Here is a 57,671-nt window from a genome sequence, read left to right on the forward strand (position 1 = left end):
AAGACGTTTGAAGCCGAAGCAGCAGTACACAATATAAGCTTGACCATACATAAAGGTTCCATCTTTGGTCTGCTTGGCTCCAACGGGGCAGGCAAGACGACATTGTTAAAAATGCTGGCGGGTATTTATCGCCCTGATAGCGGTAGCATCACATTAGAGGGACAGCCGGTTTACGAAAATCCGACAAGCAAGCAGCGCATGATCTTTTTGGCGGATCAGCCTTACTTTTTTGCCCAGACGAGCATTACACAGATGGCAACCTTTTACCGCTCCACTTATGCCCATTGGAGTCAGGAGCGTTTTGAACAGCTGGCACCAGCTTTTGCCACTATTCATCGCAAGCGCAAATTGCATCGCATGTCTAAGGGGATGCAGCGTCAAGCGTCCTTATGGCTGGCTCTCAGCTGCAAACCGGATGTGCTTATTCTGGATGAACCGATTGACGGGCTGGACCCGGTCATGCGCCGACAGGTAAAGAATCTGCTGTTTCAAGAGGTCGCCGAACGCGAGCTAACCGTAGTGATCTCATCGCATAATCTGCGCGAGATCGAGGATATGTGCGACCATGTTGGTATCATGCACGAGGGACGATTGTTGCTGGAAAAAGAACTCGATGACCTCAAATCCGATACACACAAAATCCAAGTCGCTTTCCGCGATGAGCGTCACGAGCAGGCGATTGGTGGATTGCTGGACATTGTGCATCGCGAGCAACGGGGAAGTGTAGGCACGTATATTATCAAAGGCACGGTGGAGCGAATTACCGAGGTAGTGCAGGTGTATCAGCCGTATGTATTTGATGTACTGCCGATGACGCTGGAGGAGATATTTATTTATGAAATGGGGGATGCCGGTTATGCATTACAGCCGATACTTCTTTAACCGCGGACTGTGGATTCAGGCATTTCGTCAGGGCGGATGGCTAAGTATTGTGTACCTGATTACGCTTGTCTTTGCTCTGCCCATGCAATTTATTTCCTACAATGAATCTTACCAATATCAGTATGGTATATACGAAATTAGCAATTTTTTTAACGCTGGTCATGCAATACAGCTTCTATCAATGATCGCAATTCCGATTGCAATGGCTGTGTTTTTGATGCGTTATATCCAATCCAAAAAAGCGTCTGAATTTTTTCACGGTCTTCCTGTTCGTCGTCTTCCTTTATTTAGTACGCAATGTTTAGCAGGTTACATGATGATTGTTATTCCGATCCTTATTATTGCTATCGTAATGTGGCTAATGGTTGGGCAGTTGGAGGAAGTACATTATACCAGTATACAAGTATGGCAGTGGGCAGTAACAAGTATAGTATTTACGCTATTCTTCTTTACCTTTTCACTGTTGGTTAGTATATGTATCGGTCAATCCATTTTACAGATGGTGACGACAATTATATTGCTAATGTTGCCAACCGGTTTGGCATATTTATATGTGCGGCATTTTGCTCTTTATTTGTATGGATATAGAACAAGTTATGATAGTGGTTTGTTGGCATCTTGGTCGCCAACCGAACGAGTATATACATTGTCAACATGGGGATTCAGTCCGTTGGAAGGCTGGATTTATGTAATGTGTTCTTGCATTTTTATAGCAGTAAGCTGTTGGTTATATGCTCGACGACCAACCGAACGAGCAAATCAATCTGTCGTTTTTCATTATTTGTATCCTTTATTTCGCATCGGCTTGATGGTATGTGCATCGATGCTTCTTGGTTTGTATATTTTGTATATTGGTCTGAAGTGGAACATATTGATCTATACGATAGGAGCTATTATAGGTAGTATATTGGCAGAAATGATTATACGAAAACGATGGTATATCTTTGATCGCAAATGGATCGTTCAATTAATAGTTGGAGGAGTTGCTACAGTAGCGTTACTCTATTTGCCAGTATCCGCTTTGAATCCATATGAACGACATGTACCGAATGCTGGAGACGTTAAAGCAGTATATGTAGGTAACAATGTATATAATGAATTTTTTATACGAAATATATTTGACCCCAATAAACAAAAAGCGGAAATTAATCCTTACATGATCTCTGCGGATCGGGATTATATTCAAAAAGCTATTGCCCTACATCAAAAAATAGTAGATATGCAGCCTACTTATAAAGTGTTCAAACCAGAGTATACCAACACGGAGTATTACAAACACAATGAAATTGTAGACGTAGGTTATTTGCTAAACGATGGTACAACGTTAACAAGAAGCTATTCCATTCCGAAAATAGACGAATACAAAAATGTATTAAATGCAGTTCATCAAAGTACTCCATATAAAAAATCGTATTATCAGCTCGATAGTTTAGTTGCATCAAATGAGCCGATTACGATTAAAAATCCAGATAAGCCGAAGCATAAAATAACAATCAATAATGAAAAAGAGATTAAAGAACTACAGCAGCTTATCGTACAAGAAAAACTTGAAATGAAAGAGCCAGATGAAACAGCGATACAGGGCAATATTTTGTATATGGATGCTTCTATTGAAGTAAAACCAATAACAACTACATCGTTACGATATATATGGGAGCCTACTTTTAAGCCAATGCAACAGTGGCTAAAACAAAAAGATTATTGGGATCAATTGATTACCAAACCTCAGCAAATAGCTGAAATCGTAATTGTACCTGACGAGCGAACACAACAAGAAAAAGCGTTTACGGATCAGCGCGATGTAGTTGCAAGGTACAAAAATTCACCTCAAAAGATAACCGTGCGTAATTTGAACCAGATCACCGAACTCCTTGATCAAAGTGAAGTTGAAGGAGATACGGAAGGGGAAAGTTATGTGCTTAAATTAAAGTTTAAAGATGGGACAGTAAGTTACCGTGTTCTGGGTAGTAAGCAAGTTACGCCGGATATCTATAGCATGTTACCGAAGTAAATGAAAGATGTAGTTATACCACCATAACGATTCACCCCAAATATCATAACCAGCAACACCAGAGCAATCCAACAAATAGCAATAAAAAAACTAGCAAGAAACCAAGCACCACCCTGTCCCTACCTACCACCGTCCCATCCGAAAAGCCCTGCTAGCTCGCCAATAACGAGCAGCAGGGCTTTTCCCTATGCTCTATTACACGATCCCATACCCACATACCCCACATCTCTCCATACCACCCCATCCATCCCCCTAGTCCCAACTCTCCACCTCCATACTATTTCGCATCTTTATCTAATTTTACAGATCTGTTCATAAAGAGTTCAAAATGCCTATTTATAATCAGAATTGTTAACGGGATGTAAATTCTATGTAAAATGCAATCCCGACTGGACAAGCGGCGACTGCTCATTTCCAAGCAGTTGAAACGGGAAAGGAGAACAACAGGTGTATTATCCCCGAACGGATTTGCAATATCGTCATGAGCTGAAGCATTACGTCAATTATCATCAGTATTTTATGATTCGCCAGCGGCTCAAAGGCATCCTCAAGCAAGATACCAATGCCAATGAAGCCGGAGAATATTTGATTCGCAGCCTTTACTTTGATGATGTAAATAACACAGCACTGCACGAAAAGCAGGGCGGTGTGCGCGACCGTGTCAAATACCGAATTCGCATTTACAACGGTAGCGACCGCATCATCCATTTTGAGAAGAAAATCAAAATGAATGAATACATCGCCAAAGTAAAAGAGTCCATTACCCGCGAAATGTACGACGAGATGCTGAAAGGCAACTACGACGTATTCAATATTCCAGAAAAACCGTTGTTGTATGAAATTTATCATGCGGCGAACAATGTGCTGCTTCGTCCCAAAGTCATCGTCGATTATGTGCGTGAGGCGTACACATCGCCACTGGGCAATGTGCGCATCACCTTTGACAAGTATCTGAAAACTGGGCTGAACAATGTGGATATTTTCGATCCGCAGCTCGCCATGGTGGATGCCATCGACAACAAGCATTTTGTGCTGGAAGTGAAGTACGACGAGTATTTGCCGGATTATATCAAAACGGCATTGCAGCTTGAAGGACTGATCCGGCAATCGAATTCCAAATACGTCATCTGCCGCAAGCTCGGCAAAGAAAACAACTGGGAGGACCAATAAACATGGCAACAACCACAACCGTCGCAGCAGCGGCAGCCAACAACACCGATTCCACCACTGCAACGAACTTTTCCGATATCGTCAAAAACTCGGTGCTGGAGAGCTTCTCCACCGACATTAGTATTACACATATCCTGCTCACGATGGGCATTTCCTTTTTGATCGGGCTGTTCATCTATTTCTTATACAAACGCGTCTTCAGCGGCGTGCTATATTCCAAAAGCTTTAACATTTCTCTTGTCGGTATGGTACTTGTTACGTCGATGGTTATCATCGCGATTAACTCTAACCTCGTGCTCTCGCTCGGTATGGTCGGTGCGCTGAGTATCGTTCGTTTCCGTACGCCGATCAAAGACCCAACGGACCTCATTTTCCTGTTCTGGGCAGCGGCGGCTGGTATCGTAACTGGTGCAGGCTTCTACACGCTGTCGATCATCGGCTCTATTATCGTCGGTATCGTCATGTTCTTATTTATCAAAGGCTCTTCGTTTGAAACGCCGTACCTACTCGTTGTGAATGCACAGGGCGACGAAGCGGAGAAATCCGTGAATAGCAAGCTGGATTCGCTGGTCAAACGCCATAATGTCAGACAAAAAACCATCACTGCCGACAATATTGAGATGACCATCGAGGTTCGCCTGAAAAATAACGAGCCTACATTTGTCAACGAAATTAGCCGTATCAGCGGTGTGAAAAATGCTGTCCTGATCAGCTATAACGGCGACTACGTCTCTTAATCTCCATTTCAATAGTTAGACATAACAGAATCAGCGAAAGGTCATTCGTCGGCACCCTGCTTGACCATGCCTTAGCTTATCTATGAACGGAATGAATGTTGTGAAGATTCCCTGTAGCTATCGTCAATGGATGCAGGGAATCTCGTTTTATACAACGGACATATAGGCGCAATCTGTATCAGTAGTATCAGTAATCTCAATGTGAACAATATAACGGGGATTGCGTGCATTGCCTGCCAAGATAAGGCATCGCCGCAGCGTCCGTTTTCTATGTAGTATCTATCTTGAAACTGGCGGTGATCTAGTGAAGTGGGCATTAAAATTAACGCTTGCACTTAGCCTATGCGTAGCTGCCGTACCGTGGTCATCTTGGCAGCAAGCGAATGCAGCAACGGAAAGTGAACAAGCGGAGCAATCCTCCAACGTATTTGTGGAGGACAAAGTAGTTGATGTGAAGATTACGATCGATTCTGATGATTTTCAGGATATTCTAGACAATGCAGCCGATGAGAAGTATTATGGCGCAACGGTAGATTATAACGGCAAAGTACTTAAAAATGTCGGGATTCGCGCCAAAGGCAATCTGTCTCTGCGTAGCGTGGTGCAGATGGACGATTCCGACCGATACAGCTTCAAGCTGAGCTTTGACCAGTACATTTCTGGGCAAAATCTATATGGTTTGGACAAAATTAATCTGAACAATGGCTATAGCGATGCCAGCTACATGCGCGAGTTTCTCGCCTATGAGCTGTCCGAAATGCTTGGCTTGCCGACACCAAAGCATTCCTTTGTTCGCGTCTATGTGAATGGCGAATACAAAGGGCTGTATCTGGCAGTTGAGCAGGTAGACGAGTCGTTTATCGACAGTCATTATACGGATACAACGGGTACATTGTACAAGGGCGTAATGACTGGCAGTGGTAGCGATCTGCAATGGATCGACGATGATGCTGACTCCTATACAGGCTTGGAAGTGAAAACCGACAAGCAGGATAAGGATGCACTCATCAACATGCTGGATAAGCTCAACAATGATGCGACTGCACCGTATACCGATTATTTGGATGTGGACAGTATTTTGGAATATCTGACCTTGAATGTGGTTACTAACAATACCGATAGCTACATCGGTCAGAACAAGCAGAACTATTATTTGTATGAGCATGGCGGCATCTTCAGCATGATTCCGTGGGATTATAATATGGCATTCGGCGGTCTTGGTGGCGGCATGGGCGGCGGTGGAGGTTTCCCAGGCGGAGATGCAGATGACCGTACAGATAACGGTGCCGACAAAACCAATACCAACGCAGCGAATGGCGATAATGCCAATACAGCGAATGACGACAATGCCGCTGAAGATCAAAATGGCGGTGGTGGTTCCAGCTCGCTCATGATCGACGAGCCAACCAGTGGTGCATTGGCAGAACGTCCGCTGATTGCCAAACTGCTTGCTGTGGATGAGTACAAAGCAAAATATCATGAGATGATCCAGACATCCATCGATCAATTCCTGAACAATGATGCCTTCACAGCTAAGGTAAAACAGATTCAGAATCTGATCGCAGCCGATGTCAAAGCCGATCCAACTTCGTTCTATACCTACGATGAATTTGAATCTGGCGTACAATCCTTGATTGATTACAACAAGACCAATGTGGAAAATCTGCAAGGTCAACTTGACGGCACCATTGCATCTTCTGGTGACGGCTCTGGCAGCGGAGGCGGCATGGGTGGCTTCGGCGGACAAGGTGGCGGTCCAGGTGGACAAGGCGGTGACCGTCCAAATGGTGGAGGCGGTATGCAACCTCCTGATGGTATGGGTGGAGGACCTGGTGGAGGCGGACAAGGTGGCTTTCCGGGTGGCGACATGGGCGGCTTCGGAGGTGGCGATCAACCAACCGTAAACAGCAGCTCGCAGGCGATGTACACAGCGATCAGTATCGGCGTACTCGTACTAGCAATGGGCTTCGTCCTACTCTTCCGACGCAAACGCATTTAATAAGAGAAAGCGGGATTAACGGTTAATGGGCTGTTCCACACATATCGATTCATTCTAAGCGCATCGATCTACATCTATACTCTTATGAAAAGAAGGCGGCATTCGTGCTTGCCTTCTTTTTGATGGAGGTAGCGGTTGTGTGCCTTGAAGGTGTATGCCTACATCGTACGAGAGAAGATGTCTAGGAGGCTGCAATCGTACAACTATGCAGAAAAGTAGCACAACAATACGGAAATAGAACCAAATAGCACTGATTTTTAACCAAACACCACGGTTTTGTGAATAACAGCCTGTCCAGCATCCAGCTATGATGATTTATGTAAGCGCTTCATAATTTGAGAAAAGAAAGGATGATCTTGCGCATGTCCATCTTACAGCTACGCAAAACCCCTCTTTTCCTGATTGGTCTGTTTACACTGATTGGCTTTTTGTTTGGAGGTACAGCGGGTACGACACAGGCATCTTCTGCCCAACTCAACGGTACATCGGCAGTTGTCGGTACACAGCAGGATAGCAATGTCGCGACGAACGACACGGCAGCTGCCGTCACCACTGTCTATTTAGCAGGCGATTCGACCGTACAAACGTATCGCTCGTCGCAGCAACCACAAGCAGGCTGGGGTCAGATGATTGGCAATTATTTCGATGATGGAGTGGTATTCAGCAATCATGCAATCGGCGGACGTAGCTCCCGTTCCTTTATCGAGCAGGGTCGTCTCGATACAATTCTGAATCAGATTCAACCCGGCGATTATTTGATGATCCAGTTTGGACATAATGATGCAGACACCAAGCCAGAGCGCTACACGCCGGTTAACGATTATCGCAACTATCTCAAACAATACATTGACGGTGCTCGTAGCAAAGGTGCCAATCCCATTCTTGTCACCCCCGTGTCCCGTCGCGATTATGATGCCAATGGACAATTCAAAACAAGTTTTCCCACGTATGTACAAGCGATGAAAGAAGTCGCAGTGGAAACAAATACACCGCTGCTTGATCTGAGCGCTCGCAGTGTCGCGCTGTACAATCAGATCGGTATAGAAGGAACGAAGTCCATTTTTCTGTATGCTGCTGCTGGTATCTATCCATATTTTCCAAATGGAGTCGCAGATAATACCCATTTCCAAGAGCTAGGTGCTGTACGTATTGCTGGTCTGGTAGCAGACGGCATTCGTGATCTCCAACTGCCGTTGTCTACGCATGTGCTTCCGCAATAATACCTTGCCTCTTTGTGCAAAATGTATTGTACAATGGGAACTCATTCGCTAATATAAAATCAGGATCAGGGATACTATGTAAACTTCATTGGTTGCGCGTAAGACGGTCTATCGGTGCATCATAACTGTATGTAACGACGGAACGATCTTTCTAGGCAGCAATAGGGAGCATACATAGGATACCCGGAATACGTATTTTACTTGCGAAAGAGGGACTGGATTGAACCGGATATCATATCGCCCTGCGCGACGCTCTATGCTGCTGCTTGTTGTTCTTGTATTGGCTGCCGGATTGTGGATTGCTGTGGAAGCGTCAGCGGATAAGCGAACGCTGCATGCACAGCCTGTTGTTTATATTGCTGGCGATTCAACCGTGCAGACGTATACATCGGATCAACAGCCGCAGGCAGGCTGGGGACAGATGATCGGACATTATTTTGATGATGGTGTCGTGTTTAACAATCATGCTATTAGCGGACGCAGCACGCGTACCTTTATCGAGCAGGGGCGGCTGGACGAGATTATGAATGAGATTCGTCCGGGGGATTATTTGCTCATCCAGTTTGGACATAATGATGCCAATACAGCCAAGCCGGATCGGTATACACCAGTAGATGAGTATGGTCGATTGCTGCATGTCTATGTAGAACAGGCGCTACAGCATGGTGCTACACCAATTCTGATTACGCCAATGGGTACGCGCGATTATGATACACAGGCGGGAGGGTTTACGATCAGCTTCCCACAATATGTGGAGAAAATGAAGCAGGTTGCCGCTGATACCGGAACACCGCTGGTTGATCTGAGTACAAGCAGTGTCGCCTATTACAATAAGATAGGCGAAGCAGGCACGAAGAAGCTGTTTTTGTACGCCGAACCGAGGCAATATCCGGCTTTCCCGAATGGAGCGCAGGACAATATACATTTTCAACAGGAAGGTGCAGAGCAGATGGCACGGCTAGTATCTGAAGGGATACAGCAGTTGAATATTCCGCTCGCCAACCATGTGCAACGATCTCAGAAGTAGATTGTTGGGTGGAATGAATACACGAATACACAACCTTTTCCAATCAAAAAGAACCGTCGATCATCTGGTGGGAAGCACCGGTATCGAAGGTTCTTTTTTGTTCGTTAGCGGTCTCTTTTGCGTATGTATTGAACCTTACATACTTATCCATTCCGCTTCTAATATTCATTTTGTATATTCTATATCTCCAAGTGAGTATCATACGCACAAAGCCGTTTTTAGCAGAATTATATCCAAGTTTCTCCAATTCCAAACTTATCGTTACGGATTCCAATAAAACATAAAAATTAAAGGGTTTTGTACCGATATAGTTACTTATGATTCCTAATATAAAGGATAACGGATCTATGCACGTATCGACATGGTAATCCTCCATGTGGTGTGAGCTGCGATTTTCTGTATCGGGGGAAAAGGAAGTCATTAATCGTTTAGGATCTGGGAGGATGTAGGGTGAAATTGTTTAAAATCAACAACTGGAGTCTGACTGTCAAAATGCTGATTCCTGTCTTTGTCGTCGTACTAGCGCTGATTGTATTTTCCATATTGTCATTGCGCAATCTGGAGACAATGGGCAAGCAGTTGACTAGCTCGCTGTATGATAAAGCATACAAAGTCAGCTATCTTGTACTGAATGCAGACCGTGATTATTATCAGGCGATGGTAGCAGAGACATTGCTCGCCAATTTGCAAAATGAGCAGCAAATCAAGCTGCAAACGGATAATTACAATGATAATGTGAAGCAAGCATATGACCGGATTCAGCAGGCGCGCGCGATCATGGAGCAGGATCATGATACGTTTGCCGCATACAAAGATGCTGATAACGGCAAAAATGTATTTGAATTGTTCGATGGGTTTAATGAGAATTTCAATTCATGGAAACAGGAATTTGATGTGGATCAGCGTCGATTCGTCAATTCTTCCAATTCGGATGTGAAATTTGCTGCGGCGCGTGACAATCTGGAGCGTCTGGAAGCATTAATTGACACGTATAGCCAAGATTCCATCAACAAAGCGGATGAACTTACGACTCATATGACACTGCTGACTTACATTCAGCTTGGCGTTATGCTAATCATCTCGCTGCTGATTATCTACTTCCTGATGCGTAATGTCAGAAAGAGAACCAAAGATACGCTGGAGCTGATCGAGCGCACCAAGCATTTCGATCTGACGTATGCGAATCATTTAACGCCATATTTGTCTCAAAAAGATGAATTTGCTATCATCATCCAAGCATTGGGTGAAGCACGCAAAGAATTCCGCATCATGTTCGGAAAAGTCATTGATGAAAGTGGCAATTTACAAACGATCATTCATACGGTAGAAGAGCGGATGAATCGTTTGGAAGGCAGTATGCACGACATCTCATCCACAACCCAGCAATTGTCCGCAGGGATGGAAGAAACGGCTGCTTCCGCAGAGGAAATGAATGCGACCTCCAATGAGATCGAAACAGCTGTGCATTCTGTAGCCAATAAGGCGCAGGATGGTGCGAGAGCTGCCGAGCAATTGACGACGCGTGCCAATGAGTTGAATCGTCAATTCCGTACGTCGTATGAAAAGAGCTCGGCGACGTATCAAGTGGCTAGCGATAGTCTGGCGCAGGCAGTGGAAGAATCCAAATCCGTGCAGCAGATCAACTCGCTTGTCTCGTCGATTATTGATATTGCATCCCAGACGAATCTGTTGTCGCTCAATGCAAGCATTGAAGCAGCACGTGCTGGCGATGCTGGACGTGGATTTGCCGTCGTTGCTAGCGAGATCAGCAAGCTCGCTGAAGATTCCAAGCTGGCAGCCGATCAGATCAATAGCATTACGGGGACTGTGATTCGCTCCGTTGATAATCTGTCGAAGAACTCTAACCATCTGTTAGAGCTGTTCCATACGGATATTCGCGGCGATTACGAAATGATGCTAAGTTCGGCTGAGCAGTATGCCAGCAGTGCGCAGGAGATTGATGATATCGCTGGTGATCTGAGCGCTACCTCCGAGCAATTGCTGGCATCGGTAGAGAATGTCGTCAAAACCATCCATGAGATCTCTATTGCCGCTAATGAGGGTGCCGAAGGAACCGGTCTCATCGCTGAAAAAGCAGATGATATTGTGCAGCAGGCGACGCATGTGAGTGAGCAAATGCAAGTATCGAAGCAACGTGTAGAAGAACTGTCGAGTTCTGTATCCAAATTCAAACTATAAGAAGCTATCGATTGATTATCTTTCTCAAAAGACTGCCCTCTCATTAGAGAAGGGCAGTCTTTTTTCAATATGTAATTGAGACAATCCTTGCTGGAACAGCGTTTATGGATCAAATGCTAGCGAGAAAGAAAGCAGGTTCTCAATCTTTTCTCAATAAATTTGCAAAAAGCTATTGATAATAATAATCATTGCTGATAGAATATAAAAAGAAAGAAGGAACTCGGCAAAGTCCCTTCTCCCAGTAAAGATATGAGATTTTATACACATTATTTCTTTTCAAACGTTTGGCAATCTGTTTCTTGAACATCAGTTGTTTCTTTTTGAGCGTGACTCACTACAAAGATTGTATCAGCAGTACATTTGTTTTGTTCTGCCCAGTGAGTACAGCTGTTTACTTCACACAGTACGCCTTGTGCCATGATCATACACCTCCGTTTTATAATGGATGTAGCTTTAAGAAGTCCCTTCGGCAAAAGGGGCTATTTTGTGTTGCTGAAGAAAGTTTCATCAGCAACATCAGTATACATCATATATAACCCATTTGGCAAACCATTTCACCACTTTGAGTAAAAGGAATGACAAAAAAATACAGCCCCGTTCCTCCGATATAGGGGGAGCGGGGCTTTTTATTGCTTTTTTTTATGAAAATATAAAAAATCATGTATAAACGATGGATAATCAGCTGCAAAGCTGCTTATTTGCGCAGTAGACTCAGATCGAATTCTGGCACTAAGCCTTCACGAGCAGCACGTCCAAGCAAGGCTTCAATGGCGTTATATCCATCTTCGCCGAGATCACGGGTGAACTCATTTACATATAGATCAATATGCGAATCCGCAACATCTGGGTCCATCTCTTGTGCGTGTTCCATCACATAAGCGCGCGATTGCTGTGGGTGCTCCCATGCGTACTCTACTGACGCACGTGCCCAATCGGCAATTTGCTGGGTATCCAGCGAGCGACGAGCGATAATGGCACCGAGCGGAATCGGCAATCCGGTATCCTCTTCCCACCAGCTGCCCATATCCTGTAACAGCGTCAAGCCGTAGTTCTGATACGTAAATCGAGCCTCGTGGATAACAAGCCCAGCGTCAATTTGACCGTCGCGAACAGCAGGCATAATCTGATCAAATGGCATAACGACCACTTCGCCGATACCGCCGGGTACATTTTGCGCCGCCCACAGACGGAATAACAGGTATGCAGTAGAACGTTCGCTAGGGACAGCGACCTTTTTACCGGACAATGCAGCAGCATCGGTCGCTTGCGGATTGTTAGTCAGCACGAGTGGACCGCAGCCGCGACCTAGTGCGCCGCCGCATGGAATGAGGGCATAATTCTCCAATACCCAAGGTAGGGCAGCATAGGAGATTTTCATGACCTCAGGACCTTCGCCAGCGGCAGCCCAGTTATTCGTAATATCGATATCTGCATACGATACATTCAGTTCCGGTGCGCCCTGCACCAGACCATGCACCCAAGCATGGAAAACAAACGTGTCATTCGGACACGGGGAAAACGCAATATTCATTTATAACACCTCCGCTAAAATACGGCTTGCCTGCGTTAAGGATTGCAGGGCAGCCGGGATGTTCCAGCTGTCGCGATCACGTGGACCGACAGCATTGGAGATGGCGCGCAGCTCCAGTACGGGCAAATGAAATGCCTGTGCCGCGACTGCTACGCCGAAGCCTTCCATACCTTCACAGGCGGCATTGGGTATGCGCTGTAGCAGTGCCGCTGTGCTGGCAGCCGAGCCGGTTGTGGTGGAGACCGTCAGTGCCGGACCCGTATACACCGATAACCCGGAGGATATAAGCGCAGCTTCTAGCCGAGTCGTTAAGGTGGCGTCACTGTTCAGTACCGATTGTCCAAAGCCCAGCTCATCGACAGAGAGAAAGCCTTGTTCTGCCGTCTCCGAGCCGAGGTCGGCGGCGATGATCTGATCTGCTAATACGATGGAGCCGATAGGAGCATGCGGAGCAAAGCCGCCGCCGATCCCCGCACTAATCACTAGATGATACGTCTGAGCGGAAAGTGCTAGCGTTGTCGAAACTGCCGCTGCGGCTGGACCGACGCCAGCTGCTTTCACGGTAATGCGGGAAGCGACTTCCGCAGGAATGCCGCGCCGAATGGCTTCACATTCCGCTTCCACCGCTGCCATGATCAATATATGATGGTTCCTTGGATCATCTGGATGGGAAGTGTTCATGCTTCATTGCCTCCTTGTTCATGCTCGCCTTGCGGCAAGCCCATCCTTTAACGTTACTCCTAAAAAAACACAAAGTAAAGCCTCTACCGCTACAGAATGAATAGTAGCGGTAAGGGCTTGGTTGTATATGGATATGTTGAGAATGTTTGTGTAAGCATGGAAGCGTCAAATGCTCCAAGCGACATATGGATGTGATTACTTGATGTCAACCTATTCAACAAGCAATCATGGGCTGTATAGTTATTCTGCACGCAGCTGCTCAATCACATGCTGCAACCGGTCGGAGGCTTCGTTCAGGGTATGAGCGACAGTCATAGTTTCCTGATTGACGGCATGCTGATGAGTGGCGAGCTTGCGGGCATCCTTACAATTGGTAGTGAATTTGGCTGCAATCTCGGCGATACGCTGAACGGAATGAACCACTTGCGAGGAAGTAGAGGACATGGATTGGCTAGATTGTAAAATATGCTGTACTCCCGCATCCACATCAGTGGCATGACTCCATATGTTTTCGAGAGACTGCTTAGTGGTGCGGGTCGTCTCTATACTGGTATCAAGACGAGTCGTCACCTGATCCATAGAGCTGGCAGACTTTTCAGTGTCAGCAGTCATTTCGGATAGGAAGGATGTAATCTGGGTTGCCGAATCGCTGGATAGATGAGCAAGCTTTTGAATTTCTTGCGCGACAATAGCGAAGCCTTGCCCTGCTTCACCAGCGCGTGCCGATTCGATCGAAGCATTCAAGGCGAGCATCTGCGTTTGGGAGGCGATTTCTTGAATAAAGCTGGTGATGTTAGAGATATTTTGTGAGCGTTCTTCCAGCATACGAATATGTTCACGGGACTGTGCAATTGCTTCGCGCAGTGCGGTCATATCCTGATTCATTTGTTCCAGATTGCGGTTGCTGAGTTCGGCAAAATTGGCGGTTTCGGTGGAACGAGTAGAGACCATGGAGGTGGCTTTAAGAATGCAGTCAATCTGGCTGTTCGTTTGCTTCATTGCAGTGAGCGTTAGTGTGGTCTGATCCGTTTGCAGGGATGCACCGTGACATACACCGTCGATCTGCACATTCATTTGCTCACTATGCTGGGTAGCGACGGTGGAGCTATCTTTTAATTCACCGGAGCTAAGAGCGATACGGTTGGATACATCATCCAGACGCTGAACGATAGAGTCGATGAGGCGGTGACGCTCCTGCTGCTTTTCCAGACGAGTTTTGGTGCGATAGCGCTGGTTGGTTACGATTTGAACGCTGACGGCAATTGAGGTGCAAATGAGGAAAAAGGCGTGTACGGTCAGCATTTCCAGCGAGTAGGTGTCTGTACCGAAGATCAAGCGTGGGAACAAGAAAAATCCGATCAAATGCTGCGTGGCGAAAAGGATCGTTGCAAGAGAGAGCAGCTTGATACTTTCATAAAAGCATAAGATGGCGATCACCATGAAGATAGAAAAATGAAATACTGAGTCGCCTTGCCCACCGGAGATCATGGAGATGCTGCTGAAGACGAGCGAGAGGGTGTTGAGTACAGCAACTTTGAAATCGGAGGGCTTGCGCGCATACATCCAGTAAGCAAGCACGAGTAGTACCGCCGGTACCAGCAGCAGGAAGTTCAACCATTCCGCGCCGCCCTGTACCGGCATACTCCCCGTCATACCGGGCATGTCTGCCATAGAATGCTGCATATCTGCAAAAACTTGAAGCTGTCGGGCGAGAAAATGAACCAGCAGTGAAACGACAAAGACGCTGGCTGAAATATATAGCATAACCTTATTTTTTTGTGTACTCATGTGGCATTCCCCCTGAACATCGATAATCAATACATTGCATATACATTCATCTAGATTCATTTCATTGTATCCCGAGCACCACAATGAACGACGTATGAGCAATGGTGGCTGCGACCTTTATTCCGGCACATGGATCGCAGTCTGCTTTTACCTATATCGGCACGATTGATTGAGATTTATTAGGTTATTCCTTTAAATTTTCATAAAAATACATAATTAGGAATTGAGTTTCTTTATATCGACAAGCATCGACATGATTCTATGCTGAATGGCTCAACAAAGCGCCTTGGCAAGCACAAGGCTGCTAGATTGCTAGGGGGAAGTTCCATCTGTCCGCCTGCACTGTCACCAGCGATACAGTATGCGAGAAAGTGCTAGGAATAAAATGTAAATGATATGTAAAAAGATAAATATGACATGACGCCAGCTAAAATGCTTAATTTTTAAATATACGGGTAATACATGATCAAAAAGCTATTTGTCGTAAGAATGGCATTATGAAGGTGTGCTATCACCATAAGATATGTTTCATCTTGTCTATTCTCGTTAGGATGGATTTCGATTAATCATCCATCTATCTGCAAAGCATCGATCCATCTCTGTAGTCCAACCGTATTCTAACCCTATCTGAGAAAGCTTCCACTGAGGTGAACTTCCAATGAAAATGCAATCCAATGAACCTATCGTTATTCATGTAGACGGACAATCTGTAGTCGCGCAGCCGGGCATGACAATTGTGCAGGCAGTCAATACCGCGCCGGATCTGTACATTCCGCAAATTTGCTACAACGAGCAATTGGGACCGATCAACACATGCGACACCTGTATGGTGGAAGTACAAGGCGAGCTTGTTCGCGCATGTAGCACACAGGTAACACCGGGCATGCGCATTACGACGCAAACCGATCTGGTCAAGGATGCACAGCAGGAGTCCATGTCCCGTATTTTGCGGAATCATGAATTGTATTGTACGGTGTGCGACAACAATAACGGCAACTGTATCGTGCATAATACGACTGAGAAGCTAGGTATTGAACACCAGACGTATCCGTTCCGCAACAAGCCATATGAAGTGGACAATACAAACCCCTTTTACCGATATGACCCGGATCAGTGTATTCTGTGTGGTCGTTGTGTGGAAGCATGTCAGGATTTGCAGGTCAATGAGACGTTATCGATTGATTGGAGTCGTGAGCAGCCGCGCGTTGTCTGGGATGATGATGTACCCGTGGATCAGTCTTCCTGTGTATCGTGCGGACACTGTGTTACGGTTTGCCCATGTAACGCATTGATGGAAACGTCGATGCTGGGTGAAGCGGGCTTTATGACCAATATTGAGAGCAGTCTAATGGAGCCGCTGATCGATCTGACGAAGGCAGTAGAGCCGGGCTATTCTAGTATTTTTCAAATTTCCGAAATGGAAGCAGCCATGCGCCACTCCCGTATCGAAAAGACCAAAACAGTCTGTACCTATTGCGGGGTAGGCTGTAGCTTTGACGTATGGACAAAGGATCGCGAGATTTTGAAAATTGAGCCTTCTGTCGATGCGCCGGTGAATGGCATCTCTACTTGTATCAAGGGCAAATGGGGTTGGGACTTTGTGAATAGTGAGGAACGTCTAACGCAGCCACTGATCCGTCAAGGAGACCGATTCGTAGAAGCGAGCTGGGAAGAAGCACTCTCATTGATCGCAGAGAAGCTGGGCGGCATAAAGGAGCAGCATGGTTCTGACGCACTCGCGTATATCGCGTCCTCCAAATGCTCCAATGAAGAGAATTATATTTTCCAAAAATTCGCCCGTTCTGTGATGGGTACGAACAATGTTGATAACTGCTCACGCTATTGCCAATCCCCAGCAACATCGGGTCTGATGAGAACAGTTGGTATGGGCGGCGACAGCGGTACGATCAAGGATATTCAACAGGCAGAGCTGGTCATGATCGTCGGTGCCAATCCAGCAGAATCGCATCCAGTACTGGCGACACGCGTCAAACGCGCGCACAAGCTGCATGGTCAAAAGCTGATCGTCTCGGACATCCGTAAAAACGAAATGGCAGAACGTGCTGACCTGCATCTGCATCCGAAACCAAGCTCGGATCTCGTTTGGCTGTCGGCAGTGACGAAGTATATTATCGATCAGGGCTGGGAGCATCGTGAGTTTTTGGATCAGCATGTAGAAGGCTTTGACCAGTTCCGCGATTCACTGTCTATGTATACGCTGGACTATGCAGAGGAGCATGCAGGGTTGCCACGCGAAGAGATTATTCGTACTGCTGAGATGATTCATCAAGCAGATTCCGTATGTATTCTGTGGGCGATGGGCGTTACTCAGCATCGCGGCGGAACGGATACATCGACTGCAATCTGTAATCTACTGCTGACCACTGGCAACTTTGCCCGTCCCGGTACAGGTGCATATCCGCTGCGTGGACATAATAATGTACAGGGCGCATGTGATTTCGGTACGATGCCGAACTTCTTCCCCAGTTATGAAAAAGTGTCGGATGATGAGGTTCGTCATCGGTATGAGCAGGCATGGGGCGTGACGCTGCCATCCGAGCCGGGATTGGATAATCACCAGATGGTCGATGGCATCAAGGACGGCAAAATCAAAGGCATGTATCTGTTCGGCGAGGAAATGGCATTTGTCGACTCCAACTCGAACTTTGTGGAAGAGATGTTTGAAAAGCTGGATTTCTTCGTTGTACAGGATATTTTCTTCTCCCATACGGCGCAGTACGCAGATGTTGTGCTGCCAGCTTCGCCAAGCTTGGAAAAAGAAGGAACCTTTACGAACACTGAGCGCCGAATTCAGCGTTTCCATCAAGTGCTAGAGCCGCTGGGCAATTCCCGTCCCGATTGGATCATCATTCAGGACGTAGCGAATGCACTGGGCGCCAACTGGAACTATAGCCATCCGTCCGAGATTATGGCGGAAGCGGCAGGTCTGGCACCGATCTTCGCAGGTGTTAGCTATGAGCGTCTGGAAGGCTGGAACAGTCAGGTATGGCCAGTGAAGCCAGATGGCAGCAGTACAGAGCTGCTGTACACCGACGGCTTTGCCTTCCCGAACGGGAAAGCGCGCTTGTTCCCAGTCGAATGGACGCAGCCATTGGAGACAGAAGCGGAATACGATCTGCATCTAAACAATGGCCGTCTGTTGGAGCATTTCCATGAAGGCAATATGACGTATCAATCGGACAATATCCGGCATAAAGTACCGTCTACTTGGTTGGAGGTATCGCCAGAGCTAGCGGCAGAACGCGGCATCGAAACAGGGGCGAAGGTTCGTCTGTTATCGCCGTATGGACAAGCCAAGCTGTCCGTTGTCGTCACAGATCGAGTGAAGGGCAAAGAGCTATATCTACCGATGAATACGCAAAATGCCAGTGAAGCAGTCAACCGACTGACTAGCAGCCATACCGATAAAATCACGCACACACCAAGCTATAAAGAAATCAGTGTGAAGATGGAAGTGTTAGAGGATCGAGGCGTATCTCCACTGCCATCCGTCAACCATCGGTTTGCTACCCGTCATCCGCAAATAAGTGTACGGGTTGAGGATAAATGGAGCCGTGAGGATTATGAGCCAATAGCCGATACGATTCGGAGGGAGCGTGAGCAGTATGGCCAGAGCCATTAACAAAATCGAACGACATGTACCAACGGAAGCAGAGGTGCAAGCCGAATCGTTAACCCAGATTATCGGTGCAATTGCCGATAATAAGGAAGCGATTCTCAAAACGGTCGACATTGTCAAAGAATTGAACGAAGCTGGTGTGCTAGACATCGCTAGCGCTGCACTTAAAAATCGCACCGAAGTCGGCATTCACGGTGTAAAGCTGATCAATGCGCTCAATATGCCGCCGCTGCTGCGTAATCTGTTCACCCTCACCGAAATGGTTGGTAGTATCGATCCAATCGAGATGAATCGTCTGCTATCGGCACTGGGGAACGGTCTTGAGCATATTAGCGAGATTGATCCGACCAATAAGCAATATGGAGATCATTTTGATAAGGAGCCACCGGGCATGCTCGGTTTGCTCAAAACGATGCGTGATCCTGATGTACGCACCACACTGGCATTTGGTCTGCATTTCCTGAAGGCAATGGGCAGCGAGCTGAACAAGCCGAAACCGGAGGAGGAAGAAGTGATTCCGAATCCAATGGGCAAGGAACATAAGACCAATATGGAAGTGTAGGAAGGGCATAACGGTGCAACCGTGCATAATCTTATACGTGTTATGACCATCGGTATTCGGCTTGTCCGAAACGATTAATGGGCGTGGGATTACATGAAGCTAAAATGATAATGAATTAGAATACGCCACAGAGTATATATGCCAATACAAATAAACTCGCAAATAAAAATGAGAAAGCCGCCGATCTCTTAACGAGACAGGCGGCTTTTTGGTGATCTTGATATATGGGATGGAGCAGCATGATGATTGTATTGCAAAAATTAGTTACTCCGCAGTATGACAGCCACTTAGCAATAGATGTGGTAGTATCTTATGTTTGTTTGTAAGCGACTATTTGCATTTGATGTGGATGAGATGATCTGACGAATTAGTATACTTTCACTGCTGTATATTGTGCGCTATCAGTAGTCAGTGTTGTTTTTTTGCCGCCTTGTTTCATGCTAGCATCAACCGTTGTATCGACAGTCACCCATTTGCCATTCAGGAATACTTCGTTCCATGCGTGGTATTCTTTAACGCGTGTTGTTGTACCCATCACCAGTTTGGCAGGGATACCAACGCTACGCAGCATAGCTGCATTCAGCGAAGCGTAGTCGTAGCAGATGCCTTTACCAGAAGCGAGTGTTTCTTCTGGGCTTGGGATATACACAGCAGGCAGTGCGTTTGCAAAAGCATAATTGTATTTCACGTTAGAAGTGATGTAATCGTAGATCGCTTGTGCTTTTTGTGTATCTGTTGTGGCGTTAGCAGTCAGTTGTTGTGCTTTGGAGATTACAGCAGCGCTGTTTTTCCAGTTCACGTTTTGTGTGGAAGCAAGGTAGACGGAATTTTGATCGTCCATATCCAGTTGCAACGAATCTGTTCCAACTTTCTTATAGTTGTTACCCGAAGTATTTTCCAGTAAGGTTACTTCGTATGTGCCGTTGCCCAGTTGCAGTGGGAACGAGGCAGCGCTAACTGTGTTGAGATCGTAAGTGTAGGTAGTGTCATTTTTGCTGATCATGACTTTGGTACGAGCGGTGTTATCCGGTGTATAGTTGACAGCGATATAACCGCTGTTTACGTTCGAAGTATCGAGCCAGTTGGAATCTGTAGTGGCAGCGAAGGTGGATGCAGGTGCAACAGCCAGTAGAGTAGTGACTGCTGTAAGGACAGTGAGGGCGAATTTTTTCATGGGTAAAACTCCTTTCGGTAGCTGGCTGCCAACCCGTTCTCTGATCGGGTAAGGCCCTTTAGCTTTGCGTCACTATCTTTCGATAGTTTTGCCATTATCGTCTAAGTTTTATAATAATTGGTAATTATAAAATACAAAAAAAGCCATTTCATTCGGTAACTGGCTGCCAACCCCTGTGAACAAATGGGTAAGGCCCTTTAGTTTTGCGTCCCTGCTTTTCAACAGGTTTGCCCTTATCGTGCCAAAGCTTAAAACATACGCGACAAGTTATTTAGTTAGAAAAATGTGTAAACAACTGAGGTATCAGTAAAGTTACTGGATTACCATAATTAGATAATAGCACGCCCTATATTTTTCGCAATGCTAAAACGGTAAAGTACGCGAAATGAATAAATACAGGGCGGGTAAATGTGTCTAACTCTGTAAATCGGTTCGATGAGCGTGGACGATCAGACGGTGAGTCGGGTTGATCAGTGGGTCGCAGGTCACAAGAGTCAGCTCTTGTTCCTTACCGTTACTGTTCAATACCGCTACATCCGTTGGTTCGACAATCTGAATGTTATCGACGGTGTAGTGATACGTCTTGCCTTTCGCTTCGATCTGGATAGTATCGCCGTTCTTCACTTCATTTAAGCGATTGAACAGACGACCATATTTATGCGCACGATGCGCGGCAACGGCGAAATTGCCGATTTCTCCAAGTTGATTCGTTTCTGAAATGTGAACAGCCGCACTGCGCATATTGTCGCGGGTGGCGCCTTCGATAACAGGTAGCTTTACATCGATAACCGGAATCGTGATAATTCCGATAATATCACCCTCTGATGCTACTGGCAGGGGGTCATTACTACTATTATCGGCAGATGACCCTTCATTTAGTAGAGCATTTACATAAGAATATTCTTTTTTTAATTTGCCGTCGTTGGAGCTTGCTGTTTCGCTTTGTTCTGCCGCTGTCAGCAGACGTTCTTGCTGCCAATCGGCATACCATTCACTAGCTTTGGGATAGAGAAGCACGGCAATGCCGAGAAGGATGAGTAGGTAAGACCATTTTTTCATTCGGAGTTCTCCGCCTTTCAAAGTAGCACTTTCGCTTGATTATTAACAAGTAACGGTTAGGTAAGACGTCCTTCTCTACTTATTATTAAAGCCATAGGAACGAAATGATTCAGAATTACTATAAATAATTTGAATTATTTTCCATAAAAAATAGTTTCAAGGAGTGATTGCCTATACAACGGAAATGGTAAACGAATACAACAGATAGCCAGACTAACAATTAGAGTATACCAGATGCCGAAATGGAATAACATCTGTGAAATAGGCCAAATAACCGTATGAAGAAAGAGAAGATTGATGCTATAATGAGTGAAAAAATATAACATTATATTGTTTGTGAGGAATAGCAGGTAAGAAGATGTGACAGCGCAAGCTATGAAGGTACAACAAGAAGGTAGATTCACAATGAAACGGGGGCTGAATGAAGATGTGGAAAGTATGGGCGGACCGTCATTCGTTATTTATTCGTTTGCTTGTGCCTTATTTACTGTTTATGGTGCTTGCCATATTACTAGGTTGGCTGCTGTACAGGCAAACGCTAGAACTCGTATCACGTGAATCTTCTTCCTCTAATATGCAGTTATTGCAGCAGGCTCAGGATACGATTGATCGGCGTCTCACGGAGATCGATACGATGTCCACTCAGATTGCTCGCGAGCCGAAGGTGATGGGATTTCAGCAGATTCGCGATCCATTCGCAGGCGCGAATACGTTTAAAGTAATTGATACGCAGCAGAGTCTATTCAATTATAATGTGTCCAACACTTTCGTATTTGATTATTACTTGTTTTTTCGTCATAGCGAGTTGGCGTTGTCTTCGGAGACGACGTATCAGTTACCACGATTTTATGATCAGCTGCTGAGTTATACGGGGCTTCCGTATGCAGATTGGAAACAGGTGCTATTTACGCAGTACCATATGCATGAATTTATGCCAGCGCGCGATGTGTTGTATCGTGGTAAGCCCACTCGTATGATCACCTATATGCAATCGTTAGGAACACCGGGGCAGATTCAGGGCGCTATCGCGATTATGATCAATGAGCAGCAGCTTGCCAAGCAGCTCGGTAAGCTGGATTTGTCAGATGGCGGGTATGCGGCAATTGTCGATGCCGACGGTCAGGTGATTAGTGCTGTTTCTGCTAAAGGCGCTATGAATACGACGGCTGTCATGCAGCAGGGAATCGCTGATATATGGCAGCAGCATGGAAATGGGGAACGACAAGGGGTGATTCATCCGTCTGCGGATAATGGGGATCGTATGATGACGTATACGGTATCGGCGTATAACGGCTGGACGTATCTGGTTGCTCAGCCGCCGCATATTGTGATGGGCAAAGTACTGTATATCAAAAAAGTAACGATTGCGGTCGTCTTTGCTTTTTTGTTGATCGGTGTATTGCTGGCGTATGTCTTTGCCCATCGTGCTAACCAGCCGCTCAAAAAAATCATTTCCACTATGCCTGTGGAGCAGGAAGGTATACAACAACCTACAGCAACCTATCGGCGAGTGGATGACGTGTATCATTCTGTACAGCATATGATGCTGCATATGGCAGATCGGAATACCGAGCTGCGTCGGGAATTGGAGCGACAGGCGCCCTTTTTGCGGGAGATGTTATTTGAGCGGCTGCTACGCGGTGATTTTCGTTCGCGTCAGGAGATGGACGAATGGCTGGAACGGTATCAGCTGAAGCTGGAAGCAGATCGATATACGGTATGTATTATTCAGTTCGGTCAGCGTGATCTGTCGGATGAACGACGACTGCATGAGCTGGAGCAACAGCGCGAGAGGATGAAGCATAGCTTACAGCAGACATATGGCGAGAATTGCTTTTATAGTGATCTGTCAGAAGATCGACTGGCTGTGCTGCTTACCGGATATATGGAAGCCAATGCTGGCTGGATACTGGAGGAACGATTGCAGCACTGGTACGAGCTGCTGTGTAAGGAGCATCCACAGGTGCATATGCAGGCATGTGCCGTAGGCGACATCTATGATTCGGTAATGGATATGCCGCGGGCGTATGATGAAGCTCGGCAGGTGCTCATGAGCGAACAGTACGGCGGAGTGGGAAATATCAGCTGGTACGGGTCGCAGGATCAGGAGCAGGTATCGTATTTGTTTGCTACGGAAACGGAAAATCGGCTTATTCATGTGACCCGGGCAGGGGAAATGGAAGAATTGCAGCGTATGCTGGAACAATTGGAGCAGGACAATTTCCATCGACGTCGGTTGCCACTCGCCATTCAGCAATTGCTGCTATATGAGCTGGTTGGCTGTCTGGTCAAAGTACAGCCGCAGGCATCGGATACAGAACGTCGAGACATCCAATCGTTGTTTCGTGATATTCATGCCTTAACGCATCCTTCTACCGTGTACCACCGGATTGCGGATCGGCTGCTGGCATTATGCAGCAGTGCCAATGAACGCAAGCGCAGTCGCAATGATATTTTGTTGGATGAAATGATGGAGTATGTACAGCAGCGATATGACGAGCCGGAGCTATGTTTGGATATGATTGCCGATGCTCAAGGCATCTCTAAGGTGTATGTGTCGCAATTTTTTAAGGAGCAAACGGGAATGAACTTCTCGGATTATTTGGAGCAGCAGCGGATGGCGCGCGCTCGACAATTGCTGGGGGAGACAAGCATATCGGTACGCGATATTGCGAAGCAAACGGGCTATCATTCGTCCAATACCTTTTGCCGAGCATTCAAACGGATACATGGATTAAGCGCGACGGCGTACCGCAGCAATCCATTTGCAGTAGATCAGAAGATTACACAGTCTGGCTAAATCGTACCCTGAATGGCGGTAGTGGCTTGATGAAGGGTTAAGATAGAAACGATGATAATACGAATGATGACTATACGAATGGTGAATGGACGATCAGTAGAAGATCAATAAAAGATCAGTATAAGAGATCAGCATAATAGGTCCTTATAAGATGTAGATATAGAACGTAGATATAAGACAAGCAGCCATTCCATCACAAAGCCTTATTTCGTCATGACCGATGAAATAAGGCTTTTGTTTTACTTGGGGCTTGGGGGAACCAATGCATTCACGCTACATCAAACATTACTCTTATACACAAAACAATCAGTCACCTACATAAATGTAATTTCAAAGGCAGCATAGTTAACGTATGAATAACGATATACCGCAGAATATAGCGGCATTCTTAATAGATGCACATAGAAATGGCAAATGTGTATGCGGCTTTCCTAACAGATGCACACGTCATGAGCAGCATACGATAGGCGTCTAGACATGAATCCACTATGCTGTGATCAAAGCTCACCTGCTATCAGGCAGAGAGACGACAGAAGGCTCATTCCAATGATGCAAGCTTCATTTACAGATCATTGGCAATGACTTTCGGAAAGGCGGTGCTACTATGCAATGGCAAAGGAGGGGAATGTATCGATGAATGCTTCGCAGGAATATTCCAACATCTCATCGTCCGCACATTCGCAAACCGAGGTGAAGGTAAGGCGCAAGGAACAGAAATGGCGCAAAGGCTTGCATCGCAGTTGGCAGCTGTATGTGCTGATGGCGTTGCCGCTACTGTATTTGATTATTTTCAAATATATACCGATGTACGGCGCGCAGATTGCCTTTCGCGATTATAACGTAGTCAAAGGCATCTGGGGCAGCGATTGGGTGGGGATGAAGCATTTTAGCCGCTTCTTCGGATCATACGATTTCTGGCGCATTATGAAGAATACGCTGCTGCTTAGCTTTTACAGCTTGCTCGCCAGTTTTCCGTTTCCGATTCTGCTGGCGCTCAGTCTGAACTATATTCGGCAGGGATTGTTTAAAAAGAGCGTGCAGATGGTCACGTATGCACCGCATTTTATCTCGGTTGTCGTTATGGTTGGGATCGTGAAGGAATTGCTTGACCCGCGTACCGGGATTATCAATCAACTGCTCGTCAGTATCGGGCTGCCAGCGATTAACTTTCTCAGCGAACCGTCCATGTTCAAGTCGATCTATGTCTGGTCAGATGTATGGCAGCATGTCGGCTTTAACTGCATTATCTTTATCGCGGCGCTGGCAAGTATCGATCCGGCGCAGCATGAAGCCGCCATTATGGATGGCGCGTCCAAGCTGAAGCGGATGCTGCATATTGATCTGCCGGGCATTATGCCGATTGCCATTATTATGCTAATTCTGAATATGGGGCATGTGCTGGATCTTGGTTTTGAAAAGGTATTATTGCTGCAAAATCCGCTCAATCTAACCGCATCCGAAATTATTGATACGTATGTGTACAAGGTTGGTCTAACATCGCAGGTCGCCAACTACTCCTATTCATCTGCGATCGGTTTGTTCAAATCGATTATTAATCTGATTCTGCTGATTACCGTCAACAAAATCGCCCAGAAAACCCGACAAGCCAGTCTCTGGTAAGCAGACGGATGGGAGAGGGGAATGGGGCAAGGAGGACATCGTATGGATACATTGCGTTACAAGGAATCATGGCAGGATCGCTTGTTTACAATTGCCAACTATACCTTTTTGGTGCTGCTGTTTATCGCGATTCTATATCCGCTTGTTTATGTAGTCAGCTCGTCGTTTAGCGACTCGCAGGCGGTCGTATCAGGCAAAGTATGGCTGTGGCCCGTCAATCCGACACTAGACGGATATATCGCGGTGCTGCAATACAAGCTGGTCGGTAGCGGATTTCTCAATTCGGTGCTGTATACGGTACTAGGTACAGCGATCAATATTGCGTTTACGATACTGGCGGCTTATCCGTTATCACGGCGCGACTTTTTTGGCAAAAATATATTTATGATTCTGTTTATGTTCACCACCATGTTCAGCGGTGGACTGATTCCGACCTATCTGCTTATTCGTGATTTAGGAATGCTCAATTCGATCTGGGCGATGATCTTGCCGGGGGCATTGTCGGTATGGAATGTGATCATTACGCGTACATATTTTCAAATGACCATTCCTGATGAATTGCTGGAAGCGGCACAGATGGACGGTTGTAGCGATTTCCGGTTTGTGTGGAACATGGTACTGCCGCTCTCCGGTCCGATTATCGCGGTCATTACGCTGTATTATGCAGCTGCCAACTGGAATCAGTATTTCAGCGCGCTGATTTATTTAAAGGATCAACAGCTCTATCCGCTGCAACTCGTGCTCAAGGATATTCTGATCAGCAATGAGGTCGATATGTCCAGCATGAGTGGTGATCCGGCAGATGCGGCGCGGCGCGAATCACTGCGCGTGTTACTCAAATATTCGTTGATCGTGATCACGTCGCTTCCGCTACTGGTCGTGTATCCATTTATTCAGAAGTACTTTGTCAAAGGTGTCATGATCGGCTCGCTCAAAGGCTGAATACAATTTTCCATTCAAAGGGGATATGGTGGATGAATGTAAAAAAGTTCTGGATACCGGTCGCATGGATGCTGGTATTGTCGATGGTATTGGGCGCTTGTAGCAGCTCCGGCAGCAGTAACGGACAGTTGGACAATGAAGTACAGGTATCCGCAGCAGGTGAGCTGCCGATCACGCAGGAAAAGACCACCATTCGCATCATGACAACCTCCAACTCGTATGTAGAGGATTTTGCGACCAATGATTTTACTAAATATCTGGAGGATCAGACGAATATTCATATCGAATGGGAGCTGGTTCCGGCGAGCTCAGCAGTGGAAAAGCTGAATGTAGTGCTTGCCAGCGGCGATCTGCCAGATGTCATTATGGGCATGAATGTATCCAATGAGCAGCAGGTGGCATATGGACAGCAGGGGACATTTATACCGCTGAATACGTTGATCGACAAATATGGAGTGAATACGAAGAAGATGTTCGAGGAGCGTCCGCTAATCAAGCAAAGCATCACATCGTCAGATGGCAATATCTACGCGATGCCGTCACCGAATGAATGTTACCAATGCTCCATGCGGCAGAAGATGTGGATCTATCAGCCGTGGCTCGACAAGCTGGGAATGAAAATGCCGACCACGACCGAAGAGTTTTATGAAGTATTGAAGGCGTTCAAAACAAAAGACCCGAACGGCAACGGCAAAGCCGACGAAATTCCGCTGTCTGGCGCACCCATCGCGCAAGGAGCAAACTCCGTCACCAGTGTGGAAAATTTCCTGATGAACGCATTCACCTATGCGCCATATACGCGTATCTATCTCAAGGATGGAAAAGCAGCGGTTCCGTACAATCAGGAAGGCTGGAAGGAAGGGCTGAAATATCTACACAAGCTGTACGAGGAAGGGCTAATCGATCCACAAGCATTGACGCAGGACTCCACGCAGCTACTGAAGCTGGGTGAAAACCCGGATGTGCCGATTCTGGGCGCATCGTCCGCTGCTAATATGAGCGCCATCACCCAATTGAGCGGCTCTAGCGGCAGATGGCTGGAATACAAGGCAGTGCCACCACTCAAAGGACCAGATGGCACGCAAGTCACTCCATTTGACCCGTATCAGGTAGGTGCTGGTGCGTACGTGATTACCAGCGCTAGCAAAAATCCAGATGCCGCCTTCCGTCTCGCCGATCTGCTGTACAGCGAAGAGATGACACTGCGCTCCAACTACGGTGTGAAGGATCGCGATTGGAAATATGTCAAAGATGGCGAATTGGGGCTGAACGGCAAGCCAGCTCTTTTCAAAGAGTTAATCAAATTCGGCGTGACCCAGAATGCACACTGGGCGCAAATGGGTCCAAGTTTCCGCACCAACGATCTGCGTCTTGGCGCTGCTGTGGATAAGGACAATCCGTTGGAGGAAATCCTGTATACGGAAACGAAAGACAAATATGAGCCATATAAACAGGAAACTGCCAGCATCATGCCACCGCTGTTCTTCTCAGCGGATCAAACGTCCGAAATGGCGGATCTGTCTAAAACGCTCTGGGATTATGTGAACGAAATGAATGCCCGCTTCATTACAGGGGATCAGGATGTGGATGCCGGATGGGACACATACGTACAAACACTGGACAGCATGGGATTGCCACGTTATCTGGAGATTTACCAGCAGGTGTACGATGCGCGTGAGCAGAACAACTAATCGCGAAATGGGGACGAGCAGATGACACAGACCACTTCCGCCAGCGGATCGGTCAAACCGGAATGGCAATGGTTTACGGATAGTCGGTATGGGTTGTTTATTCATTTTGGACCGTATGCGCAAATAGGACGCGGCGAGCAGGTGCTGTTCCGCGAGCATCTGGATCAGCAGGAATATGCTGAACTGGCGTGTGCATGGAATCCAGAGCAGTTCGACGCTGTGTTGTGGGCGCGCATAGCTAAGCAGGCGGGCATGAAATACGTCTGTCTGACGACTCGGCATCATGACGGATTTTGTTTGTGGGATTCGCAGTATACAGATTACTCGACCGCTGCGCAACGCTGCGGTCGGGATCTGGTGATGGAGTTTGTGGAGGCATTTCGGGCGGAAGGGCTGCGGGTTGGTCTGTACTATTCATGGATGGACTGGCGCATACCGGCGTTCTTCGACGGACCGGACAAGGACCCGCAGGGCTGGGCAGATATGAAGACATATATGCACAATCAGGTGGAGGAATTGTTGACCCAGTACGGACGGATTGACCACTTTTTCTTCGACGGAGTTTGGCCGCGGACAGCGGAAGAACTAGGTAGTGTGGAGCTGGTAAACAAGATGAAGCAGCTACAGCCGCATATTCTGGTCAACAATCGCCTTGGACCGTCCGAAGGTACGAAAACGTATGCTGACGGTGGAGCAGGCGCGGGCGATTCGGACGTGCTAGGCGACTTTGGTACACCGGAGCATCAGATTGTCGCCGATCCCAATCGGTTGTGGGAATCGAATCAGGTGACAACATGGCGGCTGTGGGGTTATACAAAGGGCGAACGCTGGCGTCCAGCGGATGTGCTGCTGGATCTGCTGTGTGAATGTGCGGAGAAGGGTGGCAATCGCGGCGGGAATCTGCTGCTGAATGTTGGTCCACAGCCGGATGGACAGCTACCGCCGGAGTTTGTAGAGCGGGCGCTGGAGATTGGCAAATGGTTGGGTGTGCATGGGGAAGCGATCTATGGCTCGGACGGCGGCAATGTGACGGAGTTTATTTCACGGGGACGGCAGACGACGAGTGGTGAGAATCTATATCTGATTATTCGCTTCTGGGACGGAGAGCCTGTGCTGCGACTGGCGGATCTGGTGACGCCAGTGAAGCGTGTGACGCTGCTGACGACAGGGCAGGAATTGGAGTTTGAGCAGCAGGAGGATGTGCTGTGGATCAAGGGACTGCCGAAGGAGAGTCCGAGTCGGTTGTTCCCGGTGATTCGGCTGGAATGTGACGGCGTACCGGAAGGGAATGTGTGGGGCAAGCAGCGATTGTGGGAAGGCGATCCGATAAGGATTGCGGATTGGGCAAGGTCGCGCGGGACGTCGGTGTATGTGGATGGGAAAGGGAGAGTTTGAATTAAATTACGTAAATACATCATTTTTATTGGTTGATAATCTAAAAAGTATTCAAAAACAGTTTCTGTTGATGTATACTGTGGTTAGAAATAAACAAGAAGCCGTGCTAGTAACACGACTCCTTGGTACAATCACTGCGTAAAGAGCAGTCGGCTTTTATTTAGGATAGACGAATAGACCGTATCCCTGGACCGGGCGGTCTATTTCTTTTTCATGTAGGTAAGAAGCGCCAGAATGAACATGCCGAATAACAGCATCAAACTGAGAGTGTCTTTGACCTCCATGGGCTTCACCTCCCTTCATGGGGAGATTAGCCGACCGCCCTTGTCGCCGTAAATTGTACTCTGGTAGTATAGCATGAAATGAATAAAAATAGCGCAAAAAAGTTTTGTTGGTATAATTTCAACATGAACATGTTCATGAACAAACGGATCAGATCATTGCCAGTATAGTTGGCAACGGTCTGATCCGTTTTTTTTAAGACATCCGGTTTAGGCTTCATTGCCGCTCAACAATTGATCCACCAATCGACGCAATATATTCAGACTATGTTCCAACTGCTCCATCGTCGCATACGCATACGACAGGCGAATATGATGGGCAGCCTGACGGTCGTAGATATAGCCGGGATTGATCAGAATGCCTTCTTTGAGCGAAAGGTGGAACAAGCGATGCACGGATACATGTGCAGGTAGTTCCAGCCAGATATAAAATCCACCAGATGGCACGCTCCATTGTGCCACATCTCCAAAATAACGATCCAGCAACGACAACAGTTGCGTACGTCGTTTGCGCAACTCACTACGCAACCAATCACAATGCCGCTGATGATGACCGTCGGCAAACCAGCGGGTAGCGACATATTGGGAAAAGCCGCTGGAACCGTAATCGGTTTGCATTTTAATATCTGCGAGCCGCTGAATGACTGGCTCAGCAGCGATGATCCAGCCAACGCGGATGCCGGGGGTCATCATTTTGGACAGGCTGCCGAGGTAGAGAATATTGCCATCGGTGTCTTTTGCCTTGAGCGGTGGGGGTGATGGTTCGTCCAGCCATAGCTCGCGGTACACATCGTCTTCGATCAGTGGCAGTGACTGGCTACGGCACAGTTCTAGCAGCTCGTTGCGACGGGACGGCGACATCACGATGCCAGTTGGATTATGAAACGTAGGGATGGTGTACAGTAGCCCTGGGTGGTGCAGGGCAATCTGCTGCTGAAGGGACGTTGACTGAATACCCTGATGATCCATGTCCACGCCATGTACACTGATGCCTGCCGACTGAAAGACGCGTACAGACTGGATATACGATGGGGCTTCCGCCAGAATCGACGATGGACGTGCCAGTAAACCGACCGCAATGAGCTGCAAGGCTTGCAACGCGCCGGATACGATTAGCACTGATTCTGGACTACAAGCAATGCCCATTTCGGCGGCATAAACAGCGATTTGCTGACGCAGCGCCAGACTTCCTTTAGGCTCCTCATAACCGAGAAACAGTTGATCATCGGCATGGCTCAGAATGTGCTTGATGGCTGCCATAGGCAGCAGCTCCGGTCCCGGTTCGCCTGTACCAGTGCGAATGATGTCCGTCCGATATTCGGCCTCATTGATCTGGCGAATGGCTGGTAAATTGGGCTGATGAGCGCCAGCTTCCACATAGCTACTCCAATCAATGGCACTCGCAGCAAGTATATTCCACGTATTGTTGACGACACGCGTACCGCCGCCTTTGTTACCAGCGATAATGCGGTAGGATGCCAGTTCGTCGAGCGCTTGAGTGACGGTACTGCGGTTCACGCCAAACTGCTCTGCCAGCTTGCGCTGAGAAGGAAGTCGTGTGCCAACGGGCCATTCGCCGTTACTGATTTTATTGCGCAATTGCTGCTCAATCTGGCGGTGAACGGGCAGCGAATGTTCACGGTCTGGTTTCCATGGTTGCTGCGGTTGTGGTGAAGACATGATCATTTCCTCCGTAACTGAAGCTGATTTGGATTCATTATAGCAAAAGGAACAGATGAGCATAGCGATGGAATAGAAGAAGCGCATGAGTTATTGCTATTGGTTGGAAAAATACGCTATGTATAGCGAACTGCATGTACTGTGTGCGTGTCTTTTGTGTTGGTAGTGATCGTCATGCCATGTCTTTGGCTGGTATACACAAAATGAATTTGGCTGTTTGCAGTGCTTGTACTCCTTGCTACACTTGGATGTGTGTACAAGGGGGAGAATAATATGGCTGGTGTAATGATATATGCATTTATTTTGGCGCTAGGACTGATTTTGCCGCTTGGGGTGCAGAATGTGTTTATTTTTCAGCAAGGGATGGTGCAGCGTAGATTGTGGAGTGTACTGCCCGTCGTGATCACTGCTGGATTGTGTGATACGCTGCTGATCGGTTTGGCAGTGGGCGGCGTATCTGTGCTGGTATTGGGGCTGCCGGGAGTGAAGCTAGTGCTGATGAGTGCAGGGGTGCTATTTCTCATCTATATGGGCGGGGTGACATGGAAAAGCGCATCGACTGTGCAGCATCATAGAGATAGTGATTCAATAGCGGCTCTCACATCGTTGACAGCACGCAAGCAGGTGATGTTTGCGCTGTCTGTTTCGCTGCTCAATCCACATGCTTTGCTGGATACGATTGGGGTTATTGGCACGAGTTCGTTGCAGTATGAGCATGGAGCAAAATGGGTATTTGCGTTGACGTGTGTCGGCGTATCGTGGCTGTGGTTCTTTGTACTGGCGATTGCGGGTATGACAGTGGGCAGGCTGGATGAGGATGGACGCTGGTTTCGCATATTGAATCGCTGCTCGGCACTGCTGATCTGGGGCATTGCGATGTATCTACTGTTTAATGTATGGCAGGAGATTCGGCTGATCATTTGATCAGACGATTAACATAAGAAAGAGGCAGAACGCTGCGAACATGTCAGCATTCTGCCTTTTTAGTTACGAGCATATTTTAATGAAAGGATACTTCGTTTCCCATCATCTACTGGAATGACTTTATCTCCGAAATCTATACCTTCGCCTTGAATCCTTTAATAAACTCCACCGCTTTACGAATATCCTGCTCTGGCTGGTTGCCGACCTCGCGTTCAATCGTCAGGTAACCGGTATAGCCGATGTCCTGTAATGCAGCAAAATATGCTTTGAAATCAACGCTTCCCTCACCCAGCGCCACTTCTTTGAATCCGACACTACCATCTTCAAAAGCGGCAATCTGTTCATGGCTCAGATCACCGTAAACGTCATGCGGATTCACTTCTGCCGTGCGCACGCCGTCTTTTACATGGGTATGCACGATATAGTCACGCAGCGTGTACACGCCCTGCACGGGATCATCGCCAGTGACCATTACCATATTGGCAGGATCGAAGTTGACGGCAACGCCTTTGTTATCCAATGAGTCGAGAAATTGCTTCAAGCGTGCTGCTGGTTCCGGTCCCGTTTCGATGGCAAAATAACCTTCCATGGATGATGCGAAGGAGGCGAGTTCATTGCACGCCCTTTGCATAATCGCATATTCGGGGTGACTTGTGTCCTCGGGAATGATGCCGATATGCGTTGTCACAATCGGCGTACCAAGCTCAAGGGCGAGTGTCATGATCTTTTTGGACTTTTCCACTTTCCACAGGTTGTCTTCCTCGCGGCGAAACCCGTGTCCGCCAAAGTCAGCGCATAACGCGGAAACCTCCAATCCCAACCCCTGTAAATATTCCTTGAGATCGCGGCGGCGGTCGATGCCTAGATTGTCCGGGTCCATCACGCCTTCAGTTGCCCAGATTTGTACACCATCTGCACCAACCTCCACCGATTTTAGCAAATTTTCGCGCAATTCCAGTTTAAACGCATCGGCGATGACACCGATTTTGCCCAGTTCCGTTGTCATATCGTCACACCCTTTTTAAAAAGTATGGGGAGCATATTGAAATAGATACCCAGTGAAGAATCATCTATATCGCTTCATTGGATCGTCGTATTTAGAACATAGTTTGATATAGCCAATGGTTAGTGATTAATCATGTTGCATTTCTCCATCCTGACCATCCTGACTAATGATTAAACGGCATCCCAGATGCGGCGCACATTGTCCAGCCCGATCTTCGCGCCGATCAGGCAATCTTCCATGCCTTCAAATTCGACGGATAGATAGCCATCATAGCCAGATGCTTTGACGATCCGCAGAATCTCCCACATATCCAGATCGCCTTGCCCGATAATGGCACCGCGCAAATACGTTCCACTGGTGCTGGTAAACCAGCCTGACCCCGGATTCCGATCCGCCGGACGCAGGTAAAAGTCCTTAATATGCACCATCGAGGCAAAAGGCAGATTTTTCTGCACAGCAGCGACCGGATTCTCGTCGGCGCAGACGAAATTGCCGACATCCAATGTAGTTTTGTAATTGTCGCGGTTGACCGCTTGGATTAAGGTTTGTACGCGGTCGGCGTGTTGGATTAGGTAGCCGTGGTTTTCAACGCTAGTGGTGATACCATGCGTAGCAGCGTGCTCGGCGATACGGCGGCAGGCATTAGCCAGCTTATCCAGATAGGTATTGAAATTGGCGATGGATACATCCGGCGACGAAGCGACATCGTGGCGCATCAGCTTCACACCAAGCTTAGCGGCAATATCTACCTCGCGGATGACACGCTGTATTTCCTGTTCGTACGCCTCATCGCTATCTGTCAGAAAATTGGCACCAATCGCATAATTGGACAGCTCTATACCACGCTGCTGGGCGCGCTCCACGATCTGTTCGATTAGTTCAGGATTGTCGGTCAGACTGTAGCTGAGTGGTACGATCTCAACATGTTCTGCACCATGCTCGGCGGCGTAGTCGATCACGTCCAGCACGGTCATGTCGCCGCTGGATAGTTTACCATGTAGACTGTACGTACTGAGTCCAAGCTTCACAGGATCACCTCCCGACCAAGCTTCGCCGATTCGTACACAGCAGTCAGCATACGCATCATATGCACGCCATCTTCCACTGGGCTAATCGGCTGGCTGCCGGTTTGAATACAGTGGATAAAGTGGCGGATTTCGTTATCAAATGCACCTTCAAAATGGAACCCAGCATGATCGGTTTGCGGTTGAATATTCAGCACGGTATTGTATTTTTCAGTCGTAATAGAGATTGCCGGATCAACTTCAAATCCGCCTTTGCTGCCGTACAGCTTGATCAGCCCTTCATTTTCGCGAGCATGTAGGCTAAAGCTAACATCGACCAGCAGAGAAGCGCCGTTTTTGAAACGAATCATGACGTTTGCCATATCTTCCACGTCGTTCTTAGTCGCGTCGTAATCGGCGGCTTTGTAGTGGGAGAGATGTTGGATATGAGCACGGTTGCCTAGCTCGTAATAGGTGTTGCCGCTAACGGATACTGGTTCAGGACGACCCATAAGATACCAGCATAGATCAATGACATGCACGCCAATGTCGATCAGCGGACCGCCGCCAGAGCGCTCAATGTCGCTAAACCAGCCACCCGGATTGCCGAAGCGACGGATATAGGAGGCTTTCGCATAATAAATATCCCCAAAATCGCCCTGTTCGCTAAAATGCTTGAGCATTTGCGCATTATTGTCATACCGACGGACAAAACCAACCATTAGCGTTTTGCCCGATTCGCGAACAGCGGCTTGAATCTGCTCTGCTTCTTCCACCGTGCGACAGAGCGGCTTTTCGACAAGCACATGCTTGCCCGCCTTTAACGCCGCGATGCTGATCTCCGCATGGGTATTATTCCATGTACAAATGCTAACGGCATCGATCTCGGGATCGGCAAGCAGCTCGTTATAATCACTGTACGCTTTGGCACCTTCGTATTTGGAAGCCACGGCGCGGGCGCGTTCTTCATTTTTGTCGCAAACGCCGAGAATGGTTACGTCTTCGTGGTTATGATATGGCTTCAAATGGTACTCCGAAATACTGCCTGTTCCGATCACGCCAATACCGATGGTTGTTTTCATAGAGATCGTCCTTTCCAGGTGGGGTGAGTATGTAGCTTATTTGCAACGATTATATAATCTCGGGGCTATAGGGGCATGAATGGAAATGCGGTTTGTTTGAACTATTGTGCTATTACATTTCAAAATACGGGTTTACATCATTTTCCATTCATGTTAATTTGGAAAAGTATCCCAAATGAGTGAAAAAGGAGAATGATTATGAAAATAGCTAAAATGATTGGAATTTCTGCACTTGCCGTATCTCTGTCCTTTGTTGCTACGTCTGCTTTTGCTGCTCCAACGAATCAAGTTACTTCATCACCATCTTCGCTCACTTCTGCGGCTTATCCAACGTCCAAACAGGCTACAGCCTATCGTTATGCTGCGATAGACGCTAATTTACCTTCTTCTGTGCCATATGTGGAGAATCTGCCTGATGGAGGCGTGTATCGAGGAACATTATCCATCGTTGGTAATCCGGTTCAAGTTGGCAGTCAGTGGCAAGCGACTTATCGGGGAACTGTTTACTTAAGTTATCCTAATTAAGGCTGAGTCATCATACTGATTTTGAATAGAATGAACAACATGCACCTTCCGACATGAATGCTGGCATATCGTATTGATACCGTCGCATTTACTCGGGGTGCATTTTTTGTGTGGAAAGAATATGGTTCGCCTATGGACGATATGCTTCTGCACAATTCTTACTAGCACATGAGAAAATCTTAGTTTGTAGGAAGCGAAAATAATGAACAAAACGTTTGGATTATGAATAGACTCCGATATAATAATAGGGACAGAAACAGAATCCATTTCAGTGCTAAGAATCAAAATCCACTGATAGGACCATTGCTGCTGCTATTATGCTACATGGATTGGTTGGACAGGATGTTAGGCTATACGTTTCGTAATGATAAAGTAGAGTACATATTTGAATAGTCGGAGGTGTATTCATGAATTGGCCAGTGGACTTGCAGGAGCCGATGAGTATGCCTGATCCTTCATTTCCGATTAAGGTGAATTTTTGTGGGTCGCGGGAGTATGGGCAGGTGATGTTTCCGTATCATTGGCATCGTCATATGGAGTTTTTGTATTTTGAAAGTGGGGAAGCGATGATCGAGTGCAATGCGGAGCCGGTACATGTACGGGCGGGTGATCTCATTGTGCTGAATGGAAATGATCTGCATCAGGGAACAAGCTTGTCGAATCAGCTGGTGTATTACGCCTTGATCGCGGATTTGCAATCGCTACAAAGCCCGTCGCAGGATGCGGTGGAGACGCGTTTCATTACACCGATGACGCAGAATCGGCTGCTCTTTCGCAGTCATATTCGCGGGGATGCCGAGCTACAGCGCTGTATGGAGGACATCATTGACGAGTTTCGCAATCGTCGGGTCGGGCATGAACTGTCGGTCAAATCGTATATGTATCGACTGCTGACGCTGCTTGTGCGCGGGTATGTGGCGGACATCTCCAACTGGAAGCATAACGAAAATCGGATGCGCAATTTGGAACGGTTTACGCCAATTTTGCAGCATATTGAGCAGTGTTATGCCGATGAGATGACGATTGAGCAGCTGGCGGGTATGGCGGGGCTAAGTCGGTTTCATTTTAGCCGGTTATTTCATGAATTGACGGGGCGTACGGTTACGGAATATATTAACCGAGTACGGATAAATCGGGCGGAATATTTGCTGATCAATACGGGGATGACGGTGTCGGAAGTGGCGATGGCGGCCGGATATAATGATATTTCGTATTTTAGTCGGACATTCAAAAAATACCGAGATGTGGCGCCATCAGAAATCCGAGAAATGCCGGTATAATGTCTAAGTAATGGCGCAGTCCATGCCAGTGTAAGCCGCTAGAAATGATAGCGGAGACGTTGCAAATGACGGGGGTACAATGAACAGAGATACGTCATGCAGCAGCGATTCAAAACGGCAAGCGATCGAGCATGTGTCATCATTTGAATAATTGTGCTGCTTTTTACAAGATGATATATAAGATTTGAAGGAGAGACAGAGGGCATATGTTAAATGTATTGATCTGGGCAGGCGTGATTCTGCTTGCTATAGCAGTGATCTTGAGCAGTTCGTGGTTTGGCGGAGGGTATATACGCAGCGAGGATGAGGCGGTCATCGAGGCACGGCAATTGCAAAAAAAGCAGCGTATGACATGGGCGCTGCGCTGCATCGGTTTGTCGGTGCTAGCATTCATGCTGGCGCTCATCGTTTACAATCTGCCACTATAAACTAGACAAAGCAAGCGTTGACAGAATCTGGGGACGCGGTTATGATGTTGACTATTCAGGTGCTGCAACAGCGGCATCACCATTACTTTTGAGGAAAAGGAGGACGCAGGAGATGATGTACAATACGTATTTGCCCGAGCAGCAATGGAATCAGCATCATGATGAACGTAGCCCGCAGCGAAATTTGCGCACGGTCGAACGTTCCTATTTTCCAAAAAGTATACTCGAACCGCTCACACACATACGTAAGTGTACAGACTCATCATCCTTACCGGACCTCCATATCGACCTGATCAGCAGATGGTAATTTACTCATTGGTCTGATGCTATGTACTATCGTGGCATGATCTGCATGTCATGTTGGCAACAATAGCAGCAGGCGAATAAGCAATATGGAGAATACAAGCCAAGCAGTGCATAGGCTCGTCGTAATCGCATGAACATGCAGCTCTTATCAGCTGATGGACATGGGAATACGCGCAGCACGCACATCGCCTAGCATACCCGGCCGTGGACTGAACAGTCTGCGGCCTTTTTGTGTTGTGACGGTGATAGCAAGTGAGGAAGAAGCAAGTAAGCTACATAGGGAGGAACAAGCATGTATCTAAAAATCAAATCCGTCGGTCCCCATGCTGGTATGATCTCGCATCTGCTAGCCAAAAATCCGTACAATCTGTACGACCGTCAGGAAAAAGGCGCGCGTGTACGTCTGCTTTATCCGGTATTTACAGAGCAGGAGCTGGAAGTGCTGTTATTCGCAACGCCCGATCCCATCGATCTGGTTAAGGGCAGTCCAGATAGCTATGACATTACGCAATATATTAACGACCGTGAGTTTGTTGTGAGTAGTTTGTTTTGCTCATATATTCGTCCGGCGCTCGGTACAGCGCTGAATGGCAAGCCAAAGGCAGAGTATGCGGAGTGGGTAGAGTATCGCTTCCCGCTGGACGTGAGTGTAGGGCCGGTAGCATCCAATTTGCCGGATGATGTATTGTCGTCACTGTTTACAGCACTGGGATACGAGGTGGAGCTAGAACGTGGAGAGAGTGAGTATTCCTTTCAGCTGAAAACGCGCAGTACGATTCGAGTGATTCATTTGCGCGGTGAAGGTACGATTCAGAACTTGCTACGGCAGCTGTTTATTTTGCTGCCCGTATTGGACGATTACAAGCATTACTATATTGGCGACGAGGAAGTGGAACGGCTACAACGATATGGCGAAGGCTGGTTGCCCAGTCACCCACAGCATCGCCTGATTGTGAAACGAGCTTTGCGTTTTATGCCGCTGATTCGTCAATACAGTGCATCGTTGCCGGAAGAAATGCAAGAACTGCTGGAATCATCGGAACAGGTCGCGAAAGACCAAGACGATCTCGCCACATCTGTCTATCCAGAGAATGTCGATACTCCCGATATGGCTGTATCGGATACTGCTTTAGCTGTAGATTCGGCAGCAACTGATACTAACCTAGCTTCAGAAGACGAAGCTGCTGTGGTGCATACCGTTCAAGCACCGCGTCTGAATGAACTGCGGTATCGGGCAGTCGTAGAGCAGGTTAGTCTATTGCCGCAGCGTCAGGTTATTGTCGATTTTGGTGCGGGAGAGGGCAAACTGTCTGAGCGACTAGCACGAATCGATGAAGTGAAGCAGGTGTGGGCGGTGGAGCCGTCTGCCTATGCAGGCGTGCGAGCATTGGAGCGATTTGCCGATGTGCAGGCTTCGGGCGCAAGTACAGTGCCGCAGCTGGCGACCGGATCGTTATTTTACCGAGATGATCGCTGGCATGGTGCGGATGTGATGATTCTGTGTGAGGTGATTGAGCATATCGACGAGCCGCGCTTGCCAATGGTGATGCGTACGCTGCTGGACGAATATCGTCCACAGACACTGATCATGACGACACCGAACCGTGAGTATAATGCAGTCTATGAAATGGAGCACGATGATATTCGCCATACGGATCACCGCTTTGAGTGGACACGTCAGCAATTTGCAGACTTTTGCCAGCAATGGAGTACGTACGGTGGCTACGACATTCATATACATGGGATTGGCGAATTATCCGTAGAATATGGTCAACCGACACAAATGGCGGTATTTCGCAAACAAGGAGGGAAGAACCAATGACCGGCTATCGGGATGAACATAACCAAGAGCTAGCGAATCAACAACAAGGCTACAAACCAGATCAGCGATTACAGCAAGAGTCGCTTCATACGATTACATTGCCAACCGGCGCGATCGTGCTACTGATGGGACCATCCGGCAGTGGCAAAACGACATGGCTGGAACAGCTGGTTGAGAATGGAACATTACTGTCCAGCGAAACGGTATCGTCGGACCGGTTCCGTCAGTTGGTCGGTGATACTGACCATATCGATTGGCGCCAGCATCCACGCGAGGAAGGTGATGTGCTGTATCAGCAGTATCGGTTAATCTCCGACCGTGCCTTTCGGGTGATGGAAGAAACCATTGCCGCACGCGCTCGACTTAATCTGCTGACATGGGTGGATGCGACGCATCTGCATCCTGAGGATCGAGCGGTATATAGCCAGATCGCACGCCGTAATCATGTGCCGATCATCGTAATCGCACTGGATGTGCCGGAAAAGGTATTGCTAGAGCGCGACCGTATGCGTCTGCATTCACGCGGACGACAGCGGATCAAGCAGCATGTTGGGGTATTTCGCCAAAATATCTACAAGCTGAAAAGCGAAGGCTTCGATGACGTGCATATTCTGAAGCCGCGTGATCTGGAACACGTACAGTTGGAGCGTATCGCTAACCCGCTGCTGCATCCGCTCGGACAGGGTGTGGATGTGATCGGTGATATTCACGGTTGTTACGAGGAAATGATGCAGCTGATTCACAAGCTCGGCTATGTCGCGGATGAGCAGGGGATTTACCGTCATTCGGACGGACGGATGCTCGTATCCGTTGGCGATGTGATGAGCCGTGGTCCACGCTCGCTGGAAACGATGCAGTTCTGGCATCGCCAGCTAACAGCAGGTCAAGCGCTGATGGTTGATAGCAACCACGGCTGGAAAGTAGTGCGTTATCTAGAAGGACGCAACGTACAGATGAACCATGGTGATGAGCAATTGGTTGCCGAATTGGAGCAATATGGAGCTACACATGGACAGGAAGCGTTACAAGCATTACAAGACGATCTCCGTACGATGCTGCTGGCAGCACCGTCCCATCTCGTATTCACGCATAACGGAGTACGCCGTCTGGTCGTGACCCATGCTGGGATTCGAGATCATTATATCGGCAAGCAGTCCAAGCGTATTTCCGATTACTGCCGATATGGCGAAACGGATGGACAAGATGATACCGGCAAGCCACAGCGTGCCGATTGGTTTGCCAACCATGAGTCTGGGGAATGGGTCGTATGGGGACATGATCCGCGCCTGCGTCCGACGATTGTGAATCGTACGGTCAATATTGATCAAGGCGCCGTATTTGGCGGGCAACTGACTGCGTATCGTTTTCCAGAGCAAAGCTTTGTTTCTGTAGACGCGCTGCATGATTATGCGCAGGATGCAGACAGTCCGTTGGAGCGTCAGCGTAAGCGCCGCTTTGCTGCGCCGAATCTGACACCGTTGATCAACGGGTATAGCGTGATGACCGACAGCTACGGAGAGATTGGCGTACGTAGTGAATATGTGAAAGCGGCGGTTGATACAGTTTCGCATTACACTGTACCGCTGGAAGAATTGGTGTATGTGCCACCAACGATGGCACCGCCAGCTGTCTCCGCGCTGGACGACTATCTTGAGCATCCAGCAGAAGCATTGGCATATTATCGTTCCCGCAATGTTGCGCGTATTGTTGCAGAGAAAAAGCATATGGGCAGCCGTGCGATTGTACTGCTGTTCCGCGATCAGCAAGCCGCCATTCCGTATATCGGACGTCCGCTTACTGGTCGGATCTATACGCGTACGGGGCGTGCCTTTTTCCAAGCGCAGCTTGAGCAGGAAGTATTGGAAAAGCTGCGCAGTGATTTGAAGCAGGCAGGATATTTTGAGCAATATGGGACAGACTTTGTGCTGCTAGATACCGAGATTGTGCCGTGGAACTTGAAGGCGCGCGAACTGATCTCATCGCAATATGCGCATGTGGCAGAAGCCGCTCTGCATGATCGTCATACCATTCTGGATACACTGCATACTGCGCAGCAACAGGGGCGCGATGTGACAGAGTGGATTGGAGAATGGACAGAGCGATTGGACAATGCACAGAGATTTGCACAGGCATTTCAGGCATATTGCTGGGATACTGACGGAATGGATGGCATTCAGATTGCGCCATTTCATATATTAGCACATAGCACAGGCTCGTTGATGGATCGGGAGCATGTATGGCATATGCAGCATGCGGAGCAGCTGGCGCAATCTTCCTCTATGCTCATAGCTACGGAATATCGCGTAGTGGAGCTGGACGACGAACAAGCCGAGCAGCAATTGATTCAATGGTGGAGCGACATGACAGAGCAAGGTCATGAAGGACTGGTTATCAAGCCAGAGTGTATGACAACGTATGACGGAGATCGTTTGGTTCAGCCAGCAATCAAGGTACGTGGACGGAAGTATTTGCATATCATTTATGGTATGGACTACTTACAGCCAAACAATCTGAAACGGTTAAAAGAGCGCAAAACACGTAAAAAGGAACGTCATGCGCTGATGGAATTTGCGCTTAGTCTGGAATCGGTGGAGCGCTTTGTCCGTCAGGAGCCGCTAGAGCGGATGCACGAATGTGTGCTGGCTGCACTGTCGCTGGAAGCTGATGCGGTCGATCCACGATTGTAATAGAAGAAAATAAATAGAACGAAAGTAGAGTGAACAATATGGCATTTCAAGTCATCGACGGCGTGCGTGTCTGGGGCGAACCAGACAGCAGTGCCGTCAGTCAAGCAATTACCTGTGCCAATCATGGCAATGTAGTGCAAACTCTGCTCATGGCGGATCATCATAAAGGATACAGTCAGCCGATTGGCGGCGTGGTGGCGTACAGCGGTCAAATCTCGCCATCCGGTGTTGGGTATGACATCGGCTGCGGCAACAAGGCGGTACGCACCAATCTGATGGCGGCGGATATTATGCCACAGATCGGCAACATTATGGATCAAATCGCCAAGCAAATCACCTTTGGTGTGGGACGTGGCAATCGCAACCGTGTCGATCACGAGCTGTTCGATGACCCTGATTGGAATGTATACGTTCAGGTCGCAGGCAAAAAAGGGCATGATGCGCTGAAAATGCTTGCTCGTGAGCAGCTTGGTACTGTCGGCAGCGGCAATCACTATGTCGATCTGTTTACCGAGCTGTCCACTGGGCGGTTGTGGATTGGCAACCATTTTGGTAGCCGTGGATTTGGGCATAAGACGGCAAGCGGATTTTTGAATCTGGCGGCAGGACGGGGCTTTTTGGACAAAGCACCGGGCGAGCATATGGATCAAGCGCCAACGCTGTTCGATCTGGATCAGGAGCATGGCGAGCTGTACTACCGCGCGATGAAGCTGGCGGGACGGTACGCATACGCTGGACGCGACTATGTGATTGATGAAGTGTTGCGTCTGCTTGGTGCGACTGCCGATTTTGAGGTGCACAATCATCATAACTTTGCATGGAAAGAACAGCATGACGGGCAAGAAACGATTGTGGTGCGTAAAGGGGCAACCCCATCCGCGCCAGGTCAGCTGGGCTTTATCGGCGGCAGTATGGGCGATATTTCGGTTATCGTGCGCGGCAAGGATAGTCTGGAAAACAAGCAGTCCTTTTACAGTACTGTACATGGCGCGGGTCGGGTCATGAGCCGTACACAGGCAGCAGGTAAAATGAACTGGAAAACCCGTACTCGTCATGGCGGCGAGATTACACGCGAGCAGATGAAGCAGGCGATTGCCGACTTTGGTGTGGAGCTACGCGGAGCGGATACGGATGAAAGCCCGTTTGTGTACCGCAAGCTGCAAACGGTACTAGATGCGCATCACGAAACGCTAGATGTACTGCATGTGCTGAAACCGATTGGTGTATGTATGGCGGGCGCGAATGAGTTTGATCCATATAAAGATTAGGCAAGATCGTATGTCAAAGGGAATCGATATAACGAAGAAAAGCAAAGCATGTAAACGATAGAACAATTAGCTGTATACATCATAGAGATAGCGAATACCATAGCTTATACTGACAAGAAGACCGCATGTAGATCATAGCGGTCTTCTTGTCAGTGGGGTGTTGGATTGGAAAAGAGCGTCTTTCAACAGCACGGAATGTTTGATCATATAACAGTCTCTACTTCTATGATAAGGCTAGCATTTGCTGCAAATTGTATAATTTAAATCTTTTTACGAATAAAGTTATTATTTACATAGTAATTTAGATAATAATTATCCATATATTTATTGGCTTCTAGGGAATTTGTATAATTGGGAACTTTTTTGAAAGTAAGTTTAAAAGAAATAAAAGATTTTATTAATGATCTTGCAAAATATTTAATATAATAAAGGGTGACTTTGTACTTAGATTAAATGTGATTTAATTCCATATTATAACCTACTTAAGTAGGTTATTTTTTTATAAAATCAATCCTTTATTCCTGATTTTGTAATATGAAACAAAATGATTTATTTAATTACAAATATCGACAGACTTTGACAAAAAAATTACATATAATAGATTTATTCGTTTTTAATAGTAATTTAATTGACGAATGTAAATTATTAAATTGAATAGAGAGGAGTTGAGAACATTGAGAACAATTTATAAAGCGATAGTAAAAATGAGTTTTTGTTCTTTGCTTGTTGCTGGTTTGGTATTCTCACCGATAGCAACAGAAGCAGCTACAGCAAAAAGCTATCAATATGACAATAGTGGTCGCTTACAATCAATCACACTATCTGGGTACAAAATTACATTTATCTATGATAAAAATGGTAATTTGTTAAAGCGTTCAGTAACTAAGACTACAGTAGCAAAATAATGTTGTAATCAGCAGTACACAAAAAAAGTTTTAAAAAATAGTAAACCAAAAAAAGAATATATAGACAAAGGGGATTATTAAATCCAATGAATAAAGCCTTACAAAAGATAATATTACTTCTGATGGTAGGAACGCTTGTTTTAACTTCGCTAACTAGTGTGTTTCTTCCATCTGCATTCGCTGCCGCAACGACTTCAAGATCAAAATCAGCTTCTAAGGCTATCCTTCCACCAGGTGTCACCTTGATTCCGGGAAATTATAAAGCGCCTGCGATACCGCCTGCTAAAGTCATCGAGTTTGACGAAGATACAGTTAATTATAATGTGTATGGAACTGCTCTCGAAAATGGCTTAGGTGCTCATTCTATGAGTATTATGGAAAATACAGAATCATTGGTTGAGGATTCAATTCCAGCAGAAGAAAAACAACCGATTCCTTATGTAGCTAATTCTGCATTAACTACACAACAAGTCATTGACTTAATGGATGAAGGTGCTAATAATTATGATCGGTATCAGATTCATTTACTCGCTTCTCAACAATCGATTGATCCGCTAGCAATTTGGGAACAAAAACAGAAAAGTGGTCTTTCTTGGAAAGAATGGCTCGTTCAAAGTGGTCTTAAGCTTGCAGATCCTTCTTCTGTTTCCAAAGATGTCTATGGTATAGACCCCAATATAGAACTAGATTCAGCAACGACAAGTGTGCAGGACGATACCTACATAGTGGAACCTTTGTCAATGATGCGTTCGTTATCTGCTGAAGATAATCAGATTGAATTAGAGCAGCAGACTTTAGCTGGTTATCGTAACCTTATCAACCCGCAACAAATGAATCAAATTAAAAAAGAGCAATATTCTGATCGTCAAAAAACTAGCGAAACGATTGATCCTGCAACCGGAGCATTAACTTGGAAATTCAATGCGCTGAGTTACCCGGGTCGGGATGGGCTTGATATGGACTTAGGATTGATGTATCAATCTAGTCAAGCAAAAAGCTTTTTGTCTGCTAAAGGTATGTATTTAGTAGCCACTTATAGAGATAATCAACTAAAGTATGAATATCAAAATACAGCCAGATTTTTGTGGCAGACGTCCAACTACTTAGTCGATCGATATCATCTAGGGAATGGGTGGTCCTTCCAGTTCCCGTCGGTGCAACAAGAAGAAGGCTCTATGTATTACCATAACGGTCAAGGCGCCTCATATCAGATTAAGTTTGACCAAAAAACAGGATTAGCCGTAGATACGAATATCGTAGATCCACCGAATAAACTGACCAAGTTTATGAAAGACAATGGTAGCTTTAGTAATGGACAGACTTCTTCGACTTTTTATATGCAATACCCGGATAAAAAACGAGAATATTTTAATAATAGTGGGAATATTATTGGAGTAGTGGATCGGTATAATAATAAAATCACATATGAATATGGGGAAACCCCCAATCGTTATATCCAGATTACCGATACGGTAGGGCGTAAGCTTAAAATTGTCTATGAAAATGCAGGGGTAGAAGGAACTATTACGGTCTATTCCATTACGCCTGATGGACAGCAACAAGCAGAAATTGTAATGAAAAACCAAGGACAATCGATTTCCTATAAAGACCGTGGAAAATACGGGGACGAGAAAAAAGACGCAATTCGTGATGTAAATCCAGTACTGCAAAATATCTCGTATGTACATGATGATACTAATGGTCAACGGGAATATTTATGGTCGACCACATTTAACTACGATCCTCGTATAGACGAATTTAGTTATGCAGAAAAGAAATACATGACGAAAAGTGGATTCAATGCCTATTTCTTGCTCAACGAAATTAATTACCCGCGTTCTCAAACGTATTATGTGTATGAAGCGAAAACACGTAACTTAGGATCTGAGGGTATGATTGAAGACTTCATTGTGAATCATCGCTCAGATGAACATAATAAAAAAGATGGTAGTCGGAAAACAAACTTGATCAATCAAGTAGAGTATACGTATAGCGGAGATTACACAGGCTATCCAAATAACAATCCAGATGCGATTCCAGCCGACTATACGTATTCCTCGCGTTCTTCGGTATTGGATGGAACCGGTGGGTACGCTACACGCACTCGTGTTAGGTATAACAATCAAGCACAAAAAATGACTACCGATCAATCAACAGCGAATGGAGACCGCATATTAGAAACAGTGCAATCTTATCATCCCATATTCAAATTTATGCCTGTTAAAATAGAAAAAACACTTCAAGATACTTCAGGAGTAAATCTGTTATATACAGAGAACATCTATGATGATGTAGGGAATTTAAGAGAAACAACGATGCCGCTTACAGCATCTCAATTGGGAGATGCCAACTTTAAACGTACTCATACTACAAGTTATGCTTATGAACCACAGTATAATCAGGTGGCATTGGTTACGTCTTATCAGCAAGATAATGTAAATGCACCAATAACGGAACGATATAGATATACGAGTGATGGTCGTTTGAGTTCAAAAATAGATACTGCCAATCAAGAAACAACGTATGTTTATGGAACAGTGTCGGGTATGGTTAATCAGGTAACAGAAGAACATCCTGTGAAGCCTGGAGTGAAAGCACGAACAGTTACTGAATATGGCGCTGAAACAAATTACGCTTTACCTTCTAAAGTAAGTACGTTCTTCCGTTCTGCCACAAATGGGAGTGAACTACAAAATAGTAAGTCTATGACGTACGATCCACGGACAGGTCTGGTACTTCAAGAGAAAGATGCTGAAGGAAAAGTAACGTCATATACATACGATCTATTAGATCGTATTATTGCTACTAAATTTCCTTCAGTTACTAATACAGATGGTGAAGTATACGATATAGTCGAAGGATACGAATACAGTGATGTATATATTGATCGACAAGATGGTAGTTCAGTTGTTAAGGGTCTAGCGGTAGACTCGTACAAAGATTATATACAACGTTCTACAGGGACAGTAACTACTTTAAATGAGAACAATGCTACTTACGATGGCTTTGGTAATGCATTAACCGAATCCTATATTGATCGTAAAAGCACATTAGCTGAAACGAATGTGCATATGACACGCTATACAACCGATGGATTGTCGCGTCCAACGAAGCAAACAACTGCTGTATATCATCCGGCAAATGGAGGTGCTAGTCTAGAACTAGCGAGTGGACCGAATACCGATATCGCAGTCACTTACGATGGTTGGGGCAAAGTTAATGAAACAAAGGATGTGCAGGGAAATAAAGTCTCTTCCACGAGTCATTTGACACAATATCGTAATGAACTTACGTTTACCGATGCAAATGGGAACAAATTGAATGCTGTTGATCAACAATACGACCAATGGGGCAATATGTTGAAGACCACCGCCTATCAAGATCCAAATGGAAAGGGCGGCCCCGTTGAAGAATCCTATACGTACGATGTAGTAGGGAATGTACTCAGTTATATTGATCCGAAAGGAAACAAAAATAATGAGGGAGCTACACAAACATTCCGTTACGATGGACTGAATCGTCTGATTAGTCTTAAAGATGCAAAGAGTCAGACCGCAAATTATCAATATGATGGAAATAATCAATTGACTCAAGTAAGTATGGTTGATGTCAGTGGAGCCGATAAAGCGGTGATCTTTAGCAAAGATTTCAATGAAGCTTTTCAAATGTTAAGTAAAACGGATGCTGCGAATCAAAGTACGCAAAACCAATTTGATAAACTGGGTCGTATGCAGTCGTCAACCGATCGAAATGGTTCAAATACAGCATATACGTATGATGAAGCCAATCAATTAACAAGTTATCAGAAAACAATGACTTCACCAAAGGCGCAAACTGTGAAGTACACGTACACACCAGGTAAAGGTAATATTTATACAGATAAAGCAACTCTACAGACTACTGGACTACCGCTAGTTAGTCAGCAGACTAAAACAGATCCACTAGGACGTATTATTCAGCAACACGCTTATACTACATCTAATGATTATGTAGGTACGACGAATTTAACGTATAACGGATGGAGCCAAGTTGCTTCCAATCAAACCAGTTATCAAGCAAGTGCAGATACTATTGTTAAAGGAACGCAACAAATCTATACGTATAATACGAAGCAACAATTAACAGGTATTAATATGGCAGGAACAACGAAAGGGATTCAATATACGTATACGCCTCAAGGGAAAATAGAGTCGATTACGTATCCAGCGATGACCAGTGGTAAAGTACTCAAAACTACCTACACATACAATGCATTAAGTCAAATGCTCAGTATGAAAAATGTATTAGACGGTGTTGAACTATCTTCTTCAACCAATGGATATGATACTAATGGTAATATTATTCAGACGACTGAAAAGCGTCAAGGACAAGCAGATCGTGTAACGACTTATGATTATGATTCCTTGAATCGTCTAATTAGTCTAAATGAATCTGGCAAAGGTACAGCAAGTTACACGTATGATCTACGCGGTAACCGTTTAACGCTAGAAGATACTCGTGGACAATCAGATGCATTAGAAAATTTTAGAGAAACCAATTATAGCTATAATGCATTAGATCAGTTAGATGGCTATCAGCAAGATAAAACGAGTACCGCATTCCGTTATTTACCGGATGGAACTCGCTACCAGAAGCAAGTCACGGTGACGAATACCGATGGGACAAAAACGACAACGTCTTCGAAATTTATTAGCAATGGAAATGGGAAGGTGACTTTTGAAGCCAAAGGCACGGATTACAACGAGTATATTCGTGGCGATCGCGTTTTACTAAAAAAGAAGCCGGGTAGTAATTCGTTACAATATTATTTGTACAATGGACATGGTGATGTGATTGGTTTGCTATACGATAATGGAACAGTGGCGAATATGTATGACTATGATGAGTTTGGCAATCTGACGACACAACAAGAAAAAACGTATAATCCGTTCAAATATGCAGGAGAATATCTGGATAGCGAAAGTGGATTATACTACTTAAATGCACGTTATTATGATCCAAGTATGGGACGGTTCTTAAATGAAGATGATTATGAAGGGCAGATCAGCAATCCGTTAAGTTTAAATAGCTATACGTATGTGCATAACAATCCTCTAGGCTATGTTGATCCTACAGGTCATTACAATGCTCAGGGAGGAGGAGGAGGAAGTCCTTCGGAAGCTCATTATTATAATTTAGCCAATGCTACAGATACGCAAGTGGTCATTAATATGCGTGGAGGAAGTTATAATAGTCAGCAAGCTATGTTGGCAAAACTCTTAGAAAACTACAGTTATGGATTCTATGGCCAACCTCAAGGTGATGCCATGACACGTAACCAGTTTACCTATTTATACAATATGGCAATTAAGTCGAATAATGCAGGTAGTGTAAAATGGGCATTAGCTGAGTTAGATGATTTTTTTGTAAATGGAATAAATGATAAAACAACTACAGCTGCACTAGGATTTGGCATGGGAGGAGCCGGTTCTTTAGGAGGAGCAGCTAAAGCAGGTAGTAAGGGTCAAAGCAAAGGTTGGATAAAACGTGATACCTATAGTGAAATTGTAGATAGATTCGGAAAAAGTGCAGCTAATAAATTTAGTAATGCTATGAAAAAAGGTCTGGTTTCTGGTAAAGGTGAAAATGGAGTGAAATTGCTCTCTGGAGAAGGCGTGAAAATTGGAAATAAATATTATAAATATGAAATTAAGATTAAAGGTCAGTATGGAGATTGGCGTGTATATGGTAATTATGATAAGAAATCTGGTCAAATAGTATTTGATTTGTTTGATAAAGGAAATCATTAGACTGGAGGAGATTGAATGCCAATCGATGAATTTAAACAATGGATAACTGAACAAGAGATAGAAATAAGAACGTTACAAGGATTTTGGTTAAACTTGAAAAACTATCAAAGAGAAGATCCAGATGAGTTCAGTCATTTTTTTGGGGATTTTAGTAGAGATAATCTTGATGTGAAAATAACACAAATAGCATTGATGCTAGGCAATTACCCTGAATATAATTATAATCATGTCATATCCTATGTTCCAATAATTTATAATGGACAAAGAATAGGATTATATCGATTACTATTTACATTGGATGGGCAAATTGATGATGACTATTTTACTATTGAATAGTAAAGTGTTTTAACGAATATTTTAAGAGAAATGTATCAAACTTCGACCTTGAGGGCAAGAATCTCTCAAGGTTTTTTCTTTGTTCCTATTTAATGTCGAATGAACAGGGCAGTAAGAATTAAAAGAACTTACTTCTCAAGATAGAGTGGTTGGATAATCTTGATTTTGAGGTGATTAAGTATGTTAAAGGTGTTCTTGTCGCAGTATTGTTATAAAATTAATAAGTGGGAAATTCCACAATAAGCGGCATATGCTCTTTTAGAGAAATAGCCGAATCAACTATAATAAAATACAAGAAACTGCCAGAATCTAAAAGCTAACCGAATGGATTTATGAGTTCGTTTGTTCTAGATGACGAACGCATTATTGAATAATCCTAAAACTTTGATAGTTCATTCTATTACTTTCTTTTATGTTCAAGTAGAATCGCATTGACATGTGCATGAATAACAATACGAAAATAATTGAGAAAGGCATAATCAGTACATGAAGTATGAGATAGCCCGTTGAGACATTCCTATACTGAGTTCATGGTTTGTCCAACTCCATCGCTAACAAAGGCAGCTCAATCGTAAATGTGAACCATTTGCCTATATGAGTGAAATTCAGCTCGCCGCCATGCAGTTCAACGATACTTCGGGCGATAGATAATCCCAGCCCAGTACCGGATTGCGATCCACGATCTTGACGAGATTGATCCACCTTGTAAAAGCGTTCAAACAGCCGCTTTTCCTGTTCCTTCGTAAGTGGGATGCCTTCGTTCGTAATTTCGATAATGACGCGCTGCTCCGTCTGCTTCATCACAAGCTGTATCGTACCCGGCGTGAGCGAATGATGAAGGGCATTATTGAGCAAATTATCAATGGTACGTGCGATCTTTTCACTGTCTACCTGCGTATAGATGGAGGTGTTCATCGTATGTTTGACGACCGCGATTCCCATCTCGCGCGCAATCGGTTCAAATTCGTAATACAGTTGATTGACCATTTGGATCATATCAATCGACTCTCGGTGTAGCCGTGCTTCCTTCCAAGCAAGTCGTGTATATTCAAACAGATCCTCCAGCATTTTTTTCAAATGGAGCGCTTTATTGTGCGCATTTTGCACAAAGCGTTGATATTCGTCTTCATTGCGAAAGGAACGACTTTGCAGCAATTCCATATAGCCGATAACGCTCGTGAGTGGCGTACGCAGATCATGCGAAATGCCGTTAATGAGCTCCATTTTGCTGTTTTCGAGTTCACGCTCCTGCGCAATCTTTTGCTGAAGCTGCGCTGCCATGGTGTTCACACTATGAATGACCCGTCCCAACTCATCCTCGCGCTGGGTGGTAATGCGATGATCCATATTTCCCTGTGCGATGATCGTTAATCCTTGTTCCAGATTGATCAGATCATGAACAATCTTGCGGGTCATCATATAAAATATAATTACAAAAATAATCATAAATAGAAAAATAAGATAAATATCATAATATAATGTTGAACTTTTCACTGCTGGTACGATCCTGCTAAGCAAATATGTGAGTTGGGCTGTCGTAAAAACGATTGCGAGGGTGATGGCAAAGCTGATGATACAACTAAGTAACATCCCCCATTGAATACTCCGTCTGATCTTCATCGGCAAGCGAACCTTATTCGGCTTTATAACCAACACCCCAAACGGTTTTGATATATTGCGGCTCCTTCGGAGAACGCTCAATCTTCTCGCGCAAATTACGAATATGCACCATTACTGTATTATCTGAATATCCGGCTGCTTCCTCCCATACGCGTTCATAAATTTGTGCCGGACTGAATACCTGTCCGGGGTGACTAGCAAGCAGCTCTAAAATGGAAAACTCGCGCGGCGTGAGTGATACAGGAGCTTTTTGTACGGTCACGATATGCTTTTGCTTATCGATCACTAGCTCTCTTACTTCAATCAAAGCAGAGGAGGTATCCTTGCCAAGCAGCGATTGTCTGCGTAGTTGTGCTTTGACTCGTGCAAGTAGCTCTAACGGATTGAACGGCTTGCCGATGTAATCATCCGCGCCTGTCGTCAAGCCTGTAATTTTATCGATATCGTCTTCCTTCGCAGATAACATAATGATCGGCACATCGGAGATGTCGCGAATTTTCATACAGGCGCGAATGCCATCCATACGGGGCATCATCACATCGAGAATGACCAGATCAATCGCGGTACTGGATATGTTCTCGACCGCCTCGATTCCATCCTCTGCTTCTATGACAGTATATCCCTCATTACGCAAATACATATGGATCACATCTCTAATTTCGTAATCATCATCGACAACAAGGATTGTAGGCATAGATCACATTCACTCTTTCTGTAGGTTGATAACATGACCCACCATCGTAGCAGTCATATTCAGTCATATGTCATATATAGAACAGATCACTCATACAAACTTCTTACGACAAATGTATACGAATGCAGGGGGTACATTCATCGGAACAAACCGAATCGCCTCGATAATAAAGGTATCGGCAAGCATCTTTTTCATTTGAAGGGAATACTGATAGGTAATGAACAATCCGCCCGGCTTGAGCGCCTGAACGACCTGATCAAGTAGTGCTTGTCGAATCGACTCATCAAAATTGAAAAAAGGAAGCCCGCTTACGACACAATCCAATGCTGGAATTCCTTGCTCCTGCATTTTTTCATATAAATGGCGAGCGTTAGCATAACAGGGGAATTGCGGATATTGTTTTCTTATATACTCCCTCATTTGCTTGTCCATTTCAAACAATACTATGTCCATCTCATCTGTGGCATGAGCTTGAAGAACACGCGTAATCGCTCCCGTACCTGAACCCAGTTCTGCGATGGCACGCATATGATCCCACTCAATAGGCTTAACCATCTGCTCCGCTAGAAATCGAGAGCTTGGCATCACACTGCCTACTCTTTTCGGATGACCAAAAAAACGATGTAAAAATAGAAATCCTTCTCTCATACTCATTCCATTCTCCTCCATTGCTGCATAAATTCAAAATAAATAGACGCCAACATAATGACCAATCATGAAAAAAAGCCCAGTCCACAGCAGTGCGCTACTATAGGCGAGTATGGCAAACATGCGATATGTCATACGATGAAATCCGGCAAATAGAGGAAGCACATAACGAATAACAGGAATAAAAAACCCAATACATAGCGCTTTACTGCCTAGACGCTCAAATAGCTTTTCCGCTCTGTGCACATAGGGCTTGTGTTGTAAACGAGCGTGGAGACGTTGCCCGAAGCATGCACCTGCTACATACGAAATCGTAATGGCTGTTAACAGACCAAGCAGCATACAGGCATAGGTCAAGTACGGGTTTAACATGCCAGTGCTGCTCAATACAGCACCTGTAAGAATCGTTACTTCATTCGGTACAGGAACGCCAAATGGTCCCAATATAAAAGCGAGAAAAAACGCCATATAGCTATAGCTTTCCACTAGGTGAATGATGATAGGATTGACCATGTTCAGCCTCCATTCTGTTCGTTGAGAAGGCTCATTTCCTTCTGTGTCATCATCATAAGCAACAAAAATAAATATCGAATGGCTACAATATGAAAGAAATTCTGAAGATGGGGATAAGAATGAATGAAGAGTGGAGATTCTAATTGTTTTTGATCGTTCTCTAAAATGGGTATGCTAATACATAGCACCTCCAAAACGAATCTGCTGGAAGGAGAATCAATCCATGACGAATCTTGTAAATAATGCGATTTTGAAAGCAAAACCGGGGAATGAGGAGAAGTTGAAAGCAGAATTAATTAAAATGCTGGAGCCTTCTCGTAGCGAGAGCGGCTGTATTCAATATACGTTGCACGAATCGGTAGAACCGGGTGTGTTTGTCTTTTATGAAGTGTGGAAAGATGAAGCAGCGCTCGAATTTCATATGAATACGCCGCATTTCAAAGCCTATCGTGAAAACATTGCCTCACTGGTGGATTCGCGTGAAGCGTTCCGGTTGCATCAGATCGAACAATAACATACGCAGCAGACAAAAGTGATTTCCGATTCTGGAAGTCACTTTTTGTTATGTATAGCGCTATATTGTGAATCTGCAAGGAAGAATAAAGAATTTCTATTCTGTGTGCCTTATATCAACATTATCTATTAGACGGGAATTGGTAATTTCGATAACCTAATACATACATTCATTAATTTAACAAACCCGATAGGAATTATAAGTTTTATAGAAAGGGATTGCTTATGATCAAATATGTAACGAAGCGGCTGTTGATTGCGTGCTGTACACTGCTGGTCATTTTGTTCATCTTGTTCGCGATGATGGAGTGGATGCCGGGTACGCCGTTCAATGATGATAAATTGACTGCCCAGCAGCTAGCGCAGCTCAATACCGCGTATGGATTGGACAAGCCAGTGCCAGTGAAATTCGCCAACTATGTTACCCATGTGCTGCAAGGAGATTTTGGCGTATCGTATGTGATTCAGAAAAATATGCCAATTGCCAGCTTGATTCAGGATCGGCTGCTGATCTCATTTCAAATCGGCTTGCAGGCGATTGCGCTTGGTGTAGTACTCGGTCTTATTCTCGGTATCCTCTCGGCGCTGCGTCACTCCACGATCTGGGATACGATCTCATCGCTAGTGTCGATGTTGGGTGCGAGTATTCCGTCGTATGTATTCGCGCTGGGCTTGATGTACGTGTTCGCTTTTCAATTGGGTTGGTTTCCGGTGTTGTTCTCGCAGCGGATGACAGATTCGTCTACTATTTTGCCGAGTATTGCACTGGCAATGCTGCCAATTGCCAAGGTGGCGCGGTTTACACGCAATGAAATGATCGAAGCGCTGCAATCCGATTATATTCAATTGGCGCAATCGAAGGGCATCAATAGCTTTGGTATTATCGTTTTTCATGCGCTGCGTAATACGCTGATTCCACTGCTGACAGTGATTGCACCGATGGTGGTGGGCATGATGATGGGCAGTATGGTGATTGAGAATATTTTCGCCATTCCGGGTATCGGCAATCTGTTCATTACCGCGATTCAGGTAAATGATTACAATGTCGCGATCTCAATTGCCTTTATCTACAGCGTACTTTTTATCGGTATGATGCTGCTGGTCGATCTGCTGTATGGTCTGATTGATCCACGAATTCGGCTGGCGGGAGGAGGAAAAGCGTGAGCAAAGACATCCAAGTATACGCAAGGCATACCGGGCAACATGACAGTAAAAACCAACCATCCACGCCAGATTCCCATACTGAGCAGATTGTCGATTCTCGTGTACAACAGAGTGCGGATCATCGTCGGACTAGCGGAGCACAACATACAACAGAAACGGCGGCTGTATTACAAGAGTCGAAGGCTACACGGCATCCGTCGAGTGCTGAACAATATGGAGCCAATGCTGCACAGCATGTAGTACATGCAGGCAACAATCTTGTTAGAAGTAGCGGTTCGTATGCAGTGAATACGGCGCTTAACGCTCCTTTTGAATTGGCACATCGAGAGTGTGCTGCCGAAGGCATCAACGAGGATTATCGCAAGCCGCGTTATGAAAGTATCCGCCGTGTATTTCGCAGCAAAAGCGGGCTGCTTGGCGCCATCTTATTAGCGCTCATTGTGCTGTTTGCACTGATCGGACCGCTGCTTAGCGGGTATGCACCGAATGCGGTAGATATGAAAACGCAAAACTTGCCGCCTCGCCTACCAGTGGTGGAGCAGCTTGGAGTTTGGAACGGGGAGACGCGGGGCGAGAATCCGTATATCGAGCGCGGAATTTCGCAGGAGTATCACTATTTTGGTACTGATACGCTCGGTCGCGATCTGTGGACGCGTGTCTTTACAGGCACACGAATTTCATTGTTTGTCGCGATGGTGGCGGTGTGTATCGATATTGTGATCGGGATTACATATGGCATGATCTCGGGTTATTTTGGCGGCAGGGTCGATCTGGTGATGCAGCGGATCATCGAGGTGATTGCAGGCATACCGAGTCTGGTCGTGATTACGCTATTTATGATTATTCTCAAACCGGGGCTGATTACGATCATTATCGCGCTGATGATTACGAACTGGATCGGTATGAGCCGGATTGTACGGGCGCAGGTATTGCGGTTGAAGCAGCAGGATTATGTACTGGCGGCACGCACGCTGGGCGCTTCGGATATTGTCATTTTGCTGCGTGAGATTTTGCCGAATATGTATGGCACGATCATCATTATGGCGATGATGTCGATTCCCGAAGCGA

Annotated in this window: 43 protein-coding genes and 2 riboswitches (2 of these 45 cut by a window edge); of the genes, 28 read left to right on the forward strand and 15 right to left on the reverse strand. The window is 46.0% G+C overall.

The features are described from left to right. From ABXR35_RS00305 to ABXR35_RS00340, 8 genes are all read left to right on the forward strand, one after another. Positions 1–882, forward strand: the 3' portion of a protein-coding gene (locus tag ABXR35_RS00305; RefSeq protein ID WP_367053856.1) for an ABC transporter ATP-binding protein. It extends 24 nt beyond the left edge of the window; only the last 882 of its 906 coding nucleotides appear in the window; the start codon falls outside the window, past its left edge; its stop codon occupies positions 880–882. Next, the gene (locus ABXR35_RS00310; RefSeq protein ID WP_367053858.1) at positions 836–2,893 is read left to right on the forward strand and encodes an MFS transporter; all 2,058 of its coding nucleotides are present in this window, start codon (positions 836–838) and stop codon (positions 2,891–2,893) included. Before ABXR35_RS00305 ends, ABXR35_RS00310 begins: the two co-directional genes overlap by 47 nt. Before the next feature lie 447 nt (positions 2,894–3,340). Further along, positions 3,341–4,063 (forward strand): polyphosphate polymerase domain-containing protein, encoded by a 723-nt coding sequence (locus tag ABXR35_RS00315; protein ID WP_436669306.1) that lies wholly within the window; start codon positions 3,341–3,343, stop codon positions 4,061–4,063. Positions 4,064–4,065: 2 nt separating this feature from the next. After that, the gene (locus ABXR35_RS00320; protein ID WP_367053861.1) at positions 4,066–4,800 is read left to right on the forward strand and encodes a DUF4956 domain-containing protein; all 735 of its coding nucleotides are present in this window, start codon (positions 4,066–4,068) and stop codon (positions 4,798–4,800) included. 304 nt (positions 4,801–5,104) lie between these two features. Beyond that, positions 5,105–6,799, forward strand: coding sequence for a CotH kinase family protein (locus ABXR35_RS00325; RefSeq protein WP_367053864.1), 1,695 nt, complete (start codon positions 5,105–5,107; stop codon positions 6,797–6,799). Between the two features lie 362 nt (positions 6,800–7,161). Next, positions 7,162–8,019, forward strand: a complete 858-nt coding sequence (locus tag ABXR35_RS00330; protein ID WP_367053867.1) for a rhamnogalacturonan acetylesterase — start codon at positions 7,162–7,164, stop codon at positions 8,017–8,019. A gap of 220 nt (positions 8,020–8,239) precedes the next feature. Then, positions 8,240–9,046, forward strand: a complete 807-nt coding sequence (locus ABXR35_RS00335) for a rhamnogalacturonan acetylesterase (RefSeq protein ID WP_367053870.1) — start codon at positions 8,240–8,242, stop codon at positions 9,044–9,046. Positions 9,047–9,496: 450 nt separating this feature from the next. Beyond that, positions 9,497–11,245 carry a methyl-accepting chemotaxis protein gene (locus tag ABXR35_RS00340; RefSeq protein ID WP_367053872.1) on the forward strand — a complete coding sequence of 583 codons (1,749 nt, stop codon included), beginning with the start codon at positions 9,497–9,499 and terminating at the stop codon, positions 11,243–11,245. Positions 11,246–11,511: 266 nt separating this feature from the next. On the opposite strand, the gene ABXR35_RS00345 is transcribed toward ABXR35_RS00340, so the two are convergent. From ABXR35_RS00345 to ABXR35_RS00360, 4 genes are all read right to left on the reverse strand, one after another. Further along, on the reverse strand, positions 11,512–11,664 hold the full coding sequence (locus ABXR35_RS00345) for a DUF1540 domain-containing protein (protein WP_367053875.1): 153 nt from the start codon (positions 11,662–11,664) through the stop codon (positions 11,512–11,514). Positions 11,665–11,939: 275 nt separating this feature from the next. Then, the gene (locus ABXR35_RS00350; RefSeq protein ID WP_367053878.1) at positions 11,940–12,776 is read right to left on the reverse strand and encodes a 1,4-dihydroxy-6-naphtoate synthase; all 837 of its coding nucleotides are present in this window, start codon (positions 12,774–12,776) and stop codon (positions 11,940–11,942) included. Then, on the reverse strand, positions 12,777–13,457 hold the full coding sequence (locus ABXR35_RS00355; protein WP_367053881.1) for a futalosine hydrolase: 681 nt from the start codon (positions 13,455–13,457) through the stop codon (positions 12,777–12,779). 240 nt (positions 13,458–13,697) lie between these two features. Next, positions 13,698–15,245: a methyl-accepting chemotaxis protein gene (locus ABXR35_RS00360; protein WP_367053885.1), complete on the reverse strand. Its 1,548-nt coding sequence runs from the start codon at positions 15,243–15,245 to the stop codon at positions 13,698–13,700. A gap of 664 nt (positions 15,246–15,909) precedes the next feature. Between ABXR35_RS00360 and fdhF the strand changes: the two genes are divergently transcribed. Next, entirely contained in the window at positions 15,910–18,888 is a 2,979-nt protein-coding gene (fdhF, locus tag ABXR35_RS00365; protein ID WP_367061018.1) for a formate dehydrogenase subunit alpha, read from the forward strand. Next, positions 18,872–19,447 (forward strand): helical membrane plugin domain-containing protein, encoded by a 576-nt coding sequence (locus ABXR35_RS00370; protein WP_367053887.1) that lies wholly within the window; start codon positions 18,872–18,874, stop codon positions 19,445–19,447. Before fdhF ends, ABXR35_RS00370 begins: the two co-directional genes overlap by 17 nt. Positions 19,448–19,814: 367 nt before the next feature. On the opposite strand, the gene ABXR35_RS00375 is transcribed toward ABXR35_RS00370, so the two are convergent. Then, positions 19,815–20,621 (reverse strand): transglutaminase-like domain-containing protein, encoded by an 807-nt coding sequence (locus ABXR35_RS00375; RefSeq protein ID WP_367053890.1) that lies wholly within the window; start codon positions 20,619–20,621, stop codon positions 19,815–19,817. A gap of 13 nt (positions 20,622–20,634) precedes the next feature. Beyond that, positions 20,635–20,724, reverse strand: a riboswitch (cyclic di-GMP riboswitch). 48 nt (positions 20,725–20,772) lie between these two features. Beyond that, a riboswitch (cyclic di-GMP riboswitch) is annotated at positions 20,773–20,863 on the reverse strand. Between the two features lie 172 nt (positions 20,864–21,035). After that, a complete protein-coding gene (locus ABXR35_RS00380) occupies positions 21,036–21,680 on the reverse strand; it encodes a class D sortase (RefSeq protein ID WP_367053893.1) in 645 nt (214 codons plus the stop codon). A gap of 427 nt (positions 21,681–22,107) precedes the next feature. On the opposite strand from ABXR35_RS00380, the gene ABXR35_RS00385 reads away from it, so the two are divergent. From ABXR35_RS00385 to ABXR35_RS00405, 5 genes are all read left to right on the forward strand, one after another. Further along, positions 22,108–24,480 carry a helix-turn-helix domain-containing protein gene (locus ABXR35_RS00385; RefSeq protein ID WP_367053896.1) on the forward strand — a complete coding sequence of 791 codons (2,373 nt, stop codon included), beginning with the start codon at positions 22,108–22,110 and terminating at the stop codon, positions 24,478–24,480. A 633-nt stretch (positions 24,481–25,113) separates the two neighbouring features. Further along, positions 25,114–26,100 carry an ABC transporter permease gene (locus tag ABXR35_RS00390; RefSeq protein ID WP_367053898.1) on the forward strand — a complete coding sequence of 329 codons (987 nt, stop codon included), beginning with the start codon at positions 25,114–25,116 and terminating at the stop codon, positions 26,098–26,100. A 42-nt stretch (positions 26,101–26,142) separates the two neighbouring features. Next, on the forward strand, positions 26,143–27,042 hold the full coding sequence (locus ABXR35_RS00395) for a carbohydrate ABC transporter permease (RefSeq protein WP_367053901.1): 900 nt from the start codon (positions 26,143–26,145) through the stop codon (positions 27,040–27,042). A gap of 32 nt (positions 27,043–27,074) precedes the next feature. Further along, complete coding sequence (locus tag ABXR35_RS00400) at positions 27,075–28,733, forward strand: ABC transporter substrate-binding protein (protein WP_367053903.1); 1,659 nt, start codon at positions 27,075–27,077, stop codon at positions 28,731–28,733. Between the two features lie 21 nt (positions 28,734–28,754). Beyond that, positions 28,755–30,128 carry an alpha-L-fucosidase gene (locus tag ABXR35_RS00405; protein ID WP_367053906.1) on the forward strand — a complete coding sequence of 458 codons (1,374 nt, stop codon included), beginning with the start codon at positions 28,755–28,757 and terminating at the stop codon, positions 30,126–30,128. Positions 30,129–30,328: 200 nt separating this feature from the next. Here the strand turns inward: ABXR35_RS00405 and ABXR35_RS00410 are convergent, their stop codons facing one another. Beyond that, positions 30,329–30,412 carry a putative holin-like toxin gene (locus ABXR35_RS00410; RefSeq protein WP_152663487.1) on the reverse strand — a complete coding sequence of 28 codons (84 nt, stop codon included), beginning with the start codon at positions 30,410–30,412 and terminating at the stop codon, positions 30,329–30,331. 207 nt (positions 30,413–30,619) lie between these two features. After that, positions 30,620–32,089 carry an aminotransferase-like domain-containing protein gene (locus tag ABXR35_RS00415; protein ID WP_367053908.1) on the reverse strand — a complete coding sequence of 490 codons (1,470 nt, stop codon included), beginning with the start codon at positions 32,087–32,089 and terminating at the stop codon, positions 30,620–30,622. A 273-nt stretch (positions 32,090–32,362) separates the two neighbouring features. On the opposite strand from ABXR35_RS00415, the gene ABXR35_RS00420 reads away from it, so the two are divergent. Beyond that, positions 32,363–33,013 carry a LysE/ArgO family amino acid transporter gene (locus tag ABXR35_RS00420; RefSeq protein WP_367053911.1) on the forward strand — a complete coding sequence of 217 codons (651 nt, stop codon included), beginning with the start codon at positions 32,363–32,365 and terminating at the stop codon, positions 33,011–33,013. 133 nt (positions 33,014–33,146) lie between these two features. Here ABXR35_RS00420 and ABXR35_RS00425 read toward each other — a convergent pair whose 3' ends face one another. The 3 genes from ABXR35_RS00425 to ABXR35_RS00435 all read right to left on the reverse strand — a co-directional run bounded on the left by ABXR35_RS00425 (position 33,147) and on the right by ABXR35_RS00435 (position 36,105). Beyond that, positions 33,147–34,019 carry a sugar phosphate isomerase/epimerase family protein gene (locus ABXR35_RS00425; RefSeq protein WP_367053913.1) on the reverse strand — a complete coding sequence of 291 codons (873 nt, stop codon included), beginning with the start codon at positions 34,017–34,019 and terminating at the stop codon, positions 33,147–33,149. 170 nt (positions 34,020–34,189) lie between these two features. Further along, positions 34,190–35,047, reverse strand: coding sequence for a sugar phosphate isomerase/epimerase family protein (locus ABXR35_RS00430; RefSeq protein WP_367053916.1), 858 nt, complete (start codon positions 35,045–35,047; stop codon positions 34,190–34,192). Continuing rightward, positions 35,044–36,105: a Gfo/Idh/MocA family protein gene (locus tag ABXR35_RS00435; RefSeq protein ID WP_367053919.1), complete on the reverse strand. Its 1,062-nt coding sequence runs from the start codon at positions 36,103–36,105 to the stop codon at positions 35,044–35,046. The genes ABXR35_RS00430 and ABXR35_RS00435 overlap by 4 nt, the downstream gene beginning before the upstream one ends. 198 nt (positions 36,106–36,303) lie before the next feature. On the opposite strand from ABXR35_RS00435, the gene ABXR35_RS00440 reads away from it, so the two are divergent. From ABXR35_RS00440 to ABXR35_RS00480, 9 genes are all read left to right on the forward strand, one after another. Continuing rightward, the gene (locus ABXR35_RS00440) at positions 36,304–36,630 is read left to right on the forward strand and encodes a hypothetical protein (RefSeq protein WP_367053922.1); all 327 of its coding nucleotides are present in this window, start codon (positions 36,304–36,306) and stop codon (positions 36,628–36,630) included. 407 nt (positions 36,631–37,037) lie between these two features. Further along, positions 37,038–37,910 (forward strand): helix-turn-helix transcriptional regulator, encoded by an 873-nt coding sequence (locus ABXR35_RS00445; RefSeq protein WP_367053925.1) that lies wholly within the window; start codon positions 37,038–37,040, stop codon positions 37,908–37,910. A 206-nt stretch (positions 37,911–38,116) separates the two neighbouring features. Next, positions 38,117–38,338 carry a hypothetical protein gene (locus tag ABXR35_RS00450; RefSeq protein ID WP_367053928.1) on the forward strand — a complete coding sequence of 74 codons (222 nt, stop codon included), beginning with the start codon at positions 38,117–38,119 and terminating at the stop codon, positions 38,336–38,338. Positions 38,339–38,936: 598 nt separating this feature from the next. After that, positions 38,937–40,466: a methyltransferase domain-containing protein gene (locus ABXR35_RS00455; RefSeq protein ID WP_367053931.1), complete on the forward strand. Its 1,530-nt coding sequence runs from the start codon at positions 38,937–38,939 to the stop codon at positions 40,464–40,466. Beyond that, entirely contained in the window at positions 40,463–43,153 is a 2,691-nt protein-coding gene (locus ABXR35_RS00460; RefSeq protein WP_367053935.1) for a polynucleotide kinase-phosphatase, read from the forward strand. Before ABXR35_RS00455 ends, ABXR35_RS00460 begins: the two co-directional genes overlap by 4 nt. A 38-nt stretch (positions 43,154–43,191) precedes the next feature. Beyond that, positions 43,192–44,421, forward strand: a complete 1,230-nt coding sequence (locus ABXR35_RS00465) for an RtcB family protein (protein WP_367053938.1) — start codon at positions 43,192–43,194, stop codon at positions 44,419–44,421. A gap of 674 nt (positions 44,422–45,095) precedes the next feature. Continuing rightward, positions 45,096–45,326 (forward strand): RHS repeat domain-containing protein, encoded by a 231-nt coding sequence (locus ABXR35_RS00470; protein WP_367053941.1) that lies wholly within the window; start codon positions 45,096–45,098, stop codon positions 45,324–45,326. An 86-nt stretch (positions 45,327–45,412) separates the two neighbouring features. Then, on the forward strand, positions 45,413–51,115 hold the full coding sequence (locus ABXR35_RS00475; protein ID WP_367053944.1) for an RHS repeat domain-containing protein: 5,703 nt from the start codon (positions 45,413–45,415) through the stop codon (positions 51,113–51,115). Between the two features lie 15 nt (positions 51,116–51,130). Further along, entirely contained in the window at positions 51,131–51,451 is a 321-nt protein-coding gene (locus ABXR35_RS00480; RefSeq protein WP_367053946.1) for a hypothetical protein, read from the forward strand. Positions 51,452–51,979: 528 nt separating this feature from the next. Here the strand turns inward: ABXR35_RS00480 and ABXR35_RS00485 are convergent. From ABXR35_RS00485 to ABXR35_RS00500, 4 genes are all read right to left on the reverse strand, one after another. After that, positions 51,980–52,945, reverse strand: a complete 966-nt coding sequence (locus ABXR35_RS00485) for a sensor histidine kinase (protein WP_367053949.1) — start codon at positions 52,943–52,945, stop codon at positions 51,980–51,982. Between the two features lie 139 nt (positions 52,946–53,084). Then, on the reverse strand, positions 53,085–53,765 hold the full coding sequence (locus tag ABXR35_RS00490) for a response regulator transcription factor (RefSeq protein ID WP_367053952.1): 681 nt from the start codon (positions 53,763–53,765) through the stop codon (positions 53,085–53,087). Positions 53,766–53,855: 90 nt separating this feature from the next. Next, positions 53,856–54,419 carry a class I SAM-dependent methyltransferase gene (locus ABXR35_RS00495; protein WP_367053955.1) on the reverse strand — a complete coding sequence of 188 codons (564 nt, stop codon included), beginning with the start codon at positions 54,417–54,419 and terminating at the stop codon, positions 53,856–53,858. A gap of 27 nt (positions 54,420–54,446) precedes the next feature. Beyond that, the gene (locus ABXR35_RS00500) at positions 54,447–54,926 is read right to left on the reverse strand and encodes a DedA family protein (RefSeq protein ID WP_367053958.1); all 480 of its coding nucleotides are present in this window, start codon (positions 54,924–54,926) and stop codon (positions 54,447–54,449) included. 223 nt (positions 54,927–55,149) lie between these two features. On the opposite strand from ABXR35_RS00500, the gene ABXR35_RS00505 reads away from it, so the two are divergent. The 3 genes from ABXR35_RS00505 to ABXR35_RS00515 form a co-directional block, all read left to right on the forward strand. Further along, positions 55,150–55,440, forward strand: a complete 291-nt coding sequence (locus ABXR35_RS00505; RefSeq protein ID WP_367053961.1) for a putative quinol monooxygenase — start codon at positions 55,150–55,152, stop codon at positions 55,438–55,440. A 224-nt stretch (positions 55,441–55,664) separates the two neighbouring features. After that, positions 55,665–56,603, forward strand: a complete 939-nt coding sequence (locus ABXR35_RS00510) for an ABC transporter permease (RefSeq protein WP_367053963.1) — start codon at positions 55,665–55,667, stop codon at positions 56,601–56,603. Then, on the forward strand, positions 56,600–57,671 hold the 5' portion of the coding sequence (locus tag ABXR35_RS00515; RefSeq protein WP_367053966.1) for an ABC transporter permease. It continues 212 nt past the right edge of the window; only the first 1,072 of its 1,284 coding nucleotides appear in the window; the start codon lies at positions 56,600–56,602; the stop codon falls past the right edge of the window. Before ABXR35_RS00510 ends, ABXR35_RS00515 begins: the two co-directional genes overlap by 4 nt.

The organism is Paenibacillus sp. JQZ6Y-1 (assembly GCF_040719145.1).
Taxonomy (GTDB): Bacteria; Bacillota; Bacilli; order Paenibacillales; family Paenibacillaceae; genus Saccharibacillus; species Saccharibacillus kandeliae.

Excerpts from the sequence above, each read along its gene's own strand:
- ABXR35_RS00310 (WP_367053858.1), top strand. The coding sequence starts at position 836 with ATGAAATGGGGGATGCCGGTTATGCATTACAGCCGATACTTCTTTAAC.
- ABXR35_RS00320 (WP_367053861.1), top strand. The coding sequence starts at position 4,066 with ATGGCAACAACCACAACCGTCGCAGCAGCGGCAGCCAACAACACCGAT.
- ABXR35_RS00330 (WP_367053867.1), top strand. The coding sequence starts at position 7,162 with ATGTCCATCTTACAGCTACGCAAAACCCCTCTTTTCCTGATTGGTCTG.
- ABXR35_RS00345 (WP_367053875.1), bottom strand. The coding sequence starts at position 11,664 with ATGGCACAAGGCGTACTGTGTGAAGTAAACAGCTGTACTCACTGGGCA.
- ABXR35_RS00350 (WP_367053878.1), bottom strand. The coding sequence starts at position 12,776 with ATGAATATTGCGTTTTCCCCGTGTCCGAATGACACGTTTGTTTTCCAT.
- ABXR35_RS00355 (WP_367053881.1), bottom strand. The coding sequence starts at position 13,457 with ATGAACACTTCCCATCCAGATGATCCAAGGAACCATCATATATTGATC.
- ABXR35_RS00360 (WP_367053885.1), bottom strand. The coding sequence starts at position 15,245 with ATGAGTACACAAAAAAATAAGGTTATGCTATATATTTCAGCCAGCGTC.
- fdhF (WP_367061018.1), top strand. The coding sequence starts at position 15,910 with ATGCAATCCAATGAACCTATCGTTATTCATGTAGACGGACAATCTGTA.
- ABXR35_RS00370 (WP_367053887.1), top strand. The coding sequence starts at position 18,872 with ATGGCCAGAGCCATTAACAAAATCGAACGACATGTACCAACGGAAGCA.
- ABXR35_RS00375 (WP_367053890.1), bottom strand. The coding sequence starts at position 20,621 with ATGAAAAAATTCGCCCTCACTGTCCTTACAGCAGTCACTACTCTACTG.
- ABXR35_RS00380 (WP_367053893.1), bottom strand. The coding sequence starts at position 21,680 with ATGAAAAAATGGTCTTACCTACTCATCCTTCTCGGCATTGCCGTGCTT.
- ABXR35_RS00385 (WP_367053896.1), top strand. The coding sequence starts at position 22,108 with ATGTGGAAAGTATGGGCGGACCGTCATTCGTTATTTATTCGTTTGCTT.
- ABXR35_RS00390 (WP_367053898.1), top strand. The coding sequence starts at position 25,114 with ATGAATGCTTCGCAGGAATATTCCAACATCTCATCGTCCGCACATTCG.
- ABXR35_RS00395 (WP_367053901.1), top strand. The coding sequence starts at position 26,143 with ATGGATACATTGCGTTACAAGGAATCATGGCAGGATCGCTTGTTTACA.
- ABXR35_RS00400 (WP_367053903.1), top strand. The coding sequence starts at position 27,075 with ATGAATGTAAAAAAGTTCTGGATACCGGTCGCATGGATGCTGGTATTG.
- ABXR35_RS00405 (WP_367053906.1), top strand. The coding sequence starts at position 28,755 with ATGACACAGACCACTTCCGCCAGCGGATCGGTCAAACCGGAATGGCAA.
- ABXR35_RS00410 (WP_152663487.1), bottom strand. The coding sequence starts at position 30,412 with ATGGAGGTCAAAGACACTCTCAGTTTGATGCTGTTATTCGGCATGTTC.
- ABXR35_RS00415 (WP_367053908.1), bottom strand. The coding sequence starts at position 32,089 with ATGTCTTCACCACAACCGCAGCAACCATGGAAACCAGACCGTGAACAT.
- ABXR35_RS00420 (WP_367053911.1), top strand. The coding sequence starts at position 32,363 with ATGGCTGGTGTAATGATATATGCATTTATTTTGGCGCTAGGACTGATT.
- ABXR35_RS00425 (WP_367053913.1), bottom strand. The coding sequence starts at position 34,019 with ATGACAACGGAACTGGGCAAAATCGGTGTCATCGCCGATGCGTTTAAA.
- ABXR35_RS00435 (WP_367053919.1), bottom strand. The coding sequence starts at position 36,105 with ATGAAAACAACCATCGGTATTGGCGTGATCGGAACAGGCAGTATTTCG.
- ABXR35_RS00440 (WP_367053922.1), top strand. The coding sequence starts at position 36,304 with ATGAAAATAGCTAAAATGATTGGAATTTCTGCACTTGCCGTATCTCTG.
- ABXR35_RS00445 (WP_367053925.1), top strand. The coding sequence starts at position 37,038 with ATGAATTGGCCAGTGGACTTGCAGGAGCCGATGAGTATGCCTGATCCT.
- ABXR35_RS00450 (WP_367053928.1), top strand. The coding sequence starts at position 38,117 with ATGTTAAATGTATTGATCTGGGCAGGCGTGATTCTGCTTGCTATAGCA.
- ABXR35_RS00455 (WP_367053931.1), top strand. The coding sequence starts at position 38,937 with ATGTATCTAAAAATCAAATCCGTCGGTCCCCATGCTGGTATGATCTCG.
- ABXR35_RS00460 (WP_367053935.1), top strand. The coding sequence starts at position 40,463 with ATGACCGGCTATCGGGATGAACATAACCAAGAGCTAGCGAATCAACAA.
- ABXR35_RS00465 (WP_367053938.1), top strand. The coding sequence starts at position 43,192 with ATGGCATTTCAAGTCATCGACGGCGTGCGTGTCTGGGGCGAACCAGAC.
- ABXR35_RS00475 (WP_367053944.1), top strand. The coding sequence starts at position 45,413 with ATGAATAAAGCCTTACAAAAGATAATATTACTTCTGATGGTAGGAACG.
- ABXR35_RS00480 (WP_367053946.1), top strand. The coding sequence starts at position 51,131 with ATGCCAATCGATGAATTTAAACAATGGATAACTGAACAAGAGATAGAA.
- ABXR35_RS00490 (WP_367053952.1), bottom strand. The coding sequence starts at position 53,765 with ATGCCTACAATCCTTGTTGTCGATGATGATTACGAAATTAGAGATGTG.
- ABXR35_RS00495 (WP_367053955.1), bottom strand. The coding sequence starts at position 54,419 with ATGAGTATGAGAGAAGGATTTCTATTTTTACATCGTTTTTTTGGTCAT.
- ABXR35_RS00500 (WP_367053958.1), bottom strand. The coding sequence starts at position 54,926 with ATGGTCAATCCTATCATCATTCACCTAGTGGAAAGCTATAGCTATATG.
- ABXR35_RS00505 (WP_367053961.1), top strand. The coding sequence starts at position 55,150 with ATGACGAATCTTGTAAATAATGCGATTTTGAAAGCAAAACCGGGGAAT.
- ABXR35_RS00510 (WP_367053963.1), top strand. The coding sequence starts at position 55,665 with ATGATCAAATATGTAACGAAGCGGCTGTTGATTGCGTGCTGTACACTG.